The organism is Schwartzia succinivorans DSM 10502 (assembly GCF_900129225.1).
Classification (GTDB): domain Bacteria; phylum Bacillota; class Negativicutes; order Selenomonadales; family Selenomonadaceae; genus Schwartzia; species Schwartzia succinivorans.
The window spans coordinates 1-56,486 of record NZ_FQUG01000002.1 but is presented as its reverse complement, the minus strand read 5'-3'; the positions used below and the strand labels follow the sequence as shown (position 1 = coordinate 56,486).

The window sequence follows — 56,486 nt, the reverse complement described above, 5'->3', positions numbered from 1 at the left end:
AGCAAAAGCCCGTCCCGCTCAGTTTTCGCAGGAAGCGTCAAATCACTGAGTTCCATCGGCGGAGCAGCCATATTAACAAGTGCGCCTGTAGCCTTTGATGCCCATGCGGCAGAACGGTTCGCCGCCTCATCATTGGTTGCGCACACGACAAGAAACATTCCCAGGACAAGGGATGCCGTAAAAGGCTCGGCAATCCACTCGACATTTTCCTCACGCGTCAGCTTCAAAAGCTCAGAGTCAATTTCCGGAGCAATAACTCTTACCTGTGCACCCGCCTCAAGCAGTGTTTTCACACGCCGCAGTGCAACAGAGCCGCCGCCTATAACCGCACATTTTCTTCCGGCCAGCTTGAGATTGACCGGTAATACCGTCGCGCCCATCTTATTTCTCCGGCGTCCGACGCGCCAAAACAGTAGACAGATAATTCACAGGCTGATCCTTGCGGGCGAGGATATCATCTATACGTTCCTCGTCAGGCATACCGACACGGCTGACCATTACTGCATTATCTATCATTTTATTCTCTACCAGAAGGTCCGCAATCTCCGGGAAATTCTTGTAAACCTTCATAAGAACAACATTATCAGAAACTGACATAACCTTTTCGATTGTTTCTTTATCTGCTGTCGCAGGAATAATGCTCAGCACATCATTTCCTTCGACGATTGGCCATCCAAGATGGCTTCCGATAGCAATAAACGCGGGAATACCCGGGATTGTTTCGATATTTACGCCTTTTTTCTCCAGCAGACGGAACACATAGATATATGTGCTGAAGAACATGGCGTCGCCAAGTGTGAGAAAACCGACATTTTTCCCTGCTTCAAGGAAGCCGAGAATCTCCTTCATGTTGGCCTCCCATGCCTCTGTCGATTCCTCAAAATGCTTTACCATAGGGAATACCTGATAGACGATTTCCACATCGTCACGCAGATACGGCTTTGCAATATTATAGGCAACGCTGCCATCCTTTTTCTCTGTTTTCGGAGCGATAAGCACGTCAACCTTGCGGATTGTGTTGACAGCCTTCATCGTCAAAAGCTCCGGATCACCCGGGCCTACTCCGATTCCGTAAAACGTTCCTGCCATCCTATAAGCCTCCTGTTTTCAAAGCGATATACGCAAAAAGAAAAGACCTTCCCCAAGGAAAGGCCTTACGATACAATTTGATGAATCCCCTTCCCCTTCGCTCGCGGGTGCAAACGGTGATTGTTGGGCAGGCAGATATCCTGACTCGACCTCATTACCGTGTAGAAGCCTTCCCAAATACGGACTAGCGTCCCATCCTCGGTGGCATAGTTTCTACCGACTCCGTCATACAGTGGCGTGACCGCGCCGGCTTCTCACCGGCTTCCCTTTTTACTCCTAACGGATCCTTACCCCGTCAACTTTTCTTATGCAGTTCTACATCATATAGTACAACGGTCATATCCACACTGTCAACTTGTGAACAGCTTTACTCAAGAGTCATAATCTTATGCTTGAGCACGTAAATGAGTGCCTGGGTACGGTCATTAACATTGAGTTTGCGGAAGATATTTGTCAGATGATTCTTTACTGTTTTCTCGCTGACGAAAAGCGCCTGTGCGATATCCTGATTTGAGAAGCCCTTGGCAATACATGAAAGGACGTCCATTTCACGTGGAGTCAGACGCTCCGCACGTCCCTCACGCCACATCTCCCGTGCCTTTTCGTTGACATCCTCGCCCTCCTGAATACCGCCGAAAATGCGCTCGGCAAGCTTAGGATAAACAAATGCGTCTCCGTTGTTAACAACGTGAATCGCCTTTATCAGCATGGTTGGCTCAACGTCCTTGAGAAGATATCCGAGAGCTCCGTTTCTGAGCATCTCAAGAACATATTTATCACTGCCGTGAATGGTAAGCGCTATAATGCGCGTGCGTGATTTCGCTGCCTGAAGCTGCTTCGTTACCTCAAGACCGCTGAGGTTAGGCATGTTAAGATCAAGAAGAAGAATATCCGGCTGCAGCACCAGCGTACGCGCAAGTGCTTCCTGGCCATCCTCGGCCTCACCGACAACCTCCAAATCCTCTTCGAAATTCAATACGCGCTTAATTCCCTGCCGTAGCAATGCATGATCATCTGCAATCAAAATTTTTATAGACATAATAATTGTCTCCTCTCGCAAATCACTCTCATCATTATAACAAAAAAAACATATATATATCAAACGGACTAATTTCCGTATTCTAACACTTTAAAAATATAGGAATGCATTCATGTATCAGACTTTTCTCTGTATCCGGATGTCTCTCCATCCTGAAGCACATGTGCTGTGAGAAAAATCATTATTTCCGAATCGGATTTGCTTTTCCTTACACTTCTGAAAAATGCTCCGAGAACAGGCAGGTCTCCCAAGAACGGAACCTTCGAAAGCGATTTTGACTCTTCACTTCCTATCAGTCCGCCTATTACCATTGTTTCTCCGTCCTTCAGCCGGACGACTGTGTCAGCAGAACGCTTCTGAAACTGATATGCCTTCAGCGACTCAACGTACAAAGGGGAGCTTACCTCTGTATGAACCTTTGTGGTAATGCCGCCCTCAGGATTAACGCGCGGAGTACATTTAAGTATAATTCCGGCGTCCCTGTATGTAATACCGGTAGTCGTCGATGTGCTGGTCGAGGTAACTGTCGGAACAGGAACCTCCCCACCGATATTTATCTGCGCCTCACGCCCCTGGAGTGTAGTTATGTTTGGACGTGCCAGAAGCTTTGCTTTTCCGTCGGTAATCAGCGCCTGTATCTGCGCTCCGTAATAAAATTCAAAGGGATGACCTCCGGGACCCCGCCCGAAGCGTATAATTCCCGGCATTGATTCTCCGTTTTTCCACGTGCGCTCAGCAGTTTCCTTGGGAACAGATTCCGTAACGGTTCTGTATGAGCCGTCAGGATTCTGAACGGTGAAACGGCGTGTTTCATAATCCCTCGTATACTCGGGATACTGTGGAATCTTTGACCATTCCCATTCAACCCCCAGCTTTTTTGCCGCTTCCTTGGATATCGCAACAACCTTCGCCTCAAGCGATACCTGCTGAATAGGCTGATCCAGTGCTCCTACAATCCGCCTTGCGGCTTCATTTTCTGCCGCCGTTCCGTAAAGAATAAGTGTATTGGTTCCGGAATCCACCAGAACTCTCTCGTTTACTCTGTTATCCTCACCGCTTTTGGATTCTCCTGATGAGCTGCTGTCCTTCCAATCCGTTTTTCGAAGTGCCATCGAAACTGCATCATGTACCGTACCGAGGTCGGCATAATTTATTGGATATGTGTACGTACGGTAAAGGGCAGACCCCCCGGACTTCAGGGTGCTTACAACAAACACATCTCCGCGCTGTTCTACCGAAAGACCTTTTGCCGCGGCAATCAGCTCCACTGCCTCTTCGGGCTCCACCCCGTCAAGATTCATGGAAACCGTCCCGCTCACGGAATCATCCACTACAATGTTGATTCCGCCGATATACGAAACCGTAGAAAGCACGTCACTGACATTCCCGTCTGCCACATGAAGTGAAACGGGCTCTGCTCCTGCCTCCGCGTTCAAAAACAGCAGAAAAGCAAAAAACGGTGATATATATTTTGACTTACCAAAGCCACTCAAACACTTTTTCCTCCTCAACGCCCCGGAAGGCGCAGGGTGCGTACCCCTTCCGCGGTTGAAATTACTGCTTCATTTTCCGTAAGCTCAATAAGCTCCACGTCTCCACGCGTCTCACCCGGAGCCATGCTCCAGTGCTCCGTTCCCCGTGATAAAATTGCCATATCACCTGATGCCGAGCGCGCAGTCCCCACCAGTCTGACAGGCTCTTTCTTTTGTCTTGTCGGGGCCTGCTTAGGAGTCACTGCTTCAGGCTTTGCCGTCATGACATGCCTGCTGCTTTCCCTTTCTTCATGCTCCGCCGTAAAAGGCGACCTTAGAACTGCTGTGGAACCAATCGGTTTCACATGGGCGGCTGCGCCTTTATCATCAGCATAGGAAAGCTCTTCACGCTGCGGCAGCTTTATAACCGGCGCAGGCTCCGTACCATCAACAAGGCAGGTGCTCATTCCTGCGCCGGCAAGTATTCCTGCAAGAATCAGCGGAGCAAGATACCGTTTGCCTTCCGGTGTGAGCCGTTCTGACATCTGCCCCAAAACTTCATCAACAGTCATCCTTCTGATGGCTTCCTCCCCAGGGCGGCAATTCTTGGCCCCATGATTTTTTTATATACCTCTACACCAGGCTGGTCAAAGGCATCCACATCCGCCAGCTCGCCTTCATAGGCAACGGAAAGCGCCAAAAGATACATAAGCTCTCCGAGATGATAAGGCGTAAGCTCCGGCATACTGAAAAGCGCGTTGAACCTGTGATTTCCGGACAGAGCTTCCTCGTTCGCCTCACGGGCAGTCTCAAGAGCACTGCTCATAGCTGCTCCCGAAAAGGACGCGAGTTTTTCTACGGACGGGAATACATTCGGAATCTCAAAATCATTCTTCCACTTTTCAACGCGCACAAACTGAACGACCTTATTCAGGCGTCCCTCCTGATGCTGCTGCGTCTGTGCGTGCATATCGGTTGTTCCCACCGCCACAATCGGCGTACGTCCGTAATAAACCTTTTCGCCCCTGCGGTTATATGTTTTTCCAAGCGATTCCGCCAGAAGCTGTATATACCACTCCGACAGGGATTTCAAATAATCTCCGTAGGGCATCAGCACCTCTATATCCCGTCCATGCTTTTCCGATGCCAAAAATTTCAGCACGGCGTTAAGCATTGCAGGATTTTCAAAAAGCTCCGGGGTTCTGCATGCCTCATCCATTCCACGTGCGCCGGCGAGAAAAGCCTCGATGTCATAACCGAAGCAAACAGCAGCAGTGAGTCCAACCTCCGAAAAAACAGAAAAACGACCGCCTACTCCGTCAGGAACAGCAAAGGTTTCCCAGCCCTGCTCCTCCGCAAGCTTTTTCAGAAGCGTCGGCTTCTCCGTAGACGGATCCGTAACTGCCACCACTCGGACATCAATATTTTCGGATTTTCTCAGTTCATCCAATACAACCATGAAGGCTGACATCGTATCAAAGGTACTGCCGGATTTCGATATGACAATGAGGAAAACATTAAGCTTTCCCCCCTCATGGGTTCTTTTTTTCTCTGCAGAAAACCTTATGTGCTCCAAAAGGTCCTTTGTCCGCTGCGGGTCTATGTTATTGCCGCTGAACCAGAACTCAGGCCAGCCGCCGCGCTGCTTCTTCGTGCGAAGATTCCAAAATTCCCCGCAGGACGTATCAAACAATACACGTCCGCCGAGATACGAACCTCCGATACCGAAGGAAACCACTACATCTGCTTCATCATGCACCTTTTCCCCAAATTTCTTGAGCCGCGCAATGGATTCAGGTGAATTGAGGTTTCCTTCAGAAACGTACGGCAGCTTCGAAAACAGAACCTTCTCAGGCATTCCGTCCTTTGAAAGATGTCCCCGTACCTCTCCCGTTTCCCTCATATGCATCACAGCAGCATGTGCCTTTTCGATTACAGGACGAAGCTCTCTTACATCATCCTCCGTAACCTTTCCTTCTCCGAAAAGGTTAGTATAATCAAACTTGAATCCCGATGCCAGCGCAAGGTGCATGAATTATTCCTCCTTTTTGGAGCCCTCTTTCATGAGCAGCGGTCCAATGGATTTTACAAGATAAGCCATAAAACGGTCGCGAAGCTCAGGCTGCTTTAATGCCTGCTCTACAGTAGCTTCAAGAAAACCTTCCTTGTCTCCGATATCGTAGCGGCGGCCGAAGAAATTATAAGCATATACAGGCTTTCTCTGTGCCAGCTCGCGGATAGCATCCGTCAGCTGTATCTCTCCGCCGCGCCCCGGTGCCGTATGCTCAAGAATCTCAAAGATCTCCGGCTCCAGCACATAACGTCCCAGAACCGCAAGATTAGACGGTGCTTCCTCTACAGCAGGCTTTTCGATAAGGTCAACAGCCTTCCATACATTGGGCTTAATATCCTCAGGATTAACAATTCCGTAGCTTGAAACACGATCCATCGGAACTCTCTGTACCCCGAGAACGCTTCCGCCATAGTCGTTGTAAACGTCAATCAGCTGTGAAAGGCACGGCACCTTTGCATCCACCAGATCGTCGCCCAAAAGAACGGCAAAGGGTTCGTTTCCAACGAACTGCTTCGCGCACAGAACCGCGTGGCCAAGTCCCTTTGCTTCCTTCTGACGTATAAAGTGAACCTGTATGTCAGAGATTTTTTCAATCATTTTCATCAGGTCATATTTCCCCTGGGATTTAAGCTGCAGCTCCAACTCAATCGAACGGTCGAAATGGTCCTCAATGGAGCGCTTGTTGCGTCCCGTAATGACAAGAATCTCTTCTATTCCTGAGTCGATTGCTTCTTCTATTATGAACTGAATAGCAGGCTTATCTACTATCGGAAGCATTTCCTTCGGCTGCGCCTTTGTGGCAGGAAGGAACCGCGTCCCAAGTCCCGCTGCGGGGATAACCGCTTTTCTTATTTTCTGCAATGTTTGAATCCCTCTTTTATGCACGAATTTTTTTCAAAAGCTCCTCTGTCTTCTCCTCCAAAAGCTTCGCATCGCCTCTGGTTTCAACGTTCAGACGGATTACAGGCTCCGTATTTGACATACGGAGATTGAAACGCCAGTTGTCAAACTCCACGCTGAGTCCGTCAACGTGATTAACCTCACCCTTCGGGCCGTATTCAGCCTCAAGGCGTTTCAGAATTGCCGGCGCATCCTCTACATGGCTGTTGATTTCTCCGCTGCATGGGAATTTTGCCATACGTTCCTGCATAAGCTCTGAAAGAGGCTTTTTTGCTTCAGACAAAAGCTGCATAACAATAAGCCATACCAGCATTCCGCTGTCGCAATAGGAGAAGTCGCGGAAATAATGGTGCGCGCTCATCTCGCCGCCGTATACGGCATTTTCACGGCGCATACGATCCTTGATGAAGGCATGTCCGCTCTTGCACATAACAGGGGTTCCGCCCATGGCCTCCGTAATTTCGATTGTGTTCCAGGTAAGGCGCGGGTCGTAGATAATCTTTGCACCCGGATTCTTTTTAAGGAATGCCTGGGCAAGAAAACCCACCATATAATATCCTTCGATAAAGCCGCCCTTTTCATCGAACAGGAAGCAGCGGTCAAAATCTCCGTCCCATGCCACACCGATATCGGCATGTTCTTTTTTGACCACATCCGCTGTCGCGTCGCGGTTTTCCGGAAGAATCGGATTAGGCACACCGTTGGGGAAGTTTCCGTCCGGCTCAGGATGCACAGGTATAACCTCGATAGGAAGTCTCTTTGCAAGGGCCTCAACAATCGGACCGCCTGCTCCGTTTCCTGTATTTGCCACAACCTTGAGATGGGACAGCTTATCCGCGTCAATATAGGAAAGGAGATGGTCTATATAGTCATCGAGTATGTCTACATTTTCAACCTTGCCCTTTTCTGTCTCCGCCGCCTTAAAAGAGCCCTCCATAACCAGCTTTTCGATATCCTTAAGACCTGTATCGCTGCTGACAGGGCGGGCCTCCTTGCGGACGAGCTTCATTCCGTTGTATTCCTTCGGATTATGGCTTGCTGTAATCATGATACCGCCATCAAGCTTCAGATGCGCCGTAGCAAAATAAATCATTTCCGTTCCGCACTGCCCGATATCCACAACGTCGCAGCCGGCATCAGTCAATCCGTCAATAAGTGCCTTGGAAATAGACGGTCCCGAAAGACGGATGTCATGTCCCACAGCTACCTTTTCCGCGTCAAAAAGCTTTACACAGGAACGGCCTACACGGTAAGCCAGCTCCTCATTGACCTCCTCGGGATAAACCCCGCGTATATCGTATGCTCCAAACCCTTTGCTGCTCAAAACCATACTTTTCACTCCTCACATCACGATTCTATGACTTCCGTGTGCGATTACACGGGAGAAAAGACAAAAGTACCAATTCCACTTGAATAAATTCGCTATTTATAAAAAAAATCCTTCTTTTTCAAAAAATTTCATATATTTTTTACCAATTCGGAGAATTTTTCCTCACGTACCAGTACGCAATCGCCAGAGGTGTACAGGAACCAATCCATGCCAGAGGATTAGCGACACAAGCCCCGAAATATCCCCACCAGTCAACCAGTACCAGCGCTGCCAGCGCGCGCATAAAGAGCTCCATTCCTCCGGCAATCGTAGGAACAACAGTCTGTCCCAGGCCCTGCAGAGTATACCGGAAAATAAAAAGCAGTGAAAGAATAAAATAGCAACCACCGTTGACCACAAGGTACATCTGACCATAGTCAACAACCTGCTGCTGGCCCTCTCCCACAAAAAGCTCCATGAGAAACGGGCCGCAGAGAATATTGAAAACACCTACGGCAATACTGAATGCGCCCGACATCATGACACATTTTTTTACGCCCACCTTAATGCGGTCAAACTTCTGCGCGCCGTAGTTCTGCGCCGTATACGCTGCCATTGCCATTCCAAAGGACATCATTGGCATTACGGCTACCATATCAATCTTCTGCGCCGCTGCATACGCCGCCACAGCCAATGGACCCAGCCCGTTCAATGCAACCTGAAGAATTATTGCGCCAAGTGCGATTACAGATGCCTGAAAGCCCATCGGGATTCCCATGCGAAGATGCTTCAAAAGCTCCTTTCGGGTAAGCTTCCAGTCTTCCTTTCGTATCCAAAGCGCAGGAACCTTTTTGGCTATGTATATGAGGCATACCACATTCGCAACCGCCTGTGAAACCACCGTTGCAAGAGCTGCTCCGGGAATTCCCCAGCCCAGAACTATTATAAACACAGGCTCAAACACGGTATTCAGTATAAGTCCGAAGGCAAGGAGGTATGTAGGCCGCTGGCTGTCTCCCAGCGCGCGTATGAGATTCGTCTGCATCGCAAAGAACATCATCAGCGCCGCGCCGCCGTATATAATGCTGATAAAAGAAACCGCGTCCTCAAGAATTTCAGGCGGCGTCTGCATCAGAACAAGCAGCGGCCGCGCGGAAAGCCATCCAAGAAGAGTCAACACCAGTGCAATCACAAGGGTAAGCAGCGCACATGCCGCGGCGCTCCGCCGTACGCCGCGTGAATCCCTGGCCCCGAACCGCTGTCCCGTACATATCGAAAGACCTGTTGTCGTGCCCATAATGAACCCAATCATGAGAAACATCAGGCTTCCCGTACAGCCAACTGCCGCCAGTGCCTGAACACCAAGAAAGCGTCCGACGATAAGTGTATCGACGAACGCGTACATCTGCTGAAAAATATTGCCGGCTATAAGCGGCAGAGTAAAAAACAGAATGAGCCTTGCAGGACTCCCCTCCGTAAGATTTTTTGCCATAAAACTTCAAACACCTACTCAAATAAAACAGTTACCAACGTACGAAGCCTCTCCTGCAGCGCCACGGCACTTGCCGAAAGCGCTCCGGATTCAGGACGGAGTCTGGAATAATGGACGCTTCTTGCCACGACATTCGCCTGATAATCCGTTGGATAAGGCGTAACAGCCACACCCTGCTTCTCAAAGCAGAGCACGGCCCTGGGCATGTGAAAGGCCGAGGTTACAAGAATAGGTCTTGCAAAGCCCCTTTCCTTCAAAATCCTTGAAGAAAATTTCGCATTCTGTGTCGTATTAAGACTCTCCGCCTCTACAAGAATGTCATTTTCGGGAACACCAAGGCTCATAAGCACTCGCTTTTCAATAAGTGCCTCAGTACCCGTATCCGCGTATACCTGTCCGCCTGACAACAGGATAGGAATATTCAGCCTGCGGTAAAGCCTCACCACCGTCAGAAGGCGGTTTGCAGGACTGGCGCAGAGTGTCCCCGTGCCGTCCACATCAGGCGTATCCAGAAGCGCACCCCCGCCGAGCATAACAATAACGTCTCCGGAAGGATTCTCAGGAGGCGTATACTCTGCTTCAAGGCCTCGCACCAATGCATCCGACACAACGCTTGTGGACAGCAGATAGAATACGAAAACAATACCTGCCACCGCAGCGGCCGGTTTCTTTTCTCCGCGTCTCCACAGCCATGCCGAGCATAAAAAAAGCAGTACAAAAAATATTCCCGGCGGCAGCACAAAGCTCGCTCCGAATTTCAGTAAATAAATCATAAAAAAGCCGCTCCCTTCTTTAGAGCGGCTTTCGTTTCAAGTTTAATGCAAAGCCACTCAGGCATGTGCAAAATAAGCGAACGTACGCCGCAGTCCTTCTTCAAGAGGAACCTCCGGCTTCCAGCCGAGACCCCGGCGTGCCCGTCCGTTGGACAGCATGGATTTATAAATATCTCCCGGACGCTCCGCAGCGTACTTAGGGATAATCTTTCGTCCTGCCACATTTGACAGCACGCTCACCAGCTCCCTGAGGCTTGTCTGTGTCTGCGTGCTGAGATTATACGCGGCATTTACTGCCGTTGTCTTAAGCGCGGCACCGATTCCTGCTGCTATATCTCCCGCGTAAACAAAATCCCTTGTCTGCTCACCGTCGCCGAAAATCGTGATATCCTCTCCGTCGGCCACACGCTGAGCAAAAATACTTATGACGCCGCCTTCGCCTCCGTCACCCTGTCGTTCACCGTAAACATTGGCGAAACGAAGCACAACGTAATCAAGGTCGTACAGCTTCTGATAGAGGTCAAGATATTTCTCCACGGAAACCTTGCTCAGTCCGTAAAACGCCATCGGCGCCAGCTTGCGCGATTCCTTGATTGGAAGGTCACTCTCCGGAACGTTTCCGTAAGCTGCTGCCGTTGATGCAAAAATAACACGCTCCACACCTGCCTGACGTGCGGCTTCAAGAACACGGATTGAACCCAAAACATTCTGCTGCGCGTCAAAAGCAGGATCATCAATGGACTTATTTACCATTGTCTGTCCCGCAAGATGCACTATCGCGTCGAACTGCCCTGAAATCACCTTGGCTGCAAGGCCTTCATCCAAAATATCCATTTCAATCAGCTCTGCGCCCTCGGGAAGATTTTCTCTCTTTCCCACCGAAAGGTTGTCCAGCGCCACAGCCTCGTAGCCGTTCTTCAAAAGATATTCCATCAGATGCGAACCGATAAAACCGGCTCCACCTGTAACCAAAACCTTCATTTTTAAAATCCTTCCTCATCTAATATACGCATCATTCTTCCTCTTATGATAAAAGCGAACGGAAGATATGTCAATGGAATGACAGTGAAGAGGGTTATTCTCCTTTGGCTGACAGCTCATCAAGGTAACGCCTGACAGCATCCTTCCAATCGGGAAGACGTCTGAAGCCAGCCGCGTCAAGAGACTCCTTGCTTAGGCGTGAATTATGAGGACGCACGGCCTTTGTCGGATATGCCGACGAAGGAACGGGAGATACCTTTATATCTATTCCCCTAATACGGAACACCTCGGAAGCAAGCCCGTACCATGAGCACTCTCCCTCATTTGTGGCATGATATGTTCCGTATTTTTCACTTTCCGCCATGTCGCAGAGAAGCTCTGCCAAGTCCTTCGTATACGTAGGAGAGCCTACCTGATCATCTACTACAGTCAGAGCATCATGGTTTTTTGCCAAAGAAAGCATGGTGCGGATGAAATTTTTCCCATTGATGCCGAATACCCAGGAGATACGGACGATAAAGTGCCTTGCCGCTGCTTTTCTGACGGCTTCCTCACCCTCCAGCTTCGACCTCCCGTATGCATTGCAGGGACCTGTTTTGTCATCAACGCTATAAAAAGAATCTCCGGTCCCCGGAAAAACATAGTCCGTACTGATATATATGAGCTTCGCTCCTGTCTCATCACATGCTTCAGCAATGCTTTTCACAGACTCTGCGTTTATAAGTCTGCAAAGCTCCTGCTCATCCTCCGCCTTATCAACTGCCGTGTAAGCGGCACAATGAATCACTGCATCAGGCTTTGTTTCCCTTATAAATGAAGCGCATTTAAGAGGCTCCGTCAGAGGCATTTCCTTTCTTGACGCGGAAATGGCCTCTATCCCGCGCCTTTGCAGTACACGAACAACGTCAAATCCAAGCTGGCCTGAAACTCCCGTGACCAATACCTTCATAAAGTTCAATCCTTTCTAAAGGAAATCCCCTGCCCAACACCCGAAAAGATGCCAAGGCAGGGGATGATAATTACAGAGTACCGAAAATACGGTCGCCGGCATCGCCAAGACCCGGAACGATATAGCCCTTATCGTTCAGATGGTCGTCAACCGCCGCAACGTAAACAGGAACATCCGGATGCTCCTTATTGACAACACGCACGCCCTCCGGTGCGGAAACAAGGCACATGAGTATAAGTGACTTTGCTCCGTGCTCCTTCAGCATGGTAAGCGCCGCAGACGAAGAACCGCCTGTTGCCAGCATCGGATCAACAACGATGAGCGTACGGTCAGCAACGTCAGAAGGCAGCTTGCAGTAATATTCTACAGGCTTCAATGTTTTCGGATCGCGGTAAAGTCCGATATGACCGACACGGGCTGCAGGAACAATGTCCAGCATACCGTCAAGCATACCAAGACCTGCGCGGAGAATAGGCACAATACCTACCTTTTTGCCGGCAATGCGTTTTGCAGTGCATTTTGCCACCGGCGTTTCGATTTCAACATCCTCCAAAGGGAAATTACGTGTAATCTCATAACCCATGAGCATTGCAATTTCTCTAAGAAGCTGACGGAACTCATTGGAGCCTGTTTCCTTGCGGCGCATAATTGTGAGCTTATGCTGCACCAGCGGATGGTCTATGACCGTTACCTTAAGGTTTTCATTCATACTGTCTTCCTCCTCTTACTCGTAAAGCGGATATTTTTTGCAAAGAGCCTCTACACGTTTTCTTGCCTCGGCCTTTGCTTCTTCTTTCGTCGGATTGTCAAGCACGAGAGCGATGATGTCGGCAACCTCTTTCATATCGTCTTCCTTAAAGCCGCGTGTCGTGAGTGCAGGAGAGCCAAGTCTCAGACCGCTTGTTACAAACGGAGACAGCGGTTCAAAAGGAATCGTGTTACGGTTGGCGGTAATTCCTACCTCGTCGAGAAGATTCTGTGCTTCCTTGCCCGTAATATTTTTGCTTCTGAGGTCAACAAGCATCAGATGGTTGTCAGTTCCGCCTGTAACGATACGGAAGCCGTCCTTCATCAGGGTATCCGCGAGAACCTTTGCGTTCTTCAGAATCTGCTGCTGATATTCCTTGAACTCCGGCTTGAGGGCCTCTCCGAGAGCCACAGCCTTTGCGGCGATAACGTGCATGAGCGGACCGCCCTGGATTCCCGGGAATACGGATTTGTTGAACTGCTTGCCAAACTCCTCATCCTTGCAGAGTATGAGGCCGCCGCGTGGTCCGCGGAGTGTCTTATGGGTTGTTGTCGTGACAACGTCCGCATAAGGAACCGGGCTCGGATGGAGTCCTGCTGCCACAAGGCCTGCAATGTGGGCGATATCAACCATAAGATATGCGCCAACCTTGTGAGCAATATCAGCAAGACGCGGGAAATCAAGGATACGGGCATACGCGGAAGCACCTGCCACAATCATCTTGGGCTTGCACTCCTGAGCCTGCTTTTCGAGAGCATCATAATCAATCTGCTCTGTTTCTTTGTCTACACCATAAGGAACAATCTTGAAATATTTACCGGACATGTTGACCGGGCTGCCGTGTGTCAGATGACCGCCGTCGGTAAGATTCATACCCATGACCGTGTCCCCCGGCTGCAAAAGCGCGAAGAAAACAGCCATATTTGCCTGTGCGCCGGAATGCGGCTGGACATTTGCATAGCCTGCGCCAAAAAGCTTCTTTGCACGGTCAATGGCGATCTGTTCGACCACATCCACGCACTCGCACCCGCCATAGTACCGCTTTCCCGGATAGCCTTCCGCGTATTTATTCGTGAGGACGCTTCCCTGAGCCTCCATTACCGCCTTGCTGACGATATTTTCGGAAGCAATCAGTTCCAGCTTGCTCTGCTGACGTTTCAGCTCGTTATCAAGCTGCTCCTTAATCTCAGGATCTGCTTTTGCCAAAGAATCCATAATGCCCATCAAAATTCCTCCTCAACATTGCTCTCTTTTTCTATTTTATTTACTTGCCTTCCAAAGCCATGATTTTATTGACGCGGCGCTCATGACGTCCGCCCTCAAAATCCGTTGTGAGCCATGCGCGGACAATTTCTCCCGCAGGGCCAAAGCCCGTCACACGTCCGCCCATCGCAAGGACATTCGCGTTGTTGTGCTGACGTGACATGATGGCAGAGTACACATCATTGCAGAGTGCCGCACGAATACCGTGGATTTTGTTTGCAGCGATTGAGATACCGATGCCCGTTCCGCAGAGCACAATACCGCGCTCAGAACGGCCGCTTGTAATCTCTTTGCAGACCTTTTCCGCGATATCCGGATAATCTACAGAATCCTCCGTATATGTTCCCACATCGTTGACCTCAACGTCGGGATATTCGGCCAAAACCTTTTTGACTTCCTCCTTCAGTGCAAGCGCACCGTGGTCACAGCCAATGACAATCTTCATTACTAAATCTTCCGCCCTTCCAAAAAAAATACATAATCATTGTAACATATTCAAACAAACATTACACGCCCGCCTGCTGACTTTCTGAAACGGTTCATGACAGCAAGTCCGAGCCCGTCCTCTTCAGTCGCTTCACCGAAAAGAACATCAGCCTTCTTGTTATCAAAGAAACGCAGCGCTTCGTAAAGATGCGCCGCGATTTCATAGTAGTCTCCACGCGGTCCGTAAACGGCAATAAGCTCCTTCGGCACAATCTGTCCAAGCTTTTCCGAAAGCTCTTCACTTACAATTATGCCGACAGTATTTCCCTTTTCCTGCTCCCTTTGGATTTCCTCCGCAAAGGCTTTCTCCAGCTTCTCCGGCGCTCCATGAATCAGTGTAAGGGGTGCCTTGGGCGCGTAATGAGTATATTTCATTCCCGGTGCCTTTGGTACGGTATCGGCCCCCACCAGTGCGGGGTCAAGAGCAACACTTCCGCAGATCTCCTCCAGCATTTCACGGGTGACTGCACCGGGACGCAGAATAACTGCCGTATCTCCTGTGCAGTCAATTATGGTTGATTCCACCCCGAACCTGCACGGACCGCCGTCAATAATCAATGGAATGCGTCCGTCCATATCCTCCGCGACGATTTCTGCCGTCGTCGGACTCGGACGCCCCGAAATATTCGCGCTGGGTGCGGCGACAGGTACGCCTGCTGCCCGAATCATAGCGCGGGCGATGTCATTATCAGGCATGCGGACACCCACAGTCCCCAGGCCTCCCGTGATTGAATCCGGAACAGCATCCCGCTTCGGAAGAATCATCGTAACCGGCCCCGGACAAAATGCCGCAAGAATTTTTTCCGCAAGAGGTGTGACTATTGCTGCGGAGTCCACCATTTTCCTGTCGGCAACATGAAGAATCAGCGGATTGTCGGAAGGACGTCCCTTCGCCCGATAGATATCCGCGCAGGCCTCCGCGTTAAAGCCGTCTGCACCGAGCCCGTAGACCGTTTCTGTCGGAAACGCAACAAGCCCGCCTCCGCGGAGAATTTTCCCCGCGTCCTCAAAGGCCTCTGCCTGAGCATGAATATCTTCTATTTTAATTGTCCTTGTCTTCATCTTTTCACTTCTTCCACAAAACAACGACACGGTCTATACCTGAAAGATCCTGAACAATTTCTGTCTTTCCCCATTTTCCTTCTGCCAGCAGAGCGACCTTGTCCGCTTCATCAATGCCGACCTCCACAGCCAAAAAACCACCGTCCTCCAAAAGCTCTCCTGCCCCATCAACAAGGCGGCGGTAAAAATCCAGTCCGTCAGCTCCGCCGTCAAGAGCGCCGACAGGCTCTGCTTTCACCTCCGGCGCAAGTCCGTCAATGTCCCCATGGGGAATATACGGCGGATTTGAAACTATTGCCGAAAACTTCATTCCTTCAAGCGGAGCAAGAAGGTCCCCTTCATGGAAGGCTATTCTTTCCGCTACACCCAGACTTTCTGCATTCTCCCTCGCAACCGCAAGAGCATCGCCTGATATGTCAACGGCATCAGCCCTTAGCTCAGGCATGTAGTGGAGCAGCGATACCGCAACGGCACCGCTTCCGGTTCCTATATCTGCCACACGATGCTCTTTCCCGCTTTCCAGTCTGTCCATAGCCGCACCCACGAGAGTTTCCGTGTCGGGCTGCGGAACAAGCACCGCGGGGGAAACAGCAAATGTAAGGCCCATGAATTCCCGCTTTCCTATAATATAAGCCACAGGCTCACGCAGGGCGCGTCTTTTTACCATATCCCTGTAGAGTGAAAGCTCTTCCTTCTGCATCGGCTTATCAAAATTTACATACAGAAAAATACGCTTTTCGCCAAGCACATACGAAAGCAGCACCTCCGCATCAAGCCGCGGTGTATCAATACCGCGGCTCTGGAAGTACTGCTCCGACCATTTGAGTATTCTTCCGATTGTCCAAACCTGTTCGTCTGCCATATCGTCCGACCTGTCTTTTCCTTAATTCATCTGCTTCATTTTTTCTGCCTGGTCGGCAGTAATGAGAGCGTTCAAAAGCTCATCAAGCTCTCCGTTCAAAACCGTGTCCAGCTTGTGCAGAGTGAGCCCGATTCGATGATCCGTCACGCGTCCCTGAGGGAAATTATACGTACGGATACGCTCACTGCGGTCGCCCGAGCCCACCTGACTCTTTCTGTCCGCCGCCATTGCATCGTTCTGCTCCTGCTGCTTCTGCTCATAAACCCTCGCGCGCAGAACACGCATCGCCTGCTCCTTGTTTTTGAGCTGGGATTTTTCGTCCTGACACTGCACCACGATTCCCGTGGGGAAATGCGTAATACGCACCGCCGTCTCCGTACGGTTGACATACTGACCGCCTGCACCGTGGGCACAATAGGTATCTATCCTTATGTCCTCCGCCTTGATTTCAACCTCTACCTCTTCCGCTTCCGGAAGCACTGCCACCGTAACGGCAGAGGTGTGTATACGTCCCTGGGATTCCGTGGCAGGAACACGCTGAACACGGTGCGTTCCGCTCTCGTATTTCATGCGGCTGAAAGCGCCGTAGCCTTCTATGGAAAAGGCTACCTCCTTGAAGCCGCCAAGCTCCGTAGGGTTAGAATCCAAGAGAGACACATGCCATCCCTGCTTCTCCGCGTAGCGGGTGTACATGCGGAATAAATCCCCGGCAAAAAGCGCGGCCTCCTCACCGCCGACTCCGCCCCGAATCTCTACAATAACATTTTTCGCGTCATTGGGATCCTTAGGCAAAAGCAGCACAGGAAGCTCCTGCTCAAGAGCCTCCCGCTGCGGGCGAAGCTCCGCCAGCTCTGCCATGACAAGAGCGCGCATATCATCGTCAAGCTTCTCGTCATACATTGCCTCAGCATCCTCGATTTCACTGACGATTCTGCGGTATTCCCGAAACTTTTCCACCACCGGAGTCATGGCAGCGTGCTCCTTGTTCACACGCTGCCATCTGCTCATATCAGCGAGCACATCCGGATCGCTGAGCATTGACTCAAGCTCTCTGTATTTATCTTCTACTGCCTGTAATTTCTCCAGCAAGCTTACTCTCTCCAAAATCTTCCAATACTAATATGTTACTCCGCTGATACCGCTGCCGCAGCCTGAGCCTCTGTAGCTTCATCGGATTTTTCCGTCTGCTCCTCAGTCTCCTTTGCAGGAAGCCCCATCCTCACACGCTCTTCCTCAGGAAGCACAGCCGCAAGGGATGCGATTGCCACCTCCACCATCTCATCGGCAGGCGGATTGGTGGTCAGCTTCTGCAGCCATAGTCCGGGCTTTGTGGCCAGCCCTACAATAGCATTGTCCGAACGCCCGGCAAGACGGATAAATTCATAGGAAACGCCTGCCACCACCGGCATCAAAAGTATACGGCTCACAATGCGTGTCACAAGATCAGGCCATCCCAGAAACGCAAACACGAAAATACTCACAATCATTACTATCAAAAGGAATGACGTTCCGCAGCGCGGATGAAGGCGCGGAAAACGCTGCACATTCTCAACGGTCAGAGGGCCTCCTGCCTCATAGGCGTGGATTGTCTTATGCTCCGCGCCGTGATACTGAAACACACGATAGATATCCTTCATTCGGGATATACCCCAAAGATATCCAAGAAAAATCAAAAGCCTGAGAACACCCTCCATCAGGTTAAGCGCAATGGGGTCAGTGGTAATCTCCGCGAAAAGCTTCGCCGCTCCCGTAGGTATAGCCACAAAAAGCACCATTGCAAGAGCCAGGGCAAAAATCATAGTCCCTGCAAGCTCCGTATCCGAAAGCTGCTCGTCCTCTTCTCCTGCCATCTGTGCCGAATAGGAAAGGGATTTCAATCCCAAAACCAGTGATTCGCCCAAAGCAACCACCCCGCGAAGGAAGGGCAGCTTCAGCACGGGAAATCTTTCACTGATGGAATTGACAGGATGCACATCAACGGTAATGCGTCCGCCCGGCTCGCGCACAGCAGTCGCGACCTTGCCGTTTCCGCGCATCATTACTCCCTCGATAACAGCCTGTCCCCCCACCATCAGGCATGAGCCGGAATCACGCTGCACATATTTATTACTCAACAGAAACCCTCCTCAAAAGGATTGCCGATATCATATAATCAAAACAAAAAAGAGGCAGGACAACGCTGCCCTGCCTCCAACCATCAATCTTTGCTGTAACGCTGCTTGAAGCGCTCGATACGACCGCCCTTAGCCTGACCGCGCTGACGTCCCGTGAAGAACGGGTGGCACTTGGAGCAGACATCGACATGCAGCTCTTTCTGCGTGGAGCCCGTCTTGAACGTATTGCCGCAGCCGCAGACTACCGTAGCTTCGAAAAACTCCGGATGAATTCCTTCTTTCATTTTTACACCTCGCTTTCCCCTACTGGGTAAAGATACAAGCACACTATGCGTACGCTTGGTTTTCCCGTATCCCGTGTAGGGGAATCGGGTCTCCTGCGAGCGGACGACAATTCGTCTACTCGTAATTCATTATCTTACATGAAAGAGGCAAAGCTGTCAAGGAGTTTATCCTCAGCGCTGCTTCAGATATACCTCAACACGGTTGCCGCTGACGGCCTTGATGCCCTGTCCTGCACGGCTGAAATAAAGAGAGAGCTCTGCATTCTTTCCGAATTTTTCACCCTTTGCTCCTTCATGTGTCCAGGAATGGAGAGAGTATCCGGCAGCAACGAGTGCCTTCAGACGTCCCATGTCGTCATCGGCAGCAAGCTCAGCGACTGTTCTTTTTGCAGCCGCAAAATCGTTACGGACAGCGCTGCTTACAGCCGCAAATGCACGGCGGTCATATGCTTCCTTCTGGGAAAGCTTATGACGGCGGAGACGGAGAGCACTGAAAAGCTGGGAATAATAATCTGCTGTTTTCATCTGACAAAAACCCCTTTTCTGTTTTGATACACCCTTTGATTAAGTATATCCTTCTCTACATCTATATATAATACCACGGAAAATATGATTTGATAACCTGAAAGCGTGTAAATTTCCCTTGAAAAAATCACAAAAAACACCCATAATAAAATAGATTATCTATCTCTATTAAAGAGGAACAACCACATGGAGGGAAAAATATGCCAAAAGCACCGATGCAGCACGTCTGCAGCTTCTGCAAGCGCCTCGTAACGATAAAGAACCAATATGATATGCCTATCTTCGACCCGCAGTCCGGTTTTGCCATCTGCAAAAACTGTATTGAAGACATATATCATTTTCTCGAAGCTCACGAACAGGAAACTGCCGAGCACGAGAAGAAGGATTTTACCGACGCGCTTGCCACATCTCTTGAGAAAACAAAGCCGCACGTGGTAAAGGAATATCTCGACAAATACATCATAAATCAGGACCATGCGAAAAAAATTCTTTCCGTCGCCGTCTACAACCATTACAAGCGTATGAAATACGGCTATGAGCACTCCGATGGAACAGAGATTGAAAAATCCAATGTCATCATGCTCGGCCCTTCGGGCTGCGGCAAGACAGCACTTCTTTCGCACCTCTCCCAGCTTCTTGATATCCCCTTCGCCGTAACGGATGCTTCAAGCCTCACCGAGGCAGGCTTCGTAGGCGCCGATGTCGAGGTTGCCGTAAGAAATCTCTATTACGCTGCAGACAAGGACATTGACCGCACTGAGCACGGTATCATTTATCTCGACGAATTTGATAAAATTGCCAGAAAGTCAGGAGAAAATAATTCCATCACCGCAGACCCGGGCCATGAGGGAACACAGCAGGCACTTCTCAAAATGCTTGAAGGCAGTATTGTTGAGTTCACCGCACGCGGGCAGCGCAAGCACCCTGAAGCTCCGACCATCAAGGTCAACACCCAGAACATTTTGTTCATCGTCGGCGGTGCTTTCGTAGGTATCGACAAAATCATCGAAAAGCGTCTGCAGAAATCCGAGGCCAGCATCGGCTTCGGTGCGAAGGTCGAGGGAGAGAACGACAAGCCGAAATTCGACGACCTTCTCCGTCAGGTAACGCCCCAGGATCTCATGAAATACGGAATTATTCCGGAGATTATCGGACGCCTTCCTGTTATCTGCACCCTTGAAACCCTTGACGAAGATGCGCTTCTCCGCATTCTTACGGAGCCGGTCAACGCTCCTGTCCGTCAGTATCAGAAGCTTCTTGAAATGGACAACGTGGAGCTTGAATTTGATGATGCTGCCCTGCGGGCTGTCGCAAAAGAAGCCATCAAGCGCAAGACAGGCGCACGAAGCCTCAAGGGTATCATCGAGGACGTCATGCTGGACATCATGTTCGACATTCCACGCTCTGATGAACCGCGTATCGTCCGCATCACGGAGGACTGCATAACGAAGGGCGCACAGCCTGAAATCCGCCCTGCAAACAAGCAGGACACACCAAAGAAAACAAAAAAGACCGCCGCGAAGACGGAAGAATAATCAAAACGGGACAGTCATACCGGGCTAAAAGCTCAGCGTGACTGTCCCATTTTATTTTTCCATGATATTTATGCCTCAGGAAAGAATTCCTTCAGCACTTCTCTTTCCGTTGGTTTACCAAAATAAGAACCTACGAGGAAGAAAATCAGCGACACCGTGATACCGATGGCAATCTGATGAAGCCCCATTATCTTAAAGCCCAAAAACTGCGTTACGCAGTATGCAAGCGTACCGCCGCCCATTGAAAGCAGCGCGCCGAGACGGTTTGCCTTTTTCCAGAAAAGGCCGAGAAGCAATGTCCAGAAGAACGCCGTTTCAAGTCCTCCGAAGGCAAACATATTGATAATCCAGATAAGGCTTGGAGGCGTCAGCGCGATAAAGAACACTGCCGCACCGATAACAGCCGTTGCCAGCATCGAAAGGAAGCGCAGCTTTTTATCTGGAACCGCCTTCCCTTCCTTTTTCTTCTGATGAAGGTAAACGTCCTTTATGATAGCTGAGGATGCCACTATAAGAAGTCCCGATATCGTCGATACCGATGCCGCAAGAGGCCCTATAATGGCAAAGCCCACAAGATACGACGGCATTGAAGCGACTATCGTCTTTGGAATTATGTAATCAACGCCGCCGTAGCTTTCAAGAGAGCCTGTGAGAACGCCGTGGGCAAGAATGCCCGTAAAATTCACGCCGATATTCATAAAGCCCACCACAACTGTACCGATAATCATTGCACGGTGAAGGCTTTTCGTATCCTTGTAGCTGATACCGCGGACTACGGACTGAGGCAGCGCGATAGTGAAGATACCCACCAGAAGCCACTGGGTAAGATAAAGTCCGACGGGCATGTTGCCTGCCGACAGCGGTTCAAGCATCTCAGGATGATTTGCATGAATACTTTCCATAATGGCAGTATATCCGCCACCTGCATCAAGCACACAGGAGAAAAGCAGAACGATGCCGATCATCATCATGATTGCACAGCAGGTATCAGTTAAAGCAACAGCCCGGAAGCCTCCGACAGTCGTGTAAACGACGACAACAAGACCGAACAGCAGTAATCCCATCTCATAGCTGTAGCCCGTTACAGTGGAGAAAAGCTTTGCGCCGCCAACGAACTGCGCCGTCATTGTCCCACAGAAAAACAAAACTATGATAAACGCTGCCATGCCCGCGAGAAAATCAGAGCGGAAGCGCTCACGGATAATGTCAACCACAGTAACCGCGTTAAACTTCCTCGACAAAAGAGCAACGCGCTTACCAAAAATACCCAGCACGAGGAAAATTGCCGTGACCTGAACCACAGCCATGTAAATCCATCCAAAGCCGATTTTCCACGCCATGCCGGGGCCGCCCACGAAGGAGCTTACAGAGCTGTAGGTTGCGACAGTCGTCATGGCAAGAACAAAACCGCCGAGGTCATGATTTCCGATAAAATACTGCTGCACAAAATTTCCTGAACCGCCCTGCTCCTGCTTATGACGCACATAAAATCCGATTCCTATCATGGCGCTCATGAAAAGCAGCAGCGGCAGAAGCGACATAAGATTCCCTTCATTCTGCATGGCTGTCCTCCTTCTCATCCAGCGGCATATCACGGAACACGAAGGACGTGAGACACTTCACCAGAAGGATTGTAAAAATCCATACTCCGAAGCTGGACATGACCGCCCAAAGCGGCATGTGAAAGATTTCGATGGATGAATCCTTCAGCCCAAAGCCAGCAAAAAGCCAAAACACTATAAGCGCGGCGAGAGCTGCTCCGGTCCACCCGGCTTCACGGCATATCTGCCGGAACTTTTCTTTTTCAGACATAAAAATAAATCCCCTTTCCAATGTACTAAAGTGTACCTTAGAAAGGGGATTTTAGCAAATTATGCTGTCATATCAGTCAATCTTATGAATCCAGCCCTCAGGTGCCTCAACGGAGCCCATCTGGATGCCTGTAAGTGTCTCATAGAGCTTGGTGATGACAGGACCTGCTGTCTCCATTCCGCTTGCAAAGCAGATTTCTTTTCCGTGGTCGTTGATTTTACCGACAGGAGAGATAACCGCTGCAGTACCGCACATTCCGCACTCAACAAAATCCGGAACTTCCTTCAGGAATACCTCACGCTCCTCAACCTGCATGTTGAGATAATGCTCTGCAACATAGACAATGGAACGGCGGGTGATAGAAGGCAGGATGCTCGGAGACTTCGGAACGACGAGCTTGTTGTCCTTTGTGACAAAGATAATATTCGCTCCGCCTGCTTCTTCAATCTTCGTGCGTGTCGCAGGGTCGAGATAGAAATTCTCTGCAAAGCCCTCTTCATGAGCCTTAACACCTGCATAAAGGCTCATTGCATAGTTAAGACCTGCCTTAATGTGGCCTGTTCCGTGAGGTGCAGCACGGTCAAAATCACTGATTTTAACCACGTTAGGTTTAAGTCCGCCCTTATAATACGGACCTACAGGCATGACGATGATGCGGAACTGGTATTCATCCGCAGGCTTAACCCCGATAACAGGACTGGACGCGAACATGTAAGGACGGATGTAGAGAGTAGCTCCCGAGCCGTAGGGCGGAACGAAATCAGCGTTTGCCTTTACTACTTCGTGAACAGCCTCTATGAATTTATCCTTCGGGAAAGGCGGCATCTCAAGACGCTTAGCCGTATCATACATGCGCTCAGCGTTGAGGTCAGGCCGGAAGCAGACGATGTCTCCGTTCTTCGTCGTGTACGCCTTGAGTCCTTCAAAGCAGGACTGGGAATACTGCAGAACACCGGCACACTCGCTCATAACCACCATCGGGTCAGTGGTGAGGCCGCCCTCCTCCCATTTTCCATCCTTGTAGTTACAGACATAACGCTTGTCAGTTACACGGTATTCAAAACCGATATTTCCCCAGTCGATGTCCTTCTTTGCCATACATAATCCCTCCAAAAAATTTTCTGCGTAAGCAGATTTATTCAATACACTTGTCCACTCCTATTGTTCGAAAGGTGTAACCTTTCGAACAAGACTAGGTATAGTTTATTCTTTTTCGTGAAATATTGCAACATTAAACAAAGAAAAATAAAAATGACGGCAAAAATACATTTTACCGCCATTCATTTTATCCCAGAATCGGACTGAGCAGGAGCTCCGCGAAGCCCATGAGCTTTCCAATCGGACTGAAGCCCTCACCCATTGAATCATCCGCAATCATATCTATGCGGCCCATTTCCTTTCCGTCGTAAGTTATAACAAGATCGCCCACCTTATCCCCTGCCTTTATAGGCGCGTGAATGAAGCGGGGCATGTCCAGATGATATGAGCAGCGGTCCTGACGTTCATTGTCGAAAAGCACATATTTTATATCGTCCCTCGGATGTGCCGTAACCTTATAGGTCGTACCGTCATGAACCCATACATCCTTTTGAATCTGTTCCTTTACAGGCCCCTTCACCACACGGACACGTGAAAAACCATAGTCCATAAGCTTTACTGTATCGTTGAAGCGGTCCTTTGTATCAGGCGCGTTCAGCACGATACTTATGAGTGTAACATTGCCATGTGTCGCCGCCCCCGCGAAGCAGCCGCCTGCGGCGTTGGTCCAGCCTGTCTTTATCCCTGCCATGCCCGGATAAACACCAAGAAGCTCATTTGTTGTCTCTACCGAAAGAGCACGCTCACGGGGAGACTGGAAATATATATCCTTCTTCCTCTGCCCCGTAATACGCCTGAATTCCGGAATGTTCCAACCGTACCGCGCAATTTTCATCATATCCCGCGCCGTCGTTACATGATTAAGCTCAGTAAGACCGTTGGGATTTGCAAATCTCGTCTTTGTCGCGCCTATTGCCTGTGCCTTCTGCGTCATCTTTTCCGCAAACGCAGGAACAGAGGATGCCATCTGCTCGGCAATCGCCACCGCCGCGCCGTTGTCGGAAATAATCATCATCTCGTCCACCAGGTCGCCCATGCGGATGGCACGCCCTGCAGACTCATCCAGCCATGTATCCTCCGTTGCCGCAGCATTCGGACTGATAACCACAGTCGAATCCATCGACGCGTTCTCTATTGCGAGGATACATGTCATCATTTTAGTGAGACTTGCCGGATACATCAGGCGGTCAGCGTTTTTCTCATAGACCACACGCCCGGTTGACGCCTCTACCACAATCGCCGCCTCTGCCGTTAAAGAAGGCTCCCTCATCGCCGCAGCGGACACAGTCCCTGACAAAAGGCAGACACAAAGAAACACAGCCGCCATAAGGCGCCCAATATTAAAAGCTTTAGAAACCGTATTTACCATTAGTACGTATACTCCTTCAAAACATAAAAGGTACCCTGTGTTTTAAGACAGACGTCGCCGTGCTCGTCAATGACATCCGCCTCACACATCATCGTGTGATTTCCGTTGTGAATTACCCTGCCCACTGAGTAAATATGCGTCCCCTCCGGCAGTGCCTTCAGATAATTCATTGTCATGGAAAGTGTCACAACCCGTTTATTGCAGCCGAGACACGCTCCACCCATGGCGGTATCCGCCAGCACCATCGCCAGTCCTCCGTGAGCAATCCCGTAAACATTCGTCAGATTATGCGTCACGTCCGCATCCAGCCGCACCTCGCCAAAGGTAAAGCTCGTCACCTGAATACCCATTGTTTCAAGCATAGGATTCTGACTGTAAAAAACATCTATCTTTTTCCGCACCGTATCAACAATGCGCGGATCGTCCTTAAAAACCGTCATTCCCTGTTTTATGCCTCCTCGTTAACCGCTGTCACTTCAACACCATTTTCCACAGCCGTCAGAATCTGCATAAACTCATCGCCCGTTATTGTCTCCTTCTCATAGAGATAATCCGCCAGGCGGTTGAGCGCGTTGCTGTTCTCAGTGAGAATAGCCTTCGCCTTTTCATGCTGCTCCCGTACGAGAGCCACCACCTTCTTGTCTATTTCCCTCTGCATGTCGGGTGAACAGATAAGAGAGGTATCGCCTCCGAGGTACTGATTCGTCACCTGCTCCATGGCCACCATGCCGAACTCGTCACTCATACCGTAGCGCGTTATCATAGCCCGTGCCAGCTTAGTCGCACGCTCGATATCGTTTGCCGCACCCGTGGTAATCTGCCCGAAGGCAATCTCCTCAGCAGCACGGCCTCCCGTGAGAGTCGCGATTTTCTGCTCCAGCTCCTCTTTGGAAAGGAGATATTTATCCTTTTCCTCCACCTGCATCGTGTAGCCCAAAGCTCCCGAGGTGCGCGGAATAATCGTGATTTTCTGCACAGGCGCCTCGTTTGTCTGCTTCGCCGCCACAAGCGCGTGACCAATTTCGTGATATGCAACAGTACGTTTTTCCTTATCGGAAAGAATGGCGTTTTTCTTCTGGTAGCCTGCTATTACAACCTCGACGCTTTCCTCAAGGTCCTCCTGTGTAACGAGATTCCGTCCGTTTCTTACCGCACGGAGCGCCCCCTCGTTTATGATATTCGCAAGCTCCGCTCCCGAAGCCCCCGATGCCATACGTGCGATAGTGTGAAAATCCACACCCTCTGCCATCTTGACCTTTTTCGCATGCACCTCAAGTATAGCCTCACGCCCTTTCAGGTCAGGAAGCTCTACAGGCACTCGGCGGTCAAAACGTCCCGGCCGCAAAAGCGCAGGGTCCAAAGAATCAGGACGGTTCGTTGCCGCCAGAATAATGACACCCGTATTGCCCTCAAAACCGTCCATCTCCGTGAGCAGCTGATTAAGCGTCTGCTCACGCTCGTCATTCCCCATGACGTTTCCGTTTCGCTTCTGGCCTATGGCATCAATCTCATCAATAAATACAATGCAGGGAGCTTTTTCCTTCGCCTGCTTGAAAAGGTCGCGAACCTTTGACGCACCCATACCCACGAACATCTCAACGAACTCGGAGCCTGCAATGGAGAAAAACGGCACGTTTGCCTCGCCTGCAACAGCCTTCGCCAGCATTGTCTTACCTGTTCCCGGAGGGCCCACAAGAAGAACACCCTTCGGCATTGACGCTCCGATGGAGGAATACTTGTTGGGATCATGGAGATAGTCAACAATCTCAGAAAGATTCTCCTTGGCCTCGTCCTCTCCTGCCACATCCTTGAAAAGGATTCCCTCGGAGGACGGCACATAGACCCGCGCCTGACTCTTACCGAGGCCGAACATCATTGAATTTCCGCCGCCGGCGCGTTCCATGAGCTTCTTGCTCATGTACTGCCCGATAAGGAAGAAAACCGCAATTGGCAGAACCCATGTCAAAAGGAAATTCATCAATGGAGATTCCTTCGCCTTTATATCCGATGAAAACGTGACTCCTGCTTTATGCAGGCGGTCCACAAGCCCCTCGTCATTTACGATTCCTGTCTTGAACAGCTTGTTATCCGCATCCGTAAAAAGAATCTGGTTGTCCTGAATATCAGCCTTCGTGACCTTCTTTTCCTCCGTCATGCTCATAAAGGTGCCGTAATCCACCTGCTCGATTTTGGCTTCCTCCATATAAGGCTTCGCCATCGAATTAAACAACAAAATCACCAGCAGCGCGATACCATAGTAAAACGCCATAGGACGCTGTGGGTTTTTGACTTCCTTCATATATGAACAGCTCCTTTGTATGCAGTAAAAAAGTGAGAAAAAAAGACAGGCACAGCCGCCTGCCTTTATTATAATGCTTTTAATCATATTTTGTCGAAGACAAAATTTCCTATATCAGCATTTCATCGAGCATTGCTCGATATAATGCCTTAAATCAAAGTTTGCCACAGGCAAACTTTCCTCTGCAAAAATAAAAAGACTGTGAAAAATGCTCATTCCCAGCCTTCCCCTTCAGGGGTGTCAATATGCCAGTGGCATATTGGCCGGGACCGCGTCAGCGGTGGAGGAGGTACACAAGAGCTTGCCACTATCAACATAGTAGGTACTTTGGTGTACACCTCATCCGACTGCTTCGCAGCCACCTTCTCCTAAAGGAGAAGGCTTCTTTTACATTCTTTCACAGCCTTCTATTTAATTCTTAAACGCAACCCATGCCGATGGATTTTTTCGTCAGGCAAGGAAAAAGGCTCGACGGCGTAGTATATCACTACGTCGAGAGCCTTTTGACACAGCATGGCGAAAAAAGACATGGCATTAATATCTGTCATTGTCGAACATACGATAGCGGTTGCCGCCGTATTTTTTTACGGATTTCAGCGCCTGTCCCGCATGCTCAAGAAGCATTTCGCTGTTTTCTCTCGGCGAGCCTGTTACCGAGATTCCCATACTGCAGGACGCGGTCTCCGTAAGCTCCGACTGGAGATGCCGTACAGAATCCAAAAGATGCTGCGCGCGCCGCTCGATAACATCAATAGTAAGGTATCCGCGGAAGAACACAGCAAATTCATCAGGGCCAATTCTTGACAGAAGGTCAACGCCTCGGAACTCAGTCCGCAAAAGCGATGCCACTGCCCGAAGGAAGCTGTCCCCTGCCGGTCTGCCATGTGCGGTGTTGAATGCAGCGAAGGAATCCACATCAAAATAAAAGATAACGCCCTTTTCTCCCGGTGCCAGTGCACCAAGCTCGAATTCAATAAGCTTAACAAGCGTATCCCTGACATAGAGACCTGTAAGCTTGTCCTTCTCACCCTCTTTTTTGATGCGTTCACGTTCAACGGACTCGTCCGAAATATCATCCGCATAGCCTACAACCACGGCACCATCAGGACTATCAATCCTCTGGAACACGATTCTGTTGAAGCTCGCATCCGATTTCCAAAGACTTGCCATCGTCTCTATACTTCCTGATTTAGCCCCTGATTCAGATAAGACCTTCTTTATCTCTTCCACTGCATCAGGACTCTCTGCGTTGCCGCTCTTCAAAACAGAAAGAAACGGAGAAATCTCCTGCGTATCTCCATCGCCGGGCAGACGATATCTCATCGTGTCGGAGCCCACTTCATAAACAAAGTCAACCGCACCGGTGCGTATCTGCACAAGCTTACCGATCGTACGCAGCTGAACCAGCTCACGCTCAAGCTTTGCTGCTTTCTGCTCCGCTTCGGCGGCTCTCGCCTCCAAAGCCAAGTATTCTTCTGACATCACTTGTAAACGTTTCCGTCCCATTCTCCCGCTCCTTCAAAATCCCATGGCACTTTATGAGGCACCTTGCCCCGATGCAGCACAATCCATGCCGCATCCCCCGCCGGTCACAGGAAATCGCGCCTTATTTCACAACCAGAACAGGGCATTTAGCCTGCTCAACAACATACTGGCTGACGCTGCCCAGCAGCACGCCCTTCATCACACCGAGTCCGCGGCTTCCCATTACAACGAGGTCCACATCATGCTCCTCAAGGAAATCAAGGATGACAACCGCCGGAGAGCCAGTCTCAGAAAAAGCTTCCTTCTCGACTCCCTCAGGAACAGCCTCCATAGCGCGGTCGAGAATTACATCTCCGGCCTTTGTTACGGACTCAAGAATTGCCTCCGTAAGGCACGCGTTGATTGCCAGCTGATTGATATTTGCTACATATAAAAAGCTCAGCTTCGCATTGCATGCCTGAGCGAGCTCTATTGCCTTCTGAATTGCATCCTCCGAATTTTTCGAACCGTCTACAGGTACAAGGATATTTTTTGTCATGGTAATTACCTCCCGGAAATTTGAAAATATTTCGTATTTTATCTATTTCGTGATAAATGTCAAAAATCCTGCTGTTTTGAAAAATTTTCTATGTATTCATGTACAAGAAATTTGACGAACTGCCTTCATGATGTTACACTTGTAACAACTTTTGAACAAAAGTATACTACGAACGTATGAAGTTACACCCTGCGTTGTCCTTTGAGAAAAGACATTTGCTGGGTAAATGTAAAGGAGCGAACAACAACATGCCCGAAACCGCAGAAGAAATCCAGGCAATACTGGAAAAAACAACCATCGCAGATTTATACAAGGCTGCCCAGCAGCTTGACGGAGTAGCCGTAAAAACAAAGCTCATTGAAAGCCCTTACTTCTCAAGCCTTTGTGACAACACAGTCTATTTCAAGCCTGAAAATCTCCAGACCACAGGCTCCTTTAAGCTCCGTGGAGCGTACAATAAAATCAGCCAGCTCACTGCTGCCGAGAGAAAAAAAGGCGTAATCACAGCCTCCGCAGGAAACCACGCTCAGGGTGTAGCCTTCTCCGCACAGAAGCTTGGTGTCAAGGCTGTAATCTGCATGCCTGCCACCACTCCGATTTTGAAGGTAGAAGCCACAAAGGCTTACGGTGCCGAGGTCGTCCTTCACGGAGACACCTTCGACGATGCCTACGCAAAATCCCTTGAGCTCCAAAAGGAAAAAGGATACGTTTACATCCATCCATTTAATGATGTAAAAGTCATACTCGGACAGGGAACTACCGCAAAGGAAATCATTGACGACCTCAAGGACGTTGACGCAATCCTCGTTCCAATCGGAGGAGGCGGATTTGCCAGCGGTGTTGCCCTCACCGCAAAGCTGGTCTACCCGAACGTCAAGGTAATCGGTGTTGAGCCCGCAGGAGCAGCCTGCATGGAAGCAGCCTTCAAATCCGACAAGATTGTCACCCTTCCATACGTTGACACTGTGGCAGACGGCTGCGCCGTAAAAACCGCAGGCAGTCTCACCTATGCCTTCTGCAAAAAATATCTCGATGAAATCATCACAGTGTCCGAGGTCGAAATCATGGACGCTCTGCTTTCTCTCATCGAAAAGCACAAGCTCATAGCAGAGGGCGCGGGCGCACTCTCCCTCGCGGCACTTCCAAAGCTCCGCATGAAGGGCAAAAAGGTCGTCGCAATCATCAGCGGCGGAAACATCGACATATCGACCATCTCTGCTCTCATACACAAGGCCCTCGTTGCCCGCGGCCGCATCTTCTGCTTCTCCGTACCGCTGCCGGATAAACCGGGACAGCTTCTCAAGGTCTCCCAGATACTTGCCGAGGAGAACGCAAACGTCATAAAGCTGGACCACAACCCTGACCTCGTCAAGGATCTCTTCAAAAAGGTAATCCTGACAGTAACATGTGAGACTCACGGCAACGACCACATCGAGAAAATCACACGGGCACTTACGAAAAACGGTTTCAGCATAGAAAGAGTTTATTAATAGACTAATTACACCATAAGAAAAAATAATCCACAGAACTGTGCACAGCATAACCGTGTACAGTTCTTTTTTATGAATATTATTTATTGTATCTTTAAATTTACTTCTATTTATCCACAAAAATATCCACAAAGTCCAAAAAACATGTGGATTTTTGTGGATAAGGCACCCAAAAAGCCATAAATTATCCCAATATCCTGTGTATAACTTTTTTCCTGTCTTTTCACGATATACATAAACCTGTTAATAATTAGACGAATACGGTCACTCTTTTTTAAAATTTTATTCTTTTTATCTTTGGAAATTTCATGATTCAGCGGTATACTTTATTAAGAAGGATTTCTCGTGCTCCGGTTTTTCGCAGCACTGTTTTAAAAGAGGAATTTATCATGAAACACCTGAAAGCAATCTTAATGACCGCCGTGCTGTTCTTCATGCTGACGGCTGCCGCTTCTGCCGCGCCAATATTAAAGCAGGGTTCAGAAGGTCATGATGTACGTATAGTGCAGCAGTCGCTCAAGGACGCAGGCTACAACATCCGCACCGTTGACGGCATCTTTGGCAACGAAACTTACAGAGCTCTCATAGCCTTCCAGCGTGACAACGATATAAAAATCACAGGAGTCGTTGACCGCGCAACATGGAAAAAGCTCAAGGAAATTCCGTCTGCCCCCAAAAAGAACGAAGGCAGCGAAGCAGATGAAAAATCCGACAGCGGCACAAAAGCGACGCCTGCTGCACCTGCAAAAACAGAAAAGCCGGCAGCACCCGCAAAAGCGGAAAAACCTGCGGCTCCGTCCAAGACAGAAAAGCCTGTCCCCTCAGTAAAGGGCGCAGAAAGCTCTCCATTCCTTGACAAAGGAAAGGTCGATGCCGTCATACGCACCGCCAAGAAATACATCGGTACGAAATACGTTTTCGGCGGCACTACACCAAAGGGCTTTGACTGCTCGGGATTTTTACAGTATGTCTTCAAGCAGAACGGCTACACCCTTCCGCGCACCGCCGACGAGCAGTATAAGCTTGGAAAAAACATCAAAACTCAGAAGGAGCTTGTCCCCGGAGATCTAGTATTTTTCAGCACCTATGAAAAAGGCGCGTCACACTGCGGACTTTATCTCGGAAACGGGAAATTCATCCACGTTTCCTCCAGCAAGGGTGTCCGCATAGATGAGCTGAACGACAAGGCCTACTGGAAATCCCACTGGTACGGCGGCAAGCACATAGTCAAATAATTAAACTGAACACAATCAGACCGCATTTTTCGTGCGGTCTGTATTTTTTTGAAAAATTTTTCATTTTTGTTGTTTTGACTTATTGACTTTTTGACTTTTATTGCTATAATAATAACTGAAAGAAGGAAATAAAAGAAAGGCCTTCTGAAATCCAACACGACAACTGTAAACGAAAGGGGATCTGAATCATGTTTGGATTAGTACCGTTTGACACAAGAAATGACCTGATGATGAGAAACGACGACGAATTCAGCCGCCTCTTCGACTGGATGAACCGACCGATGATGAGCCTGTTCAAGGATTCCGGCTTTACCGGCAGTGCCTTCAAGGTAGATGTGAAGGACAATGATACGAACTATGAGCTCACAGCGGAGCTTCCCGGCATCACAAAGGATGACATTTCACTGACCTACAAGGACAACTACTTAACCATCGCGGCGAAAAAAGACAGCACCACCGAGGAAAAGGATGATGAAGGCCGATATATCCGCCGCGAACGCAGCTTCGGCAGCATGAGCCGCTCGTTCTACATCGACAACATCGATGAAACGAAGCTCGACGCGGAATTCAAGGACGGCGTACTTAAAGTAACCCTGCCAAAGGCAGCAGCCCCGCAGGAAGAATCACCTAAAGAAATTCCTATCCGCACCGTCTGATAACCGCGTAATCCCCCCCTATCAAAAGGAGCATCGGAAAACCCGATGCTCCTTTTTTTCGACAAAATTCAATTTTTTCCTGTATTTCTGTCCTGCGAAGCTTCCCCTGAAGCGGATTCCTCTGCCTTTTTTACGATTGCCCGGCACATTTTCTCGAACTTTACCCGCGGTATCATGACGAAATGGTCACAACCCTGACACCTCATACCAAAATCCATTCCCACGCGCGTAAGCCGCCACTCATCGCTTCCGCATGGGTGCTTTTTCTTCATGCGTACAATATCGCCAACATCATAATGTACCCGTTCCATAAAACCGCTCCTCGCCATTTCTTTTGTATATATTTAACGTCATGCTTCAGATTTTGTCAAAGACAAAATATCCGCCTTATGGTAGACTTGTCGTGAAGGAGCGTGGATGTTAATGAAGGTTTCTGTTATACAGCTTCCCGTTGTTATTGGCGACCGCCAAAAAAATCAGGACACACTTAGAACGATGCTTGAAAAAGCAATGACCGAAAAGCCGGATACTGTTCTTCTTCCGGAGCTTTGGGACATAGGCTTTTACCCAAGGCCTCTGGAAAACTATACCGATGAAGGGGCGCACTCCGCAAAGGAGCTTCTCTCGGAGCTGTCCGGGAAATATCATGTAAATATAGTCGGCGGCTCAGTGGCTGCAAAGCTTGGGGATGCCGTTGAAAACATCTGCTGTGTCTTCGACCGTGAGGGAAACTGCATCGCAGACTACAGCAAATCCCATCTCTTCTCCCCGGCAAAGGAACACAAGGCCTTCCGCGCCGGTGATAAAGTCACTGTCTTCACCCTGGACGGTGTCAACTGCGGTGTCATAATCTGCTATGACCTGAGATTTCCTGAACTGACGCGCAAGCTTGCCCTCTCGGATATAGACATTCTTTTCATCCCTGCGGCATGGCCTACGGTACGCCTTGCACACTGGCGGCTTTTGGCACAGGCCCGCGCCGTGGAAAACCAGTTCTTCGTTGCTGCCGCCAACGGAAGCGGCGCATTTGCCAACGGAATGCCTCTGGCAGGGCACTCCGCCCTCATCGACCCCTGGGGCGAAATTCTTGCCGAGGCAGATGATGGTTCCGCCATCATTACCGCAGACTTCGACCTCTCTGTAAAAGAAAAAATCCGGTCAACCATCAACGTTTTCGCTGACCGCCGGCCGGACCTCTACTGAATCATTTAGACTGCTGCTTACGGATTTCCGTGACGGGCACACCGCCTATACCCCAGTTATCCGTATCCACCTCGTCGATGGTGACTACAGTTGTCTTCGTATTCTTTCCCAGAACATCATGAAGAAGCTGCGTCGCCCCCTCGATGAGCTGCTTTTTCTGCTGGGCAGTGACATTTCCCTCACGGGTAATTTTGATATTAACGTATGGCATATTTTCCCTCCCCTCTCTTTTCCTTTTACAGGATATATTCTACATAGACACATTTTTTCCTTCCAAAGCACGGCAGGAAAATTTTGCCAAATAACTCCTTTTAGCGTTATAATAATAAAACAGGATTTATTGATTGAGAGCTTTACATGCGAAGGAAGTGTAATCATGGACACGAAAAATGTAAACGAAATACTCAAAGGCTACAACGGACAAAGCAACATCGAAAAGCCGCGCAGCATACAAAGCGTCACGGCACGGTATTATAAGGAGCTTGACCAGTACGCCGACCTCATGCACGCCAAGGTGGATCTTCGCGAGCAGCGCGTCATGCTCTACGCTGAAATAAAGGTTTTGGGCTGGATGCTGGGCAAGGCGGACAACACAATCACCCAGGATATTGATGCCGCCTGCAAAAAGCTCTGACTTGACAAGTATTCCCGAAAGCAAACGATATGTAAAATAAATAACTCTTTTCTTGCCTTCCCCTTTAGGGGGAGGGGGACCGCGCCAGCGGTGGAGGAGGTGCACAAAAGCATGCCACTATCTACATAGCAGGCACTTTGGGGTACACCTCATCCGTCTCGCAAGCTCGCCACCTTCTCCTCAAAGAGAAGGCTATTTTAATAATTGTCACCACAAGTTTTAAGGGAGAAATATATGCGAATCATTGTAGGAATTTCCGGTGCCAGCGGCGCAGTTCTTGGATACGAGCTTCTGAAGGTACTTCACGGAATGCCGGATATCGAAACACATCTCATTATGACACACGGTGCGGAGAAAACCCTCGCCTACGAAACCGACCTCACCCTCGAGGACATACACGCACTCACCGATGTCACATACGACATAGACAACCTCGCGGCAGCCGTATCCAGCGGCTCCTTCGTCACTGACGGCATGATTATCCTGCCCTGCAGCATGAAAACCGTAGCAGGCATCGTCAGCGGCTACAGCGAAAATCTCCTGCTCCGCGCGGCAGATGTCTGTCTCAAGGAAGGACGCAGGGTTGTCCTCGCTCCGAGAGAATCGCCGCTGTCAAAAATACATCTCAGAAATCTTCTGCAGGCAGCCGAAGACGGCTGCAGCATAATACCGCCCATGCTGAACTTCTACAGTGGTGCGGATACGGTACAAAAACAGATAAACCAGACCATAGGAAAAATCCTTCTGCAGTTAGGAATAGAATACAAAGGATTCGTACAATGGACCGGAAAATGAAAAAGAGGCTGCCACGCTGCAGCCTCTTTTTTACAAATATTCCTCAAGCCCTGCCTTATCCTTTATCACAATTTCCCGTCCGTTCAGGGAAATAAGACCTTCTCTCTGCATCGCCCCCAGCTCTCTCGAAAGCGCGGGGCGCGTTACGGCAAGCCATGCTGCCATTTCCTCCCTCGGCATTCTCGCCGAATCACCTGTCTGAAGAAGAAAACGCGCAAGCTTCCCTCGAAGTGAGCCTCCTGCCAAAATCCTGACACGGCGGTTCAAAAGATATGCCTTCTCCGCGAACACCCGGAGAAGCTTTCTTTGAACTACGGCAGCCACAGGAGCGATATTCGGCTGAGCCGCAGAAAAAAGCTTCTGTCCGAAGGAAAGAAGCACAGTCTTCTCCGCGGCCGCGGCATACATGTCGTATTCCTTTCCAAGAAAGAAATACACCTCGCCAAACATATCTCCGCTCTCCTCGATATCAGCGACGTATATCTCCCGTCCCGAAAGCGTGTCCTGCCGTACATGAACCCTTCCGCTCACAAGAATAAAAAGCTCATCGGGATTGTCACCCTGATGAAAAATCACTGCCCCCTGCCTGAACTCGCGCACACGCACAGAAGGGGCTCCCAGCAGCGTATCAACCGCCGCCTCAGGGAGCCCCTGTCCAATTACACTTTTCATAAGAGCCGAACGCGCAGCCCCATACTTAGCATTCATTTAAGCGTCCTTTGCACGAAGGGAGCATTTCGCGCTCAAAACCTTCTCGCCGTTCTGATTCTGACAGATGACCTGTACGGCAGCCTTGCCTGTCTCCGCGTCAAAAGCCGTCACCTTACCGTTTGTCTCAATCATGTCTCCCGGACGCACCGGAGCCGTAAAGCTCACCTCGATGGCACCGCGGGTAAGATAATCCACCCCGAAATTACGCACCATAAGCTCCTGAATGAACGCCATACTGAGCATACCGTGGGCGATAGTTCCTCCGTAGCTGGTTGTCTTCGCAAAATCCTCATCAATATGGAGCGGATTATGGTCGTCTGCCGCATCCGCGTACTCGCAGATCATCGCCTGCGTGATTTCCTTTGCTGGAAGCGAAATAGTAGCTCCCTTTTCAAAATTCTGCATTCCTCTGCCTCCTCACGCCGGGAAAATAACGGTAATCGTACTCACAACGACAAGGTCGCCTTCCGAATCATACACATCGACCTCACGCACGACAAACTTCATGCCGCGTTTTTCCTTCGCCTCTTTTACGACACCCTTGACCGAAAGCTTTTCACCCCAGTGAATCGGCTTATAATACTCGAATTTTTGTTTTGCATGAACTGTTCCGTCCGCAAGCTGCTCATCCGCTACCGCTTCCCAGCGTGCGAAAACCGCTGCGTATGCCGGCGGCACAAGCCGTTCCTTTTCATAAAGCTCCGTGTTGTCCTTTACCGCAGCCAGATATGCGCGGATGCCCTCCTCGGCAACAACAAACTCCTGCGCCGGATATTCCTTACCGACCTCCACGTCGGCAAACTTCATAATCATAGCTTCACCTCATGACTCTCGTCCATATGCTGTATATATGTATTATTTTATATTGTTTTCGTATTATAAGCAAGTTACGTGGAAAAAGCATAAAAAAGATGCCGCACTTCCGTACGGCATCCCGTGTTTTTAAAATTATCCCTGTGCCTCTGCGACCTTGCCGACACGGGTGATATCGCCAACAGATACCTGCATGGACTTGCCATTGACGTTCGCAATAATGCTCGGAGCGCCGTCCGTGACGGATACGCCTGTGACAACACCCTCGTAGGTCTGCTTCGACGTTACACTCTTTCCGCTTGCGTCCTTCTCCGTGACCTCTGTCGTCCACTGGATATCCTTGCCAATCATGCCGCTGAGCTGACCGACAAGAACGGATGTGTCGATGTTGTTAACCAGCTTGGAGATTGCCGTTGCCGTATCAGCAACATTCGTCATCTGCTCAAGTGCGGAGAACTGAGCAAGCTGAGCAACATACTGAGCGTTATCCTGCGGATCAAGAGGATCCTGGTAGCGCATCTGCGTTACGAGAAGCTGAAGGAACGCGTCCTTATCGAGCGTAGAACCATCCTTCGCCTTCTGTGTCTGCTGTGCCGCATAATCCGCAGCCGTATATGTCTGACCGTTTATGGTAATCGTATTAAGACTCGTGCTGTCTGCCATGATATTCCCTCCTGTTTCTATAAAGAACTCATTTACACCTTATAGTCTACACCATTCGCCGTCCCGATGGAAGGAGTATTTTCCCCTGCCGTGGCCGGAGCCGCTGCCGTTATACTGAGCGCCTCTGCGTCATCCTCGAAGGCTGCCGCACGAAGCGTATTGGACTGAGCGTTCCGTGCTTCCTGCTGGTACAGACCCTGCTGGCCTGCCTGGCTTCCCGCAAAGAAATCCTGAGAAAGTCCGGAATAAACCTCTACGTTGTTGACCTTGATACCCTGTGCCTGAAGCTCCTGCTTCAGCTGAATCATGGAGCTTTCAATGAGACCGCGCACCGTCGGATTATCCGTGTGGAAGGAAGCATTTACAGCCCCGTTGGTGCTGACAGAAACACGAAGAGTAAGCTCGCCCAGGTGCTTCGGGTTCAACTGAATGACCATCTCCGTATCCTCACCGGAACGGATAAGCTTTGCCTGGTCAACAATCTGCTGCATCACGTTATACGGGTCACGAACCTGCTGTGCTTCATCAAGCTGCTGTACTGCCGCCGTCTGCTGGACACCCATCGTATTCATAATATTCTGGGCTCCTGCCAAAGGCTGCTGCGCCGGCTCCTTTGTGACCATCGCCACGTCGAAATCAGCGTTCTCGGGAAGCTGAGTTCCCTGTTTTATAACAGCACCGCCGTCTTCAGCCTCATTCTGCTGCTGAGGCTGTCCCTGACGCTTGAGGAAATCCTGAAGCTGCTGCTGTGCGGAATTGTTCGCATTCGGAAGGGAGATTCTATCCTCAACCACAACCTGTGCCGCACCGAAAAGAGCTTCTGCCGCGGACTGAGTTTTTGTCTCTGCTCCTTCTGCAGGCTTCGTCTGCTGCGCTGAAAGCGCCGTCTGAAACGCGCCCTGCTGTACCGCATTCTGCTGGACTGCGACAGCCGGAGCATTTTCATTTAACGCCGATGCCGCAGCATCACCAAGGGCTGCTGCCGTACCGGGCTGCACCATTACCGCAGGTGCTTCCGCCGTTGTATTTCCCTCTGTATTCTGCTGTGCCGAAAGAGCCTTCTGCGCAAGCTCGGTAAGCTCAGGCGCCGCTTTAAGGGACGCATTCGTCGGGACGCTGTTGAGCATGTCCATGAGCTTGCCGTTCTGCGCGGCCTTTTCTGCACCCTCTTCCGTCTGAGGAAGAAGATTTTCAAGCTTCATCGCGCTCTGCCCAAGCTGAGGTTTTTCCTCTGCAGCAGGCTGAGCCTCGATATCAGCCGATTTCTCACCGACCGCGGCGGCAGCGCCCGCCAGCGATGCAAGCATCGCATCCAGCGTCGTTGCCTTTACGGTCTCGGTATCCTCCTGCATCCCTGCAGCTTCTTTTACGTCAGAATCCTTTCCGGCGCTTTCGGCATTTCCTTTGCCCTCTGTCTTCGGCGTATCCTTCGCCCCTTCGGATGCAGCCGCCTCGGCTGCCGCTTTTGCGGCATCCTCTGCTGACTTCGTATCCTTTGCCGTTTCCTTCGGCGTATCCTTTACGTCATCCCTGACATTTTTATTATCAGCTTTCGCTGAGGTATTATCTTTTGTTTCGGTCTTTGCCTTCGGCTCCTGCGCACGTCCTGCCTGGGCTTCATCCAGCGAACGCTCGAAGGAATCAGCGCCGTTCTTTGTCTGAGCGCTTTTAGCGGCTGTCACCTGACGGCTGGCTGCGGAGAGCTTTGCTCCTGCGCCTGCCTGGGGTGCTCCCGACGAGCCGAGGTTTACCATAACTTCGGTTGCCTTCATATCAAATCACCGCTTACCGTTTCATATTGATAAGAGTTTCCAGCATTTCATCGGAAACCGTGATAATCTTGGAGTTGGACTGGAATCCACGCTGTGTGACAATCATATCCGTGAACTGGTCAGCAACATCGACGTTGGACATCTCAAGAGCTGCCGGGGTAATCTTAGCGCCGATAGCAGCAGCCGTATTCGGCTCGCCGGATTTACCTGCGTTGTTGGAGTCCTCATAGAGGCTGTCGCCAATCTTCGTAAGACCTGCAGGGTTAGTGAAGCGCTGCAGAGCAACCTGTGCCTCTACCTGCTTCTTGCCGTTGGTGTATGTACCGGTGATTGCACCTGAATTATCAATGGAGATACTGGACAGAGTACCTGCCGCATTGCCGTCTGCAACCCCGGCAATAGTATTGCTGGAGGCATACTGTGTAAGCGCCGACATATCCAGAGCAAGTGTCTGTGTACCTCTTGAACCATTTGTAAGCATAAGTGTAGTTGTTCCGGTAGCGCCTGTCGCTTTACCATCAGTATCAAACTGCAGAGTTGTCGGAGTCATTTTAACGGTTGTAGTGGAACCATCATCCTCTGTTATTGTTGTCGTGTCCGATCCGTCTGTCGTTACGGCAACCTGCCATTGGTTTCCATCGGTGCTGTCTCTTTTTGTCATTTTGTAATAAATTGAAATATCATGCTTACTTCCAAGCGTATCATAAACCGTCAGCGTCGTTACAAGCGGCAGACTTTGATCTACTTCATATTTGCCGCTGGTCATTGTCACGGAGCTTCCGTCACTGAGTTTCACAGTGACCGGATTATCTACCGTTGCAGTGCCGGCAGGACTTCCTCCTGTAACAGTCGTAATCAGCGGAACCTCCGAATTAAGGTTATTGGAATATGTTGCTGTTGCGGATGCCGCCGGAGGCATAGTCTTACCTGATGGAATAGTAATATTCGTGACTGCAGCACCGGTATCAATGACACCGTTCTGTCCCATCCAGCCCTGTACGAAGTAGCCGTTACCCGTCTGGACATAGTTGCCGTCTGCATCAAACTCAAATGCGCCGTTCCTTGTATATGCCGTGCCTGTCGTCGTGTTTAAAATGAACAGGGCATTTTCACTGGAAAGGCAAAGGTCTGTATTCTTTCCTGTGGACTGTACCGAGCCATTTGTAAATATGGTCTGAATTGCGCCAACGCTGGAACCAAGACCAATCTGCTTCGGGTTAACACCACCGACATTGTCCTGCGGTGCCGCAGCGCCGCTAAGTGTCTGGCTCAGCATATCCGTAAAGGTTGCGCGGGCAGACTTAAAGCCCGTCGTGTTGACGTTTGAAATGTTGTTACCAATGACATCCATTCGTGTCTGGTGGTTTTTGAGTCCGGATACACCGGAGAAAAGGGAACGCATCATGATAAATCACTTCTCCTTTGTACGGCGTTCGTTCCGCCGTGTTCTGTATTTGCGTCTGCCTTCAGGACTGGACGACTCATGATTGACGTTCCCTGTCATCTGCCGTATTGTGCTTATCCGTGCTCGGCATGAAAATCGTTTTTGTCCGTGTCTGCTTTTGCAGAGGCTTTTTAACTTTTTCACTCTAATTATCGGAGTAATTTTTTATTTTCTTAAGTCCTTATACAATCATACTTGCATAATTACGCATTTTTTGTGCCTTTTAGACTATGTTTAATGAATATAAGATGAAAAAAGAGGAGAAATGTACTACGTGATCAGCAAAAACAGAGATGTGAAAAGAACGGTATTTGCAAAGCTGATTAGTGCTTGCTCCCCCCGCCCTTTCAGGGCACCCCCCTCCAAGATGGGGGCTTTTAACTGCCTCCCTCATGGAGGGAGGTGGCACGCTGAAAGCGTGACGGAGGGAGTGTTCTCCATGAGGTGTCAACATGCCTGTGGCATGTTGGCTTAGCGCGTAGCGTAACGGAGGGAGCGTGTATCGTCTCCCGCGTCGTAACTGTATTACTGAAGCTGATTAGTACTAATTTTTTACATAGAAGTATATTGCATATCAATAGCATTTATCTCTACATAGAGCTTGCCACTAACTGGCCCTGCCACGACAGTAAATTCGCGGGCGACGTGCAATATAGCCTCCCTCTTTGAGGTGTCAACATGCCTGTGGCATATTGGCTTGGCACGCGTAGCGTGACGGAGGGAGTGAATAAGCCACGCCGCGGGAAAAGGAAAAAAGCGAAGCGTTTAAAAAGGGTGTTGACATGCCGGGGGCATGTCAACTTAGCGGGAACGTAGTTCCTGCGGTGGGGATGCGCGAAGGGGCGACGCCCCGTCGCAAAAAAGCGGAGGAAATTTTCCATTTCCTCCGCATAACAACACACAATATTATCTCAAGAAAGGTCTACGCACTGGATATTTTCGGCCTTCATGAACTTCGCAAGCTTCGTAACGTCCTTCATGAGGTCGTAGTAGTTATCCGGAGTCAGGGACTGAGGTCCGTCGGAAAGAGCCTTTGCCGGATTCGGGTGCATCTCCATTATGATTCCGTCCGCTCCTGTTGCTACGGCAGCCAGTGCCATAGGCTTCACAAGACGCCATTTTCCTGTTCCGTGGCTCGGGTCAACGATAATCGGCAGATGTGAAAGATGCTTTACTGCCGCGACGGCGCTGAGGTCGAGAGTATTTCTCGTGTAGGTTTCGTAGCTTCTGATTCCACGCTCACAGAAAATAACATTCGGGTTTCCTTCATTTAAAATATATTCTGCAGCGTTCAGCCACTCGTTAAGTGTTGCAGCAAGACCGCGCTTCAGAAGGACAGGCTTGTTGCAGCGTCCGACCTCCTTCAAAAGACGGAAGTTCTGCATATTTCGCGCGCCAATCTGCAGCAGGTCTGCATACTCCGCGACGACCTCTACAGCCTCGACCTCAGTTACCTCGGTAACGATGCGGAGGCCTGTACGCTCCTTTGCCTCTGCGAGATATTTCAGGCCCTCTTCCTCAAGGCCCTGGAAGGAGTACGGGGATGTGCGCGGTTTGTAGGCGCCGCCGCGAAGGAACTGTGCTCCGCCCTTTTTCGCGATTTCCGCGGCCTCAAAAAGCTGTTCTCTGGATTCAACGGCACATGGCCCTGCCATAACGACGAACTCGTCTCCGCCGATGCTGACGCCATCCACGTCAATGACGCTGGACTGAGGATGAAATTCGCGGCTGACCAGCTTGTAGCTTTTGGAAATGGAAACGCTCTGCTCTACTCCCGGCAATGCGTCAATGGCTACAGAACCCAGCTTCGTTTTATCACCGATAACGCCGACAATCTGCTGCTGCGCGCCCTCCATGACCTTCGCGGTAAGGCCTGCGTTCTGAATAACCTCGATAACTCCCTTGATGTCTGACGCGGTTGCGTCCGGATTCATGATGATGACCATATTTTTCGTCTCCTTTATAATGTAGTATTTTTAACTATTTCAAAGCGTACATGATGGGAAATTCTCCCAAATCATGCAACCACAGACTGCGTTTTCTTACTGCCCCGATTGATTCCTGCAGACGGTCGTGATTATCTCCTTCTACCTCCAGGTCGAAAAAGAAAATATACCGCCCCAGCTCCGTCCTTCGCGGACGCGACTCGATACGAGTCATGTTGATGCCTCTGTCCGCAAATTCCTGCAGCACTTCCAGAAGACTTCCTGCACGGGAGCCGTCGATGTCGCATATCACAAGAGCGCGGCCCTGTTCCCCCTTCGGAAGAACATGGGAAGGCTGACGGCAAAGCTCGTAGAAGCGTGTGCAGTTCGTGTCATTGTCCTGTATCTCTTCTGCGATGACGTGAAGGCCGTAAAGCTCACCTGCGCGCTTCGTGCATATCGCGGCAGCGCCTTCCCCAGCTTTGCTCTCCGCGACCATGCGGGCAGCCTGCGCGGTGCTTGCTGCTTCTATACGCTCCGCCTGAGGGTAGTTAGCTTCCAGCCAGTCCCTGCACTGGGCAATGGGCTGTGAGTGACTGTAAATTTTTTTCACTTCATCAGCACTGCATTTTGCCATGAGATGATTGTGGACACCCCATATCAGTTCGCGGTTCACAACAAGTGCCTCGCTTCTTGCCAGCGTATCAAGCGTAATATTCACCGAGCCCTCAAGAGAATTTTCAATAGGAACAAGACAGCTGTCCAGCTTTCCGACCGCAACGGCCTGCATCACCGAATAAATATCCGAATAAGGGACAAGCTCCGATTCCTCATTTAATTTTTCCCGAAGGTAGAGAGCTGCTGCTTCGCTGTGAGTGCCAAGCGGCCCCAAAAAACCCATCCTTTTCATTTCGTTTCCTCCACAACTCAATAAAAAAAGCCCCGTCCTGTCAAAGGACGAGGCTGTTGCTCGCGGTACCACCCTGATTCATCCGCCAAAGCGGATATCTCTTCACCTGCGGACATATGTCGACAGGCTCCTTCCTCTAACGGTAAAGGCTCCGGCTCCGTCTGCTGACTCACGCCTCTGAACGGGCAGCTCCCCGGTGAACTTCCTGCGCATCTCCCCGGCCGGTTTCCACCTGCTCCGGCTCTCTGAACGGTTCCCTGCACGATACTTTTCCGGTTCTTCGCTTTTTCTCTGTACGATGTGCTCATGATAGCATACACAGTTTACAAAATCAAGATAAATTTTACACAAAATCGAATTTTAATGTGTACTAAATCATGACAACGCCCAAGAAAGCTCAATCCTAAATCAAAATTCAGACACCTCCCTCTATCCTCTCCCGATGCTCTCATATACATATTTCATTCGTGTAGGTTTACACTTATTATGGTTTTTACGCTTATATCGAATGTGATTGTATATATTCCTATGCACAAATCAGTATATTTTTTATAATAAGATTGCATATAAAGTATTCCTGTGATATAGTAGTGTTTGTATCCTACTATAGATTATATGGTATAGAGTATTTGTTGAGTGGAAAGAGAGGGCCGGACTCATGAGTCTGAAGCTGATTACAAAACGGTGCAAGGGATGCGGAATATGCACTTTTTTCTGTCCAAAGAAGGTGCTGGTCATCACTGAGCTGAACAAGGCCGCCATCGCGGAGGGCAAGGAAAACGACTGTATAAAGTGCGGTCAGTGCGAAATGCGCTGCCCGGACTATGCAATATTTGTAGAGAAGGAGGCGTAAGGATGGGCAAAGTACTTTTGATGCAGGGAAATTCTGCTGTTGTGGAAGGCGCGATTTCCGCAGGTGTACGTTTTTACGGCGGCTATCCTATTACGCCGTCCACAGAAATAGCAGAGGGCATGGCAAAACGTCTTCCTGAGGTAGGCGGAAAGTTCATGCAGACAGAGGATGAGCTGGCAGGCATGGGGGCTGTCATCGGCGCGTCTCTCGCGGGAGTAAAGGGCATGACCGCCACAAGCGGCCCGGGCTTTTCTTTAAAACAGGAGATGCTTGGACTCGCCTGCAGCGCAGAAATTCCCTGCGTTGTTGTGGATGTTCAGCGCGTAGGCCCTGCAACAGGACAGCCCACATCCCCGTCACAGGGTGATGTAATGCAGACACGCTGGGGCACTCACGGAGACCATTGGGTTATCGTCGTGTCCCCCACAAGCGTCCCTGAATGCTTCGACCTCACACGGCGTGCGGTTGAACTCAGCGAGACATACCGCTGCCCCGTTATTCTTCTTATGGATGAGATTGTAGGACACATGCGTGAGCGCATTGAGCTTCCGGAAAGCTATGACGACCTTCCGAAGTTCCCACGCAAGGTTCCTTCCTGTGCGCCTGAGGATTATCTCGCTTACAGGGACGTGGACGGAACCAAGGTCCCCCCCATGGCGCCCTTCGGCAGCGGTTACCGCTGGCATGTATCGGGACTCGTCCATGACGAGACAGGCTTCCCGAAGGGAACTCCTTCTGCGACGCGTACATCACAGGACAGACTCCGTACCAAGCTCACCGACCGCCTTGACGATATCATCATGACGGAGAGCTACCGCATGGAGGATGCGGAGTACGCTGTTATTTCCTACGGCGGCGCAGCCCGCACCGCCTACGATGCAGTTGATGCGGCACGGGAGCAGGGCATCAAGGTAGGTCTTTTCCGTCCCGTTACAATATGGCCCTTCGCAGAAAAGGAGATTGCCGGGCTTTCATCCAAGGTGAAGGGAATCCTTGTTCATGAGTTAAACTGCGGTCAGTATTTCCTTGAGGTGGAGCGTGCAGTTCACGGAAAAATCCCCGTCACGCTCTATGCAAAATATGACAACGAATCTGCATCTCCCGAAGAGATGCTTGAAGAAATCAAAAAGATGACAGGAGGTGCGCAGGCATGAAGGAAGAGCTTGTAGAAAAATATTTCCGCCCCGGACGTCTGCCGCATCTCTGGTGCCCCGGCTGCGGTCACGGCATCATCACAGGTGCTATCGTACAGGCAATCGACCAGGAGGGCTGGTCCAAGGACGATGTCGCGATAATTTCGGGTATCGGCTGCTCAAGCCGTGCCTCAGGTTATCTTGATTTCAACACGGCAAACACGCTGCACGGACGTGCACTGCCCATCGCCAGCGGCCTCAAGATGGCTAACCCGAAGCTTCACGTAATCGTCGTCAGCGGTGACGGTGACTGCACGGCTATCGGCGGAAATCATCTTATCCACGCGGCACGCAGAAACATTGATCTGACTCTTGTTGTTTTCAACAACAGCATATACGGCATGACCGGCGGTCAGTATTCACCTATGACTCCCGTAGGAAGCAAGGCAACAACCGCTCCCTACATGACAATCGAGGAGGATTTTGACCTTCCTTCCCTCGCACAGGCCGCAGGCGCTACATATACGGCCCGCGCAACGACGTACCACACCCAGCTTCTCATTGATGTAATAAAAAAAGGCATGGAGCACAAAGGCTTCAGCCTTATTGAAGCTGTATCCGCCTGCCCGACGAATTTCGGACGGCAGAACAAAATGGGCGCTCCTGCTCTTATGATGGACTGGCAGCGTCAACACGGCGTCCCTCTCGCTGCATGGAATAAAATGACAGAGGAGCAGCGGGCGGGAAAATTCCCCATCGGTGTTCTTTCGGAGCGTACGGACCGCAAGGAGTACACCGAGGCATACGACGAGGTTATCGCGCGCGCACAGGCGGCGCTTTGAGGAGGCATTGACATGAAGCAGACATTCAGATTTTCCGGTACAGGCGGTCAGGGCCTTATTACTGCAGGAATTATTCTTGCCGAGGCGGCTCTCCTTGACGGAAAAATGGCTATCCAGTCCCAGAGCTACGGTCCTGAGGCCCGTGGAGGCTCCTCCAAGGCCGAGGTAATTATTTCCGACGAAGCCATTCATTTCGGACGTGTCATGCACCCTGAGACACTTCTGGTAATGAGTCAGGAGGCCGCAGACAAATATTCGGCAGACTGCACTCCTGACAGCCTCATCATAACGGACAGCCTTTTCGTAGAGAACGTCCCTGTAAGTGCCCACCGTGTTGACCTTCCGATTACGCGCACGGCTGTATCAACCTGCGGCAAGGCTCTTTTCGCAAACATTGTCGCTCTCGGCGCCGTCGCCGCGCTCACGAACTGCGTATCCGTAGAATCCCTCACAAAGGCGGTACTGGACCGCGTACCGAAGGGAACGGAGGATGCCAACAAAAAAGCCCTTGCCGCGGGTATTGCTCTCGCAAAGGGCGTAGCAAAGGCAGCATAAAATATAAAGCATAGCGGACTGTAAAATAATGCAAAAATAGCCTTCTCCTTTAGAAGAAGGCTAGAAAAGAGCATTTTTTACAGTCCCTTTTTATTTTCACTTATGCGTGATGAATGACTCCGCTTCTGTAGGCAATCAAAAGCGCCCTCAGGTCTTCCATCTCCTCACGGATTGCCTTTCCTTTGTCCGTATCCGCAACCGTAAGGCTGTAGGACTGGAGCTCAACCGTCTCGGATACTGATTCGATATCCCTGTTCTCCCGAAGCGCCGTTCTGACATCCGCAACGTGCTGATGCGCGAGAAGCCTGAGTCCGCGGGAGTTTGATATGAGCGTGAAGCCCGAAATACCTGTTTTCTTATGGTAGGCATGACAGAAGCCGCCGTCGATTACGATTGCTTTGCCCCCGGATTTTACAGGGCTCTCGCCTTTTTTGACAGGTACATGACCGTTGATGATATGTCCCTTCTCCGGGTCAAGGCCAAACTCCTTAAGAACACGTCCACAGGCATCAGCATCATTGATGAACTGGAAATAGGGATCGTCAGGCTCCTCCCAGGTGCTCTCGTCATCTACAAACATGCGCTCAAAGGTCTTGAACTCGCGCCCTGAGAATACCGACTCACGGCCACACCAGAAGTACCACATATAATCCAAAAGGATTTTATCCCGCTCCGTCCACGCACGCCGTGCCGCCGCGTCAACAAAATCAAAATACGCCCTTCCGCTGTAGTCTCCTCCGCCTACCGTCACCTTCGTAAAGCTTCCGTCCTCATTCATTGGAACGCATGCATGGAAAAGGAGGTTGCCGTTGCAGCAGGTATAAACGCTTCCCCTGCGGTACAGGAACTCAACATGGCGGCGAAGCGGTTCGCTGGCAAGGAAGGATGCACGAAGCTCCTTAACTATATCTTCCTCCTCCTGAGAAAGCTTCAACGGATTTTCAGGGTCAATGGTCGGGAAAACCCTCTGATTCATCGCGTAGTCTTTTCCGTCAATGCGTACCGTACCCTTTTCATAGTCCACAGCATCGAGGAGCACCCTCTCGTCCATGGAAAACTCAGGATGACGGCGGATGATTTTACCCTCCAGCTTGAACATTATAATGGATATTGCCCGTTCCGCGGCCTTTATCGGAGCTTCGTCAGGATACTGACGGGCTGCCCAGAGAGTGAGTGAACGAAGCCCTATTCCGTAGCCGTTTTCAAGAACCTCTGTGTTGTTGTATCTGAGGTTGTTTCTTACGACATTGGCGATACAGGCATCGCTTCCGCAGGCTGCGCCCATCCAGAGAATATCGTGATTGCCCCACTGTATATCAAGGGACGGATAGTCTATTACTTTATCAAGGATAGCATCAGGTCTTGAGCCTCTGTCGAAAAAGTCTCCCACAATGTGAATCCAGCCGACAGCCAGACGTTTTATAAGCTCCGCGAAAACACAGATAAAGGACGGCGCGCTGCCAACCTCGACTATGGAATCAAGAAGCCTTTTGTGATAAGCAAACTGCGCGGGGTCTTCATCAGGCCGTGTGTTCATCATCTCAACAATAACCGACGTGAAAGCAGTCGGAATAAGCTCCGAAATTTTTGCCAGCGGATATTTATAGGACATAACCTTTGCCAGCTCCAGCAGCTTTCCAAGGGTTTCAACATACCATTTGGGGACAGTGCGGCCTTCATTTTCAAGAGATTCCAGCTTTTCCACCGGATAGTACAGGAGCGTGCAGAACTCAGCCTGCTCCTCCTCATCCATTCTGTCACCGAAAACATACGCTACCTTTTCACGTATTACACCGGAGCAGTTGTTCAGAATATGTGAAAACGTGCCATACTCTCCGTGAAGGTCACTCAGAAAATGCTCTACCTCCTTTGGCAGTGTCAGCCGTGCCTCAAGATGAATGAGTCTCTCACTTACCGCCTCGGGCGTCGGATATTTTTCAGAAAGCAGTCGCAGATATTTTTCCTGCTGTATCAGCTGCTCATTTTGCTGCATGCGGATTATTCCCCTTTGCGAAAAGATTTTCTTTCATTTTAACAGATTTTCTCTTTTTTGAAAATCTGTACCTCAGAAGCTTCCTCCGCCGCCTCCGCTGCTGCCGCTGTCTCCTGAGCTGCTGCTTCCGGAATCGTCATCGTCATCATCGTTTCCTCTCGATTTCGGCACAACAGTCGTAGTTGTGTAAAGGTATGTATCCTCTGACGCGGTCAGTTCAAAGGAATCCCTGTTCAGATATTCATCGGCATGCTCCGCAAAGCCAACATTGCTCATCTGGCTTATGAGTCCTCCGCATACGCAGAAGCCCACGAGTCCCGAGCAGACAAGTGCCAGAGCAGCCGCAAGGAAGCTGAAATCGTCGGCAGGGTCATAGGGCTTGCCTTCCTCCTCGTAGTACTGGAGCTCCTTCTCTGCCGCGTCAACAAAAAGCTCTGCGGCACGGTCAAATTCGTTGTCCTTCATAGCAGGAACGATTTCGTCACAGATGTACGGTATTCCCGTAGCGCTTGTAATACGCTTGTTCATGTAGTTTCCGGTTGCAACGTAATACTTTCTGCTGCCCATTGTTACATAGAGAACCATACTTCCGTTTACGCCCTGATTGTAGCTCCCGCTTTCCACGAAGCGCCTTGCTTCCGTCTCAATATTTTTTGCTCCCGGAGGAAGATTCTTTACAATATGGATACCCACATGCACGCCGTATTTGGCATTTATAGCCTCAAGCCTTTTTGTAAGCTCTTCTTGCTTGGCCTTTGAGATAAGGTACAGTCCGTCCTCCACATAGACCAGAGGCTCTTCCCCAAGCCTCACGGCATTTTTTTGCATATTTTTCTGTGTCGGTGCAGCTCCCCAGTCCGCTGTTTTTGCAGCCTCAGTAACCGAAAAACCAAAGACTGCAGGTGCAGTCAAAAAAGCCAGCAGGGCGAAAAGAGCGAAAAACCGTTTTATCAATTTCATCATTCCTTCCCCCTCAGCTCAGCACGAATTTTGCTATATAGTAGAACACCGGCAGCGTCAAAAGCACAGATGCCGCCGTAAATGCAGCTGCCTTCATCTTGCTGTAGGGCAGCTCTCCAACGATTTTTCCCGTCTGCCCGTTCATCATAAAGGTATAGGGCTTATCCTCATAGCGCGTTGTGAGAATCCACACAGGTGCCATGGCATAGGAAACCTTGCTGTTTTCCTGAAAGAATGTATGGCTCTTGCAGCTCACACGCATATATCCCTCTACAGTATTCTGCAGCTCGGACACAGCCGTGTTCACGACGCGGTTTTCTGTGCATTTGATGGCCTCATCCGCATCCACGTCGTACTTATCCGCAAGATAACCTGCAAGATATCCGGCGTTAAACTCCACAAGCTCGGAATAATCGAAGGGCTCAATGCTCTCGGTGTATTTATCGTCCATCTTTCTGCTTCCGTCGTGAGGAATTCTCTCGAACTGCATTGTTCCCTCGCGGTCCACATCATAGACCTTAGTATGGGTTATAACGGCATCGGGAGTATCAATTACGTAATCATCCTCCGCAGAAAAATTCGCGCTTACGCGAACATCTGAATCCAAAAGCCAGAATGGTACATACATCGGCTGAATATGCTCCACGCGGTTGTTCTCCGTGAATGCCCCCGGAAGCAGCAGCTTTCCCTTGTAAAACTCCTTCAGGGCATTGACTGCGTCCTGCTTCGTCTTCTTGAACGGGATTATGTAATCCGGGCGCAGCATTCCGTCAAACCTTGAAGGAATCATCGTAGGATTGCCGCAGTAGCAGCACTCTGTTGCCATGGTATTTTCGTCACTGACAATCTCCGCGCCGCAGGACGAGCATGTAAACTTACGGAAATTATCCGTCTCGCCGCTTTCCCATTCAGTGCCTGCACTCTTTGCGTCCCATTTTGCCTTTTCAGCCTTCTCTGCAAGAGCAGCCCTTTCCTGCTCTTTATCAAAGAGCTTTTTTACAACCTCGGTCTCAAGCTCCGTTCCGCAGTACTCGCAGGTAACGGTTTTCTTCCCCGGCTGGAACTCCAGCGGGCCGCTGCAGTTAGGACATTTATAGCTGACTGTTTTCTCTGCCATTTTTCAATCTCCTTTACACCAAAAGAGAGCATCCGGAACTCCCTTCAGCTTAAAAATTTCTTTGGTAGAAATTCCACGTCATGACTATAATATATACCCCGAAAAAATTTTTGCATAGCAGGAATCCATATATTTACGTCGAAATTTAAGATTAAGGTTGTGAAAAGACCGTCACAGCCATACAAGTGCATCAGTATGATTAAAAGCAATAACAAAAAGGAGTGAACGCATAATGTCGAATTTCCCGAAAATGAACCGCCGTGATTTTATCAAGACTGCCACGATGGGCTTTTTTGCCGCCGGCACCCTGGGTTTTCTGCCGTATGAAAAGGTTTTTGCGGCAGACAGCTTAAGTGTCAAAACCCGCTACGGCACCTTCAACGGTTTCCAGGGCAAAAACGGTGTGAGCACATGGCTCGGTATTCCCTATGCAAAGCCTCCTGTAAAAAAATTGCGCTGGCGTGCGCCTGAGGCTTTGAAGCCGTCAGACAAGACCTTTGACGCCAAAAAATTTGGCTATGCTGCTATGCAGGTAGATGACGCTCAGGAGCTTGCCTCAAAAAATCCTCAAAGCGAAGACTGCCTGACGCTGAATATCTGGACACGGGGCGGAAAGAAGAACAAGCCTGTCATGGTTTTTGTCCACGGCGGTGGCTTCCAGAGCGGCGGCAGCAGCGATCCCAGCTACGACGGAGCAAATATAGCGGCAGCCTATGACGTCGTTGTAGTTTCCTTCAACTACAGAATAAATGTTTTAGGGTTTGTGAACTTCTCAAGTATCGACCCCAGCTACGAAGACAGCGGCTATCTCGGTATAAAGGATCAGGTCGCGGCGCTGAAATGGGTGAAGGAAAACATAGCGGAATTTGGCGGAAATCCTGACAACATCACGATTTTCGGCGAAAGCGCCGGTGCAATCTCAAATATGATGCTGGCTGTTCTCCCTGCAGCAAAAGGACTTTTCCAGAAAACAATTCCTCAGTCTGCAAACTCGTACATGTATAATACACCGGAATCCTCCGCTCAGGTCGCGGAAACCTATCTGAAGCTCAGCGGCGAAAAGAATATGAGCGGTCTTATGAAAAAAACCTCCGCAGAGCTTGTAGAGCTTTACGTTAAGGTCAAAAATGCCCGCGCGGCTGAAACTGTAAGAGATTATCTGCCTACCTGCGACGGAAAATACCTGCCGGCCAATCCCTTCAAGGCATTAAAGAAAGGCGGAGCCAAGGGGATAAAATTCCTGACGGGTACCACCGCGGACGAGTGGCGGTATTGGCTGCTTTATATGGACAACTTCTTTGAAATTCTTCATCAGGATTATCCAAAGCTTTCACCCGTCATGCAAAAATACACCGCAAAAAGTGCAAACGCCGCACAGGTATCGGAGGAAATTTATAAAACGTGGCTTAACGGCCGCCCCCATACAGAGGAGCTTTTTGCCACCTTCGCAAATCAGCTGGATTGGCGCGTCGGACAGGAGCTTGCGTCTGAATATCAATCGTCCTTCGGTGATGTTTACTATTATCTCTTCAGTGAGCAGTCCGCTGATGAACGGCTGCGTTCGTGCCACGCGATTGACCTGCCCTATACCTTTAACACTCCCTGTGCACTGGCACCGAACCCGTCACCGCAGCTGATAAGACAGATTCAGGCCTCCTGGACGGCATTTGCGGCTACCGGCAGCCCTGACAATGAATTCATTCCTCACTGGAAAAAATATACTGCCGCCAACCGCTGGACCATGGAGCTGAACTCAAAGGGCTGCATGTGCCACAATGATTTGAATACAAAGGCTCTGCAGGATCTGCGCTATATCTACGAAACCTGAAATCAATTTAATTCCGTCGTCATATTCCAAAAATGAAGGGAGAAACCTGTATGTCAGAAGAAGCAACCTTATACGAAGTCCAGGGGCACACCGCCCTCATCACACTGAACCGTCCGAAATCACTGAACTCCATGAGTCTTGACCTTGTTGAGGGAGTGATTGAAAAGCTCAATGCCGCCGAAAATGACGAAAATGTGCGCATAGTCGTCATCACAGGAGCAGGGCGCGCATTCTGCGCAGGCGGAGACCTGGGTGCACTTGACGGTCTCAAGACTACTGATGAGCGGCGCCGTTTCATAGTGAAGGTCGGAGCGATTGTAAAACGGATTCACGACCTCACAAAGCCTGTTATTGCAATGGTAAACGGAGTTGCCGCCGGTGCCGGCTTCAATCTGGCAATCGCCTGTGACCTCTGCTACGCGGCAGACAATGTAAAGTTTATTCAAAGCTTCGTAAATGTAGGTCTCTCCCCTGACTGCGGCGGCTTCTACTTCCTGGCAAAGACTGTCGGCCTGGCAAAAGCCAAGGAGCTGATGTTCACAGCACGTCCCGTAAGCGCGCAGGAGGCAGAAAAGCTGAATCTCGTAAATGCTGTCTATGCGCCTGAGGAGCTTCACGGCAAGGTGATGGAAATCGCAAACAAAATCGGTGCCACGGCGCCGCTTGCCATTTCCATGACGAAAAAGGCTGTCAACGACTACAGCGCTTCACTTGACGAAACCCTCACCTTTGAATCCCTGGCCTCCTCGTCACTTCTCGGAACAGAGGACTTCCGCGAGGGAGTAAAGGCTTTCTCCGAAAAACGCGCGCCAAAGTTTACGGGGAAATAACGAACTTCTTGAAATGACTTAACGCCCATGGCATACAAAAAGCGCTTTGCAGTCCGCAAAGCGCTTTTTGTATGGATTATGCTATTTTCTTTCGTTTCTTTTTCCATGCTGCCCTAGCTTCATTCAACGACATCTTATTGTTTTCAAGGTCGCGGGCATCAGGATATGCTGTATTTGCGTAATCATTGCACCATCCGCAAACAGGACACTCTTCAAACGCAGAAACCATAGCTTCTCCACAGCAAGGACACGATTCTAGCTTCATTTCCCGCACCTCCTTTGTGTTTATTTTATCATCCAACATTTATAGATATTCCTGTCCTAATAAACCAGGGGCATCTTTTGCCGAGTTATATAAATATGTCAATAAGCAAACCCTTCTCACGTAATCAACGGCTCTCCTTCATCCACCCAAATCAAATCTTTTTCAACTTGCCAAAAGCTTTTCCCTGCAAAAATAGGTGCTTCCAAAAACTGCTTTTTCAACATTTCCATATCAGTTCCATGAATCTCTAAATCCTCATTATATCCCTGTGGCTCTCCTATTTTATCCTGATATGTTCTATAAAGTTTTCCATCCTGGCACTCTGCTTTCCACGAATTAACAAAGAATGTGGAAATTCTTGTATCAAAATCAGTATACCCTTCACACCAATAAACCCGACCATCATAATATAATGTAGATTCCATATACCAACCGGTATCTAAAAAAATTTCCAAGTCTCCATTTTTCATCATTCAATCCCCCTTAAATACCTGTAATATTTTTCCCGCAAATTCTCTGTTAATCTCTTCGCTTTATTTCTGGACAAGTCTTCTTCAAATGTATGATAATGCAGTATTTTTTCGTGTCGGTTTCCTGTCAGCTGCGGTTCCGCATGATAAGCTATTTCTATTATAGGAAAACCGGTTTTATCATATTCCCGAAGCTCTCTTAATGAACCATCATGATTTTCCTTAATATAAATCCTATTAGGTGTGTGAGAATAGTCCGGCAGTCCATGCTGGGTACCAGTACCAACCAGCACCTTTGCCCCCTCAACTTCCCGTATGCACCTAAACTCTTTAGTCGTTACATGCCCATTTTTCGTTCTGGCACCTCTTGATGACATTTTACATCCCTCCCGCAAATTCTGCTACCGAACGATCCCAGTTGAACATTGCCGGCTGCCAATATTTCTGATACTTGTCCCACGAACCAAAGCTTTCATCGAATAGAATATAACAAACATCGCTGTCCATCCCCGAAAAAGGATTGCCAACGCAAATCAGCTTAGAATCCGGAAAGCGCCGCCTAAGCTCATGATAACCCGTCAAAAATCCCTGTCCGTCATTTACGCTATGTGTCCCCAACGTTGATATAATGAATGTACCTCCATTTCGAAGACCGCTGAAGGTTATATCAAAATACTCCTCGGTTGTCCAGCCTACAGTAGGAATTACCTTCTTCCCATTCGCCTGCAGAAAAGCCCCTGACCATCTGTTTCTAAATGTCGCATCTATAATCTGCGCCGCCGTAAATGTATCATCCATACTGAAATCAAGGGTTGCCACAGCGTAATAACGGCCTATCTTTTGCAGAAAATTATATGGATTATTATACTGACGCATTAAAACCTCATCATTAGAAAATCCATGCACAATTTTCTTACAAGCATTATTATCATTACTACTTGCATTATTGAGATTTATCAACCATTTCCCATTATTCAAATTGGAAATATCTATTGAATCGATTTCCACAAAAGGAATACCGTAAACATCCCTATCAACATATTTAGGCAGAGGGTGAACAATTCGGACATACTCAACGTTTTCATATACTGGCATAAAATCAAGCCTCCTTGTTAGTTTTACACTTGTTCGATGATTTATTGCACAAGTTTATCAAGTAAGAACCATCTTGTCTGCAATTACGCGCAGCGATAAAGGCTATCCCATAAGAATTCTCGCTGCTACCATAGCAACATCCTGTATCTGGATGTGTATCCTCGTGTCGTTATACGTAATCAGGCCCGATAATATTTTGTTCCTAAAAACCCCCGATAGACGGTGTACTCAAATCATCTAAGGCGATGATATCACACCAAAAATTTCAACTCCTTGAATTCTGTTCAAGGACTGCGCCCATATTTATCATGGATTCTTGCCGCATCAAACCACTTTCATCTTGGTGATACGACAATTTTCCCTTGAAGAAAGTTCAATAAAATATTTTTCACGACGATGCTCCATTAAAAAATACACAAAATCAAAACCACCCGTGAAACGGGTGGTTTGCTCAGGCCCTATAAGGGCCAATTACCTGTGGTAGCACCCTAAAGGGCGCATCGAAACAATCTGGCAATCACACTATTATCACTGGCAGCCCCCTACTCGGGGGCTTTTTTCTTAGCCTTTTTTCTCTCGCTTCCCCGTAAACGGGTCCACTGATTCAAATAAACTTAATTGATCATTTGCAATATCATCCTGCAATTGGTTCTGTATATATTCTTTAATCGCGTTTTCGTATTTACCAACTGTGTCAACATAATACCCACGACACCAAAAATGCCGATTTCCATAC

General features: G+C 49.6%; 60 protein-coding genes, 1 riboswitch and 1 other annotated feature (1 of these 62 running past the window's edge). Of the genes, 13 read left to right on the top strand and 47 right to left on the bottom strand.

Going from position 1 to position 56,486, the window contains the following annotated elements:
* The 21 genes from BUA83_RS00305 to BUA83_RS00205 all read right to left on the bottom strand — a co-directional run.
* Nucleotides 1-380, bottom strand: the 5' portion of a protein-coding gene (locus BUA83_RS00305) for a precorrin-2 dehydrogenase/sirohydrochlorin ferrochelatase family protein (protein ID WP_072934200.1). The gene continues 274 nt to the left of window position 1, outside the view; the window shows 380 of its 654 coding nt (coding positions 1-380); its start codon is at nt 378-380; its stop codon lies off the left edge, out of view.
* 1 nt (nt 381) lies between these two features.
* Nucleotides 382-1,089, bottom strand: coding sequence for a precorrin-2 C(20)-methyltransferase (gene cobI, locus BUA83_RS00300; protein WP_072934199.1), 708 nt, complete (start codon nt 1,087-1,089; stop codon nt 382-384).
* 113 nt (nt 1,090-1,202) lie between these two features.
* Nucleotides 1,203-1,399, bottom strand: a riboswitch (cobalamin riboswitch).
* Nucleotides 1,400-1,456: 57 nt separating this feature from the next.
* Complete coding sequence (locus BUA83_RS00295; protein WP_072934198.1) at nt 1,457-2,128, bottom strand: response regulator; 672 nt, start codon at nt 2,126-2,128, stop codon at nt 1,457-1,459.
* 110 nt (nt 2,129-2,238) lie between these two features.
* Nucleotides 2,239-3,621, bottom strand: coding sequence for a secretin and TonB N-terminal domain-containing protein (locus BUA83_RS00290; protein WP_234988173.1), 1,383 nt, complete (start codon nt 3,619-3,621; stop codon nt 2,239-2,241).
* Nucleotides 3,622-3,635: 14 nt separating this feature from the next.
* Nucleotides 3,636-4,172, bottom strand: a complete 537-nt coding sequence (locus BUA83_RS00285; protein WP_072934197.1) for a hypothetical protein — start codon at nt 4,170-4,172, stop codon at nt 3,636-3,638.
* A complete protein-coding gene (locus BUA83_RS00280; RefSeq protein WP_072934196.1) occupies nt 4,169-5,632 on the bottom strand; it encodes a glucose-6-phosphate isomerase in 1,464 nt (487 codons plus the stop codon). Before BUA83_RS00280 ends, BUA83_RS00285 begins: the two co-directional genes overlap by 4 nt.
* Before the next feature lie 3 nt (nt 5,633-5,635).
* Entirely contained in the window at nt 5,636-6,544 is a 909-nt protein-coding gene (gene galU / locus BUA83_RS00275) for a UTP--glucose-1-phosphate uridylyltransferase GalU (protein WP_072934659.1), read from the bottom strand.
* A gap of 7 nt (nt 6,545-6,551) precedes the next feature.
* Entirely contained in the window at nt 6,552-7,904 is a 1,353-nt protein-coding gene (locus BUA83_RS00270) for a phosphohexomutase domain-containing protein (RefSeq protein ID WP_072934195.1), read from the bottom strand.
* A 139-nt stretch (nt 7,905-8,043) separates the two neighbouring features.
* Nucleotides 8,044-9,375, bottom strand: coding sequence for an MATE family efflux transporter (locus BUA83_RS00265; protein WP_072934194.1), 1,332 nt, complete (start codon nt 9,373-9,375; stop codon nt 8,044-8,046).
* Nucleotides 9,376-9,389: 14 nt separating this feature from the next.
* Nucleotides 9,390-10,148, bottom strand: coding sequence for a YdcF family protein (locus BUA83_RS00260; protein ID WP_072934193.1), 759 nt, complete (start codon nt 10,146-10,148; stop codon nt 9,390-9,392).
* Nucleotides 10,149-10,205: 57 nt separating this feature from the next.
* Nucleotides 10,206-11,129, bottom strand: a complete 924-nt coding sequence (locus tag BUA83_RS00255; RefSeq protein ID WP_072934192.1) for an NAD-dependent epimerase/dehydratase family protein — start codon at nt 11,127-11,129, stop codon at nt 10,206-10,208.
* A 94-nt stretch (nt 11,130-11,223) separates the two neighbouring features.
* A complete protein-coding gene (gene rfbD, locus BUA83_RS00250; protein WP_072934191.1) occupies nt 11,224-12,078 on the bottom strand; it encodes a dTDP-4-dehydrorhamnose reductase in 855 nt (284 codons plus the stop codon).
* Between the two features lie 70 nt (nt 12,079-12,148).
* The gene (upp, locus tag BUA83_RS00245) at nt 12,149-12,787 is read right to left on the bottom strand and encodes a uracil phosphoribosyltransferase (RefSeq protein ID WP_072934190.1); all 639 of its coding nucleotides are present in this window, start codon (nt 12,785-12,787) and stop codon (nt 12,149-12,151) included.
* 15 nt (nt 12,788-12,802) lie between these two features.
* Nucleotides 12,803-14,050: a serine hydroxymethyltransferase gene (gene glyA / locus BUA83_RS00240; RefSeq protein ID WP_072934189.1), complete on the bottom strand. Its 1,248-nt coding sequence runs from the start codon at nt 14,048-14,050 to the stop codon at nt 12,803-12,805.
* A 40-nt stretch (nt 14,051-14,090) separates the two neighbouring features.
* Nucleotides 14,091-14,534 carry a ribose 5-phosphate isomerase B gene (gene rpiB / locus BUA83_RS00235; protein ID WP_072934188.1) on the bottom strand — a complete coding sequence of 148 codons (444 nt, stop codon included), beginning with the start codon at nt 14,532-14,534 and terminating at the stop codon, nt 14,091-14,093.
* Nucleotides 14,535-14,584: 50 nt separating this feature from the next.
* Nucleotides 14,585-15,637 (bottom strand): L-threonylcarbamoyladenylate synthase, encoded by a 1,053-nt coding sequence (locus tag BUA83_RS00230; RefSeq protein WP_072934187.1) that lies wholly within the window; start codon nt 15,635-15,637, stop codon nt 14,585-14,587.
* Between the two features lie 4 nt (nt 15,638-15,641).
* Entirely contained in the window at nt 15,642-16,499 is an 858-nt protein-coding gene (prmC, locus tag BUA83_RS00225) for a peptide chain release factor N(5)-glutamine methyltransferase (RefSeq protein ID WP_072934186.1), read from the bottom strand.
* A 21-nt stretch (nt 16,500-16,520) separates the two neighbouring features.
* Nucleotides 16,521-17,588: a peptide chain release factor 1 gene (prfA, locus tag BUA83_RS00220; protein WP_072934185.1), complete on the bottom strand. Its 1,068-nt coding sequence runs from the start codon at nt 17,586-17,588 to the stop codon at nt 16,521-16,523.
* A 35-nt stretch (nt 17,589-17,623) separates the two neighbouring features.
* Entirely contained in the window at nt 17,624-18,571 is a 948-nt protein-coding gene (locus BUA83_RS00215; protein WP_072934658.1) for a DUF1385 domain-containing protein, read from the bottom strand.
* A gap of 125 nt (nt 18,572-18,696) precedes the next feature.
* Nucleotides 18,697-18,897, bottom strand: a complete 201-nt coding sequence (gene rpmE / locus BUA83_RS00210; RefSeq protein ID WP_072934184.1) for a 50S ribosomal protein L31 — start codon at nt 18,895-18,897, stop codon at nt 18,697-18,699.
* Nucleotides 18,898-19,068: 171 nt separating this feature from the next.
* A complete protein-coding gene (locus BUA83_RS00205; protein ID WP_072934183.1) occupies nt 19,069-19,422 on the bottom strand; it encodes a hypothetical protein in 354 nt (117 codons plus the stop codon).
* A 200-nt stretch (nt 19,423-19,622) separates the two neighbouring features.
* Between BUA83_RS00205 and clpX the strand changes: the two genes are divergently transcribed.
* Complete coding sequence (clpX, locus tag BUA83_RS00200) at nt 19,623-20,957, top strand: ATP-dependent Clp protease ATP-binding subunit ClpX (RefSeq protein WP_072934182.1); 1,335 nt, start codon at nt 19,623-19,625, stop codon at nt 20,955-20,957.
* A 68-nt stretch (nt 20,958-21,025) separates the two neighbouring features.
* On the opposite strand, the gene panF is transcribed toward clpX, so the two are convergent.
* The 8 genes from panF to BUA83_RS00160 all read right to left on the bottom strand — a co-directional run bounded on the left by panF (nt 21,026) and on the right by BUA83_RS00160 (nt 29,558).
* Complete coding sequence (gene panF / locus BUA83_RS00195; RefSeq protein ID WP_072934181.1) at nt 21,026-22,519, bottom strand: sodium/pantothenate symporter; 1,494 nt, start codon at nt 22,517-22,519, stop codon at nt 21,026-21,028.
* The gene (locus BUA83_RS00190) at nt 22,509-22,769 is read right to left on the bottom strand and encodes a YhdT family protein (protein WP_072934180.1); all 261 of its coding nucleotides are present in this window, start codon (nt 22,767-22,769) and stop codon (nt 22,509-22,511) included. The genes panF and BUA83_RS00190 overlap by 11 nt, the downstream gene beginning before the upstream one ends.
* Nucleotides 22,770-22,841: 72 nt before the next feature.
* Nucleotides 22,842-23,867, bottom strand: a complete 1,026-nt coding sequence (locus tag BUA83_RS00185; protein WP_072934179.1) for a branched-chain amino acid aminotransferase — start codon at nt 23,865-23,867, stop codon at nt 22,842-22,844.
* A gap of 187 nt (nt 23,868-24,054) precedes the next feature.
* Complete coding sequence (locus BUA83_RS00180; protein WP_072934178.1) at nt 24,055-25,236, bottom strand: D-alanyl-D-alanine carboxypeptidase family protein; 1,182 nt, start codon at nt 25,234-25,236, stop codon at nt 24,055-24,057.
* Nucleotides 25,236-25,676: a PaaI family thioesterase gene (locus BUA83_RS00175; protein ID WP_072934177.1), complete on the bottom strand. Its 441-nt coding sequence runs from the start codon at nt 25,674-25,676 to the stop codon at nt 25,236-25,238. The genes BUA83_RS00180 and BUA83_RS00175 overlap by 1 nt, the downstream gene beginning before the upstream one ends.
* A gap of 8 nt (nt 25,677-25,684) precedes the next feature.
* Nucleotides 25,685-27,535: an ATP-dependent zinc metalloprotease FtsH gene (gene ftsH, locus BUA83_RS00170; RefSeq protein WP_072934176.1), complete on the bottom strand. Its 1,851-nt coding sequence runs from the start codon at nt 27,533-27,535 to the stop codon at nt 25,685-25,687.
* A 534-nt stretch (nt 27,536-28,069) separates the two neighbouring features.
* A complete protein-coding gene (locus BUA83_RS00165) occupies nt 28,070-29,041 on the bottom strand; it encodes a GGDEF domain-containing protein (RefSeq protein ID WP_094756374.1) in 972 nt (323 codons plus the stop codon).
* A 100-nt stretch (nt 29,042-29,141) separates the two neighbouring features.
* Nucleotides 29,142-29,558 carry a universal stress protein gene (locus tag BUA83_RS00160; protein ID WP_072934174.1) on the bottom strand — a complete coding sequence of 139 codons (417 nt, stop codon included), beginning with the start codon at nt 29,556-29,558 and terminating at the stop codon, nt 29,142-29,144.
* Between the two features lie 248 nt (nt 29,559-29,806).
* Here BUA83_RS00160 and ilvA point away from each other — a divergent pair, with 248 nt between their 5' ends.
* The 3 genes from ilvA to BUA83_RS00145 all read left to right on the top strand — a co-directional run bounded on the left by ilvA (nt 29,807) and on the right by BUA83_RS00145 (nt 32,939).
* Complete coding sequence (ilvA, locus tag BUA83_RS00155) at nt 29,807-31,048, top strand: threonine ammonia-lyase (RefSeq protein ID WP_072934173.1); 1,242 nt, start codon at nt 29,807-29,809, stop codon at nt 31,046-31,048.
* Nucleotides 31,049-31,437: 389 nt separating this feature from the next.
* Nucleotides 31,438-32,283 (top strand): C40 family peptidase, encoded by an 846-nt coding sequence (locus tag BUA83_RS00150; protein WP_072934172.1) that lies wholly within the window; start codon nt 31,438-31,440, stop codon nt 32,281-32,283.
* 188 nt (nt 32,284-32,471) lie between these two features.
* Nucleotides 32,472-32,939 carry an Hsp20/alpha crystallin family protein gene (locus BUA83_RS00145; protein WP_072934171.1) on the top strand — a complete coding sequence of 156 codons (468 nt, stop codon included), beginning with the start codon at nt 32,472-32,474 and terminating at the stop codon, nt 32,937-32,939.
* A gap of 68 nt (nt 32,940-33,007) precedes the next feature.
* On the opposite strand, the gene BUA83_RS00140 is transcribed toward BUA83_RS00145, so the two are convergent.
* Nucleotides 33,008-33,250, bottom strand: coding sequence for a DUF951 domain-containing protein (locus BUA83_RS00140; RefSeq protein WP_072934170.1), 243 nt, complete (start codon nt 33,248-33,250; stop codon nt 33,008-33,010).
* A gap of 106 nt (nt 33,251-33,356) precedes the next feature.
* On the opposite strand from BUA83_RS00140, the gene BUA83_RS00135 reads away from it, so the two are divergent.
* Nucleotides 33,357-34,142 carry a carbon-nitrogen family hydrolase gene (locus BUA83_RS00135; RefSeq protein ID WP_234988172.1) on the top strand — a complete coding sequence of 262 codons (786 nt, stop codon included), beginning with the start codon at nt 33,357-33,359 and terminating at the stop codon, nt 34,140-34,142.
* Between the two features lies 1 nt (nt 34,143).
* Here the strand turns inward: BUA83_RS00135 and BUA83_RS00130 are convergent, their stop codons facing one another.
* The gene (locus tag BUA83_RS00130; protein WP_072934168.1) at nt 34,144-34,353 is read right to left on the bottom strand and encodes a tautomerase family protein; all 210 of its coding nucleotides are present in this window, start codon (nt 34,351-34,353) and stop codon (nt 34,144-34,146) included.
* Nucleotides 34,354-34,518: 165 nt separating this feature from the next.
* Between BUA83_RS00130 and BUA83_RS00125 the strand changes: the two genes are divergently transcribed.
* Together BUA83_RS00125 and BUA83_RS00120 are read left to right on the top strand one after the other, a co-directional pair.
* A complete protein-coding gene (locus BUA83_RS00125; protein ID WP_072934167.1) occupies nt 34,519-34,776 on the top strand; it encodes a hypothetical protein in 258 nt (85 codons plus the stop codon).
* A gap of 234 nt (nt 34,777-35,010) precedes the next feature.
* On the top strand, nt 35,011-35,571 hold the full coding sequence (locus BUA83_RS00120; RefSeq protein WP_072934166.1) for a UbiX family flavin prenyltransferase: 561 nt from the start codon (nt 35,011-35,013) through the stop codon (nt 35,569-35,571).
* A gap of 30 nt (nt 35,572-35,601) precedes the next feature.
* On the opposite strand, the gene BUA83_RS00115 is transcribed toward BUA83_RS00120, so the two are convergent.
* From BUA83_RS00115 to pheA, 8 genes are all read right to left on the bottom strand, one after another.
* Nucleotides 35,602-36,279, bottom strand: a complete 678-nt coding sequence (locus BUA83_RS00115) for a Crp/Fnr family transcriptional regulator (protein WP_072934165.1) — start codon at nt 36,277-36,279, stop codon at nt 35,602-35,604.
* On the bottom strand, nt 36,280-36,687 hold the full coding sequence (locus tag BUA83_RS00110) for a MaoC family dehydratase (protein ID WP_072934164.1): 408 nt from the start codon (nt 36,685-36,687) through the stop codon (nt 36,280-36,282).
* Nucleotides 36,688-36,699: 12 nt separating this feature from the next.
* Nucleotides 36,700-37,095: a MaoC family dehydratase gene (locus tag BUA83_RS00105; RefSeq protein WP_072934163.1), complete on the bottom strand. Its 396-nt coding sequence runs from the start codon at nt 37,093-37,095 to the stop codon at nt 36,700-36,702.
* Nucleotides 37,096-37,230: 135 nt separating this feature from the next.
* Nucleotides 37,231-37,758, bottom strand: coding sequence for a flagellar hook capping FlgD N-terminal domain-containing protein (locus BUA83_RS00100; protein ID WP_072934162.1), 528 nt, complete (start codon nt 37,756-37,758; stop codon nt 37,231-37,233).
* Nucleotides 37,759-37,790: 32 nt separating this feature from the next.
* Nucleotides 37,791-39,530 (bottom strand): flagellar hook-length control protein FliK, encoded by a 1,740-nt coding sequence (locus tag BUA83_RS00095; protein ID WP_072934161.1) that lies wholly within the window; start codon nt 39,528-39,530, stop codon nt 37,791-37,793.
* 13 nt (nt 39,531-39,543) lie between these two features.
* The gene (locus tag BUA83_RS00090) at nt 39,544-40,935 is read right to left on the bottom strand and encodes a flagellar hook protein FlgE (protein ID WP_072934160.1); all 1,392 of its coding nucleotides are present in this window, start codon (nt 40,933-40,935) and stop codon (nt 39,544-39,546) included.
* Nucleotides 40,936-41,885: 950 nt separating this feature from the next.
* Nucleotides 41,886-42,920 carry a 3-deoxy-7-phosphoheptulonate synthase gene (gene aroF / locus BUA83_RS00085; protein WP_072934159.1) on the bottom strand — a complete coding sequence of 345 codons (1,035 nt, stop codon included), beginning with the start codon at nt 42,918-42,920 and terminating at the stop codon, nt 41,886-41,888.
* 34 nt (nt 42,921-42,954) lie between these two features.
* Entirely contained in the window at nt 42,955-43,809 is an 855-nt protein-coding gene (pheA, locus tag BUA83_RS00080) for a prephenate dehydratase (RefSeq protein ID WP_072934158.1), read from the bottom strand.
* 40 nt (nt 43,810-43,849) lie between these two features.
* Nucleotides 43,850-44,099: a binding site (T-box leader), on the bottom strand.
* A 368-nt stretch (nt 44,100-44,467) separates the two neighbouring features.
* Between pheA and BUA83_RS00075 the strand changes: the two genes are divergently transcribed.
* Genes BUA83_RS00075 through BUA83_RS00060 form a run of 4 tightly spaced genes read left to right on the top strand, consistent with a single transcriptional unit; the run spans nt 44,468 to nt 47,192 of the window.
* The gene (locus BUA83_RS00075) at nt 44,468-44,662 is read left to right on the top strand and encodes a 4Fe-4S dicluster domain-containing protein (RefSeq protein WP_072934157.1); all 195 of its coding nucleotides are present in this window, start codon (nt 44,468-44,470) and stop codon (nt 44,660-44,662) included.
* Nucleotides 44,663-44,664: 2 nt separating this feature from the next.
* The gene (locus BUA83_RS00070; RefSeq protein WP_072934156.1) at nt 44,665-45,816 is read left to right on the top strand and encodes a 2-oxoacid:acceptor oxidoreductase subunit alpha; all 1,152 of its coding nucleotides are present in this window, start codon (nt 44,665-44,667) and stop codon (nt 45,814-45,816) included.
* Complete coding sequence (locus BUA83_RS00065; protein WP_072934155.1) at nt 45,813-46,637, top strand: thiamine pyrophosphate-dependent enzyme; 825 nt, start codon at nt 45,813-45,815, stop codon at nt 46,635-46,637. The genes BUA83_RS00070 and BUA83_RS00065 overlap by 4 nt, the downstream gene beginning before the upstream one ends.
* A 12-nt stretch (nt 46,638-46,649) precedes the next feature.
* The gene (locus tag BUA83_RS00060; protein ID WP_072934154.1) at nt 46,650-47,192 is read left to right on the top strand and encodes a 2-oxoacid:acceptor oxidoreductase family protein; all 543 of its coding nucleotides are present in this window, start codon (nt 46,650-46,652) and stop codon (nt 47,190-47,192) included.
* Nucleotides 47,193-47,292: 100 nt separating this feature from the next.
* Here BUA83_RS00060 and BUA83_RS00055 read toward each other — a convergent pair whose 3' ends face one another.
* The 3 genes from BUA83_RS00055 to BUA83_RS00045 form a co-directional block, all read right to left on the bottom strand.
* Complete coding sequence (locus BUA83_RS00055) at nt 47,293-49,185, bottom strand: fructose-1,6-bisphosphatase (RefSeq protein ID WP_072934153.1); 1,893 nt, start codon at nt 49,183-49,185, stop codon at nt 47,293-47,295.
* Nucleotides 49,186-49,257: 72 nt separating this feature from the next.
* Nucleotides 49,258-50,148 carry a TPM domain-containing protein gene (locus BUA83_RS00050; protein ID WP_094756373.1) on the bottom strand — a complete coding sequence of 297 codons (891 nt, stop codon included), beginning with the start codon at nt 50,146-50,148 and terminating at the stop codon, nt 49,258-49,260.
* A gap of 10 nt (nt 50,149-50,158) precedes the next feature.
* Nucleotides 50,159-51,262, bottom strand: coding sequence for a TFIIB-type zinc ribbon-containing protein (locus BUA83_RS00045; protein ID WP_072934151.1), 1,104 nt, complete (start codon nt 51,260-51,262; stop codon nt 50,159-50,161).
* 232 nt (nt 51,263-51,494) lie between these two features.
* Here BUA83_RS00045 and BUA83_RS00040 point away from each other — a divergent pair, with 232 nt between their 5' ends.
* Nucleotides 51,495-53,090, top strand: a complete 1,596-nt coding sequence (locus BUA83_RS00040; RefSeq protein ID WP_072934150.1) for a carboxylesterase/lipase family protein — start codon at nt 51,495-51,497, stop codon at nt 53,088-53,090.
* Between the two features lie 50 nt (nt 53,091-53,140).
* Complete coding sequence (locus BUA83_RS00035; protein ID WP_072934149.1) at nt 53,141-53,920, top strand: enoyl-CoA hydratase/isomerase family protein; 780 nt, start codon at nt 53,141-53,143, stop codon at nt 53,918-53,920.
* 76 nt (nt 53,921-53,996) lie between these two features.
* Here the strand turns inward: BUA83_RS00035 and BUA83_RS00030 are convergent, their stop codons facing one another.
* The 5 genes from BUA83_RS00030 to BUA83_RS00010 form a co-directional block, all read right to left on the bottom strand.
* On the bottom strand, nt 53,997-54,185 hold the full coding sequence (locus BUA83_RS00030; RefSeq protein WP_072934657.1) for a CPCC family cysteine-rich protein: 189 nt from the start codon (nt 54,183-54,185) through the stop codon (nt 53,997-53,999).
* 116 nt (nt 54,186-54,301) lie between these two features.
* Nucleotides 54,302-54,658, bottom strand: coding sequence for a hypothetical protein (locus tag BUA83_RS00025; protein WP_144340484.1), 357 nt, complete (start codon nt 54,656-54,658; stop codon nt 54,302-54,304).
* A complete protein-coding gene (locus BUA83_RS00020; protein WP_072934147.1) occupies nt 54,655-55,032 on the bottom strand; it encodes a hypothetical protein in 378 nt (125 codons plus the stop codon). Before BUA83_RS00020 ends, BUA83_RS00025 begins: the two co-directional genes overlap by 4 nt.
* A gap of 1 nt (nt 55,033) precedes the next feature.
* The gene (locus BUA83_RS00015; protein ID WP_072934146.1) at nt 55,034-55,750 is read right to left on the bottom strand and encodes a DUF4417 domain-containing protein; all 717 of its coding nucleotides are present in this window, start codon (nt 55,748-55,750) and stop codon (nt 55,034-55,036) included.
* 561 nt (nt 55,751-56,311) lie between these two features.
* Nucleotides 56,312-56,486 (bottom strand): transposase (locus BUA83_RS00010; protein WP_200795947.1); only part of this gene is annotated, 175 nt, incomplete at its 5' end.

Bases quoted from the DNA above. Each gene is read 5' to 3' on its own strand.
- cobI (WP_072934199.1), bottom strand. From the start codon at position 1,089: ATGGCAGGAACGTTTTACGGAATCGGAGTAGGCCCGGGTGATCCGGAG.
- BUA83_RS00295 (WP_072934198.1), bottom strand. From the start codon at position 2,128: ATGTCTATAAAAATTTTGATTGCAGATGATCATGCATTGCTACGGCAG.
- BUA83_RS00285 (WP_072934197.1), bottom strand. From the start codon at position 4,172: ATGACTGTTGATGAAGTTTTGGGGCAGATGTCAGAACGGCTCACACCG.
- BUA83_RS00280 (WP_072934196.1), bottom strand. From the start codon at position 5,632: ATGCACCTTGCGCTGGCATCGGGATTCAAGTTTGATTATACTAACCTT.
- BUA83_RS00270 (WP_072934195.1), bottom strand. From the start codon at position 7,904: ATGGTTTTGAGCAGCAAAGGGTTTGGAGCATACGATATACGCGGGGTT.
- BUA83_RS00265 (WP_072934194.1), bottom strand. From the start codon at position 9,375: ATGGCAAAAAATCTTACGGAGGGGAGTCCTGCAAGGCTCATTCTGTTT.
- BUA83_RS00260 (WP_072934193.1), bottom strand. From the start codon at position 10,148: ATGATTTATTTACTGAAATTCGGAGCGAGCTTTGTGCTGCCGCCGGGA.
- BUA83_RS00255 (WP_072934192.1), bottom strand. From the start codon at position 11,129: ATGAAGGTTTTGGTTACAGGTGGAGCCGGTTTTATCGGTTCGCATCTG.
- rfbD (WP_072934191.1), bottom strand. From the start codon at position 12,078: ATGAAGGTATTGGTCACGGGAGTTTCAGGCCAGCTTGGATTTGACGTT.
- upp (WP_072934190.1), bottom strand. From the start codon at position 12,787: ATGAATGAAAACCTTAAGGTAACGGTCATAGACCATCCGCTGGTGCAG.
- glyA (WP_072934189.1), bottom strand. From the start codon at position 14,050: ATGGGCATTATGGATTCTTTGGCAAAAGCAGATCCTGAGATTAAGGAG.
- rpiB (WP_072934188.1), bottom strand. From the start codon at position 14,534: ATGAAGATTGTCATTGGCTGTGACCACGGTGCGCTTGCACTGAAGGAG.
- BUA83_RS00230 (WP_072934187.1), bottom strand. From the start codon at position 15,637: ATGAAGACAAGGACAATTAAAATAGAAGATATTCATGCTCAGGCAGAG.
- prmC (WP_072934186.1), bottom strand. From the start codon at position 16,499: ATGGCAGACGAACAGGTTTGGACAATCGGAAGAATACTCAAATGGTCG.
- BUA83_RS00215 (WP_072934658.1), bottom strand. From the start codon at position 18,571: ATGGTGGGGGGACAGGCTGTTATCGAGGGAGTAATGATGCGCGGAAAC.
- rpmE (WP_072934184.1), bottom strand. From the start codon at position 18,897: ATGAAAGAAGGAATTCATCCGGAGTTTTTCGAAGCTACGGTAGTCTGC.
- BUA83_RS00205 (WP_072934183.1), bottom strand. From the start codon at position 19,422: ATGAAAACAGCAGATTATTATTCCCAGCTTTTCAGTGCTCTCCGTCTC.
- clpX (WP_072934182.1), top strand. From the start codon at position 19,623: ATGCCAAAAGCACCGATGCAGCACGTCTGCAGCTTCTGCAAGCGCCTC.
- panF (WP_072934181.1), bottom strand. From the start codon at position 22,519: ATGCAGAATGAAGGGAATCTTATGTCGCTTCTGCCGCTGCTGCTTTTC.
- BUA83_RS00190 (WP_072934180.1), bottom strand. From the start codon at position 22,769: ATGTCTGAAAAAGAAAAGTTCCGGCAGATATGCCGTGAAGCCGGGTGG.
- BUA83_RS00185 (WP_072934179.1), bottom strand. From the start codon at position 23,867: ATGGCAAAGAAGGACATCGACTGGGGAAATATCGGTTTTGAATACCGT.
- BUA83_RS00180 (WP_072934178.1), bottom strand. From the start codon at position 25,236: ATGGTAAATACGGTTTCTAAAGCTTTTAATATTGGGCGCCTTATGGCG.
- BUA83_RS00175 (WP_072934177.1), bottom strand. From the start codon at position 25,676: ATGACGGTTTTTAAGGACGATCCGCGCATTGTTGATACGGTGCGGAAA.
- ftsH (WP_072934176.1), bottom strand. From the start codon at position 27,535: ATGAAGGAAGTCAAAAACCCACAGCGTCCTATGGCGTTTTACTATGGT.
- BUA83_RS00165 (WP_094756374.1), bottom strand. From the start codon at position 29,041: ATGGGACGGAAACGTTTACAAGTGATGTCAGAAGAATACTTGGCTTTG.
- BUA83_RS00160 (WP_072934174.1), bottom strand. From the start codon at position 29,558: ATGACAAAAAATATCCTTGTACCTGTAGACGGTTCGAAAAATTCGGAG.
- ilvA (WP_072934173.1), top strand. From the start codon at position 29,807: ATGCCCGAAACCGCAGAAGAAATCCAGGCAATACTGGAAAAAACAACC.
- BUA83_RS00150 (WP_072934172.1), top strand. From the start codon at position 31,438: ATGAAACACCTGAAAGCAATCTTAATGACCGCCGTGCTGTTCTTCATG.
- BUA83_RS00145 (WP_072934171.1), top strand. From the start codon at position 32,472: ATGTTTGGATTAGTACCGTTTGACACAAGAAATGACCTGATGATGAGA.
- BUA83_RS00140 (WP_072934170.1), bottom strand. From the start codon at position 33,250: ATGGAACGGGTACATTATGATGTTGGCGATATTGTACGCATGAAGAAA.
- BUA83_RS00135 (WP_234988172.1), top strand. From the start codon at position 33,357: ATGTTAATGAAGGTTTCTGTTATACAGCTTCCCGTTGTTATTGGCGAC.
- BUA83_RS00130 (WP_072934168.1), bottom strand. From the start codon at position 34,353: ATGCCATACGTTAATATCAAAATTACCCGTGAGGGAAATGTCACTGCC.
- BUA83_RS00125 (WP_072934167.1), top strand. From the start codon at position 34,519: ATGGACACGAAAAATGTAAACGAAATACTCAAAGGCTACAACGGACAA.
- BUA83_RS00120 (WP_072934166.1), top strand. From the start codon at position 35,011: ATGCGAATCATTGTAGGAATTTCCGGTGCCAGCGGCGCAGTTCTTGGA.
- BUA83_RS00115 (WP_072934165.1), bottom strand. From the start codon at position 36,279: ATGAATGCTAAGTATGGGGCTGCGCGTTCGGCTCTTATGAAAAGTGTA.
- BUA83_RS00110 (WP_072934164.1), bottom strand. From the start codon at position 36,687: ATGCAGAATTTTGAAAAGGGAGCTACTATTTCGCTTCCAGCAAAGGAA.
- BUA83_RS00105 (WP_072934163.1), bottom strand. From the start codon at position 37,095: ATGATTATGAAGTTTGCCGACGTGGAGGTCGGTAAGGAATATCCGGCG.
- BUA83_RS00100 (WP_072934162.1), bottom strand. From the start codon at position 37,758: ATGGCAGACAGCACGAGTCTTAATACGATTACCATAAACGGTCAGACA.
- BUA83_RS00095 (WP_072934161.1), bottom strand. From the start codon at position 39,530: ATGAAGGCAACCGAAGTTATGGTAAACCTCGGCTCGTCGGGAGCACCC.
- BUA83_RS00090 (WP_072934160.1), bottom strand. From the start codon at position 40,935: ATGATGCGTTCCCTTTTCTCCGGTGTATCCGGACTCAAAAACCACCAG.
- aroF (WP_072934159.1), bottom strand. From the start codon at position 42,920: ATGGTCATCATCATGAATCCGGACGCAACCGCGTCAGACATCAAGGGA.
- pheA (WP_072934158.1), bottom strand. From the start codon at position 43,809: ATGAAAAGGATGGGTTTTTTGGGGCCGCTTGGCACTCACAGCGAAGCA.
- BUA83_RS00075 (WP_072934157.1), top strand. From the start codon at position 44,468: ATGAGTCTGAAGCTGATTACAAAACGGTGCAAGGGATGCGGAATATGC.
- BUA83_RS00070 (WP_072934156.1), top strand. From the start codon at position 44,665: ATGGGCAAAGTACTTTTGATGCAGGGAAATTCTGCTGTTGTGGAAGGC.
- BUA83_RS00065 (WP_072934155.1), top strand. From the start codon at position 45,813: ATGAAGGAAGAGCTTGTAGAAAAATATTTCCGCCCCGGACGTCTGCCG.
- BUA83_RS00060 (WP_072934154.1), top strand. From the start codon at position 46,650: ATGAAGCAGACATTCAGATTTTCCGGTACAGGCGGTCAGGGCCTTATT.
- BUA83_RS00055 (WP_072934153.1), bottom strand. From the start codon at position 49,185: ATGCAGCAAAATGAGCAGCTGATACAGCAGGAAAAATATCTGCGACTG.
- BUA83_RS00050 (WP_094756373.1), bottom strand. From the start codon at position 50,148: ATGATGAAATTGATAAAACGGTTTTTCGCTCTTTTCGCCCTGCTGGCT.
- BUA83_RS00045 (WP_072934151.1), bottom strand. From the start codon at position 51,262: ATGGCAGAGAAAACAGTCAGCTATAAATGTCCTAACTGCAGCGGCCCG.
- BUA83_RS00040 (WP_072934150.1), top strand. From the start codon at position 51,495: ATGTCGAATTTCCCGAAAATGAACCGCCGTGATTTTATCAAGACTGCC.
- BUA83_RS00035 (WP_072934149.1), top strand. From the start codon at position 53,141: ATGTCAGAAGAAGCAACCTTATACGAAGTCCAGGGGCACACCGCCCTC.
- BUA83_RS00030 (WP_072934657.1), bottom strand. From the start codon at position 54,185: ATGAAGCTAGAATCGTGTCCTTGCTGTGGAGAAGCTATGGTTTCTGCG.
- BUA83_RS00025 (WP_144340484.1), bottom strand. From the start codon at position 54,658: ATGATGAAAAATGGAGACTTGGAAATTTTTTTAGATACCGGTTGGTAT.
- BUA83_RS00020 (WP_072934147.1), bottom strand. From the start codon at position 55,032: ATGTCATCAAGAGGTGCCAGAACGAAAAATGGGCATGTAACGACTAAA.
- BUA83_RS00015 (WP_072934146.1), bottom strand. From the start codon at position 55,750: ATGCCAGTATATGAAAACGTTGAGTATGTCCGAATTGTTCACCCTCTG.